This is a genomic window from Mammaliicoccus sp. P-M59, assembly GCF_022386135.1.
In the GTDB taxonomy this organism is placed as follows: domain Bacteria; phylum Bacillota; class Bacilli; order Staphylococcales; family Staphylococcaceae; genus Mammaliicoccus; species Mammaliicoccus sciuri_A.
In genome coordinates this window covers 749729-807399 of record NZ_JAJNJJ010000001.1, presented here as the reverse complement: position 1 = coordinate 807399, position 57671 = coordinate 749729, and the positions used below count along the sequence as shown (strand labels likewise).

The 57671-nt window shown below is 32.4% G+C and carries 62 protein-coding genes (2 of these 62 running past the window's edge); 46 read left to right on the top strand and 16 right to left on the bottom strand.

Features of this window, described 5'->3' with window-relative positions:
* Positions 1-841, top strand: partial view of a phosphoenolpyruvate--protein phosphotransferase gene (ptsP, locus tag LQ617_RS03915; protein WP_037587406.1) — the end only. It extends 872 nt beyond the left edge of the window; the window shows 841 of its 1713 coding nt (coding positions 873-1713); its start codon lies off the left edge, out of view; it ends in the stop codon at positions 839-841.
* 80 nt (positions 842-921) lie between these two features.
* Here the strand turns inward: ptsP and LQ617_RS03910 are convergent, their stop codons facing one another.
* Both LQ617_RS03910 and LQ617_RS03905 read right to left on the bottom strand, forming a co-directional pair.
* Complete coding sequence (locus LQ617_RS03910; protein ID WP_126476965.1) at positions 922-1683, bottom strand: metallophosphoesterase; 762 nt, start codon at positions 1681-1683, stop codon at positions 922-924.
* Entirely contained in the window at positions 1683-1913 is a 231-nt protein-coding gene (locus tag LQ617_RS03905) for a glutaredoxin family protein (RefSeq protein ID WP_107565766.1), read from the bottom strand. The genes LQ617_RS03910 and LQ617_RS03905 overlap by 1 nt, the downstream gene beginning before the upstream one ends.
* A 185-nt stretch (positions 1914-2098) precedes the next feature.
* Here LQ617_RS03905 and LQ617_RS03900 point away from each other — a divergent pair, with 185 nt between their 5' ends.
* Genes LQ617_RS03900 through LQ617_RS03890 form a run of 3 tightly spaced genes read left to right on the top strand, consistent with a single transcriptional unit; the run spans position 2099 to position 5151 of the window.
* Entirely contained in the window at positions 2099-3445 is a 1347-nt protein-coding gene (locus LQ617_RS03900) for a cytochrome ubiquinol oxidase subunit I (RefSeq protein WP_037587409.1), read from the top strand.
* Positions 3445-4461 carry a cytochrome d ubiquinol oxidase subunit II gene (locus LQ617_RS03895; protein WP_239739591.1) on the top strand — a complete coding sequence of 339 codons (1017 nt, stop codon included), beginning with the start codon at positions 3445-3447 and terminating at the stop codon, positions 4459-4461. The genes LQ617_RS03900 and LQ617_RS03895 overlap by 1 nt, the downstream gene beginning before the upstream one ends.
* 27 nt (positions 4462-4488) lie before the next feature.
* Complete coding sequence (locus LQ617_RS03890) at positions 4489-5151, top strand: potassium channel family protein (RefSeq protein WP_025905183.1); 663 nt, start codon at positions 4489-4491, stop codon at positions 5149-5151.
* Positions 5152-5194: 43 nt separating this feature from the next.
* On the opposite strand, the gene rnjA is transcribed toward LQ617_RS03890, so the two are convergent.
* Together rnjA and LQ617_RS03880 are read right to left on the bottom strand one after the other, a co-directional pair.
* Complete coding sequence (gene rnjA / locus LQ617_RS03885; protein ID WP_025905182.1) at positions 5195-6868, bottom strand: ribonuclease J1; 1674 nt, start codon at positions 6866-6868, stop codon at positions 5195-5197.
* Positions 6869-7081 carry a DNA-dependent RNA polymerase subunit epsilon gene (locus LQ617_RS03880; protein WP_025905181.1) on the bottom strand — a complete coding sequence of 71 codons (213 nt, stop codon included), beginning with the start codon at positions 7079-7081 and terminating at the stop codon, positions 6869-6871.
* Positions 7082-7317: 236 nt separating this feature from the next.
* Here LQ617_RS03880 and LQ617_RS03875 point away from each other — a divergent pair, with 236 nt between their 5' ends.
* Positions 7318-8097, top strand: coding sequence for a Cof-type HAD-IIB family hydrolase (locus LQ617_RS03875; protein WP_103361904.1), 780 nt, complete (start codon positions 7318-7320; stop codon positions 8095-8097).
* Positions 8098-8109: 12 nt separating this feature from the next.
* A complete protein-coding gene (locus LQ617_RS03870) occupies positions 8110-8382 on the top strand; it encodes a hypothetical protein (RefSeq protein ID WP_025905179.1) in 273 nt (90 codons plus the stop codon).
* Between the two features lie 416 nt (positions 8383-8798).
* Here LQ617_RS03870 and def read toward each other — a convergent pair whose 3' ends face one another.
* The gene (def, locus tag LQ617_RS03865; protein WP_025905178.1) at positions 8799-9353 is read right to left on the bottom strand and encodes a peptide deformylase; all 555 of its coding nucleotides are present in this window, start codon (positions 9351-9353) and stop codon (positions 8799-8801) included.
* Between the two features lie 121 nt (positions 9354-9474).
* Between def and LQ617_RS03860 the strand changes: the two genes are divergently transcribed.
* The 13 genes from LQ617_RS03860 (at position 9475) to LQ617_RS03800 (ending at position 21522) form a co-directional block, all read left to right on the top strand.
* Positions 9475-10107 (top strand): YkyA family protein, encoded by a 633-nt coding sequence (locus tag LQ617_RS03860; RefSeq protein WP_239739589.1) that lies wholly within the window; start codon positions 9475-9477, stop codon positions 10105-10107.
* 164 nt (positions 10108-10271) lie between these two features.
* On the top strand, positions 10272-11384 hold the full coding sequence (pdhA, locus tag LQ617_RS03855; RefSeq protein WP_025905176.1) for a pyruvate dehydrogenase (acetyl-transferring) E1 component subunit alpha: 1113 nt from the start codon (positions 10272-10274) through the stop codon (positions 11382-11384).
* A gap of 3 nt (positions 11385-11387) precedes the next feature.
* Positions 11388-12365 carry an alpha-ketoacid dehydrogenase subunit beta gene (locus LQ617_RS03850; protein ID WP_025905175.1) on the top strand — a complete coding sequence of 326 codons (978 nt, stop codon included), beginning with the start codon at positions 11388-11390 and terminating at the stop codon, positions 12363-12365.
* Between the two features lie 42 nt (positions 12366-12407).
* Positions 12408-13694 carry a dihydrolipoamide acetyltransferase family protein gene (locus LQ617_RS03845; RefSeq protein WP_037587422.1) on the top strand — a complete coding sequence of 429 codons (1287 nt, stop codon included), beginning with the start codon at positions 12408-12410 and terminating at the stop codon, positions 13692-13694.
* A 2-nt stretch (positions 13695-13696) separates the two neighbouring features.
* Positions 13697-15103 (top strand): dihydrolipoyl dehydrogenase, encoded by a 1407-nt coding sequence (gene lpdA / locus LQ617_RS03840; RefSeq protein ID WP_025905173.1) that lies wholly within the window; start codon positions 13697-13699, stop codon positions 15101-15103.
* Between the two features lie 64 nt (positions 15104-15167).
* Complete coding sequence (locus tag LQ617_RS03835; RefSeq protein ID WP_107577685.1) at positions 15168-15440, top strand: UPF0223 family protein; 273 nt, start codon at positions 15168-15170, stop codon at positions 15438-15440.
* 114 nt (positions 15441-15554) lie between these two features.
* On the top strand, positions 15555-16097 hold the full coding sequence (locus LQ617_RS03830) for a helix-turn-helix domain-containing protein (RefSeq protein WP_025905171.1): 543 nt from the start codon (positions 15555-15557) through the stop codon (positions 16095-16097).
* A gap of 10 nt (positions 16098-16107) precedes the next feature.
* Positions 16108-17205 (top strand): ABC transporter ATP-binding protein, encoded by a 1098-nt coding sequence (locus LQ617_RS03825; protein WP_025905170.1) that lies wholly within the window; start codon positions 16108-16110, stop codon positions 17203-17205.
* Positions 17198-18001, top strand: a complete 804-nt coding sequence (locus LQ617_RS03820) for an ABC transporter permease (protein WP_206180282.1) — start codon at positions 17198-17200, stop codon at positions 17999-18001. The genes LQ617_RS03825 and LQ617_RS03820 overlap by 8 nt, the downstream gene beginning before the upstream one ends.
* Position 18002: 1 nt before the next feature.
* Positions 18003-18815 (top strand): ABC transporter permease, encoded by an 813-nt coding sequence (locus LQ617_RS03815; protein ID WP_037587432.1) that lies wholly within the window; start codon positions 18003-18005, stop codon positions 18813-18815.
* Complete coding sequence (locus LQ617_RS03810; protein WP_239739584.1) at positions 18812-19885, top strand: ABC transporter substrate-binding protein; 1074 nt, start codon at positions 18812-18814, stop codon at positions 19883-19885. The genes LQ617_RS03815 and LQ617_RS03810 overlap by 4 nt, the downstream gene beginning before the upstream one ends.
* Before the next feature lie 78 nt (positions 19886-19963).
* Complete coding sequence (locus LQ617_RS03805) at positions 19964-20956, top strand: DUF4064 domain-containing protein (RefSeq protein WP_206167179.1); 993 nt, start codon at positions 19964-19966, stop codon at positions 20954-20956.
* Positions 20957-21003: 47 nt separating this feature from the next.
* Complete coding sequence (locus LQ617_RS03800; protein WP_051575370.1) at positions 21004-21522, top strand: DUF4064 domain-containing protein; 519 nt, start codon at positions 21004-21006, stop codon at positions 21520-21522.
* A gap of 60 nt (positions 21523-21582) precedes the next feature.
* Here LQ617_RS03800 and LQ617_RS03795 read toward each other — a convergent pair whose 3' ends face one another.
* Positions 21583-22194 (bottom strand): YktB family protein, encoded by a 612-nt coding sequence (locus LQ617_RS03795; protein ID WP_037587436.1) that lies wholly within the window; start codon positions 22192-22194, stop codon positions 21583-21585.
* A gap of 104 nt (positions 22195-22298) precedes the next feature.
* On the opposite strand from LQ617_RS03795, the gene LQ617_RS03790 reads away from it, so the two are divergent.
* A complete protein-coding gene (locus LQ617_RS03790; RefSeq protein ID WP_025905163.1) occupies positions 22299-23120 on the top strand; it encodes an inositol monophosphatase family protein in 822 nt (273 codons plus the stop codon).
* Between the two features lie 550 nt (positions 23121-23670).
* Here the strand turns inward: LQ617_RS03790 and LQ617_RS03785 are convergent.
* Positions 23671-23856 carry a DUF5325 family protein gene (locus LQ617_RS03785; RefSeq protein ID WP_037587440.1) on the bottom strand — a complete coding sequence of 62 codons (186 nt, stop codon included), beginning with the start codon at positions 23854-23856 and terminating at the stop codon, positions 23671-23673.
* Positions 23857-24076: 220 nt separating this feature from the next.
* Between LQ617_RS03785 and typA the strand changes: the two genes are divergently transcribed.
* Positions 24077-25924 (top strand): translational GTPase TypA, encoded by a 1848-nt coding sequence (gene typA, locus LQ617_RS03780; RefSeq protein ID WP_037587443.1) that lies wholly within the window; start codon positions 24077-24079, stop codon positions 25922-25924.
* A 5-nt stretch (positions 25925-25929) separates the two neighbouring features.
* On the top strand, positions 25930-26268 hold the full coding sequence (locus tag LQ617_RS03775) for a YlaH-like family protein (RefSeq protein ID WP_037587446.1): 339 nt from the start codon (positions 25930-25932) through the stop codon (positions 26266-26268).
* Positions 26269-26304: 36 nt separating this feature from the next.
* Here LQ617_RS03775 and LQ617_RS03770 read toward each other — a convergent pair whose 3' ends face one another.
* Both LQ617_RS03770 and LQ617_RS03765 read right to left on the bottom strand, forming a co-directional pair.
* Positions 26305-26451: a DUF2197 domain-containing protein gene (locus tag LQ617_RS03770; RefSeq protein WP_075578086.1), complete on the bottom strand. Its 147-nt coding sequence runs from the start codon at positions 26449-26451 to the stop codon at positions 26305-26307.
* 5 nt (positions 26452-26456) lie between these two features.
* Positions 26457-26939: a hypothetical protein gene (locus LQ617_RS03765; protein ID WP_025904661.1), complete on the bottom strand. Its 483-nt coding sequence runs from the start codon at positions 26937-26939 to the stop codon at positions 26457-26459.
* 141 nt (positions 26940-27080) lie between these two features.
* Here LQ617_RS03765 and LQ617_RS03760 point away from each other — a divergent pair, with 141 nt between their 5' ends.
* From LQ617_RS03760 to LQ617_RS03750, 3 genes are all read left to right on the top strand, one after another.
* Complete coding sequence (locus LQ617_RS03760; RefSeq protein ID WP_025904660.1) at positions 27081-27356, top strand: Fpa/YlaN family protein; 276 nt, start codon at positions 27081-27083, stop codon at positions 27354-27356.
* A 66-nt stretch (positions 27357-27422) separates the two neighbouring features.
* Positions 27423-28622: an FtsW/RodA/SpoVE family cell cycle protein gene (locus tag LQ617_RS03755; protein WP_239739583.1), complete on the top strand. Its 1200-nt coding sequence runs from the start codon at positions 27423-27425 to the stop codon at positions 28620-28622.
* A 136-nt stretch (positions 28623-28758) separates the two neighbouring features.
* Positions 28759-32205, top strand: coding sequence for a pyruvate carboxylase (locus LQ617_RS03750; RefSeq protein WP_025904658.1), 3447 nt, complete (start codon positions 28759-28761; stop codon positions 32203-32205).
* A 51-nt stretch (positions 32206-32256) separates the two neighbouring features.
* On the opposite strand, the gene LQ617_RS03745 is transcribed toward LQ617_RS03750, so the two are convergent.
* Complete coding sequence (locus tag LQ617_RS03745; protein ID WP_037587456.1) at positions 32257-33168, bottom strand: COX15/CtaA family protein; 912 nt, start codon at positions 33166-33168, stop codon at positions 32257-32259.
* Positions 33169-33525: 357 nt separating this feature from the next.
* On the opposite strand from LQ617_RS03745, the gene cyoE reads away from it, so the two are divergent.
* The 7 genes from cyoE to LQ617_RS03710 all read left to right on the top strand — a co-directional run bounded on the left by cyoE (position 33526) and on the right by LQ617_RS03710 (position 40023).
* A complete protein-coding gene (cyoE, locus tag LQ617_RS03740; protein WP_037588060.1) occupies positions 33526-34431 on the top strand; it encodes a heme o synthase in 906 nt (301 codons plus the stop codon).
* A 38-nt stretch (positions 34432-34469) separates the two neighbouring features.
* The gene (gene coxB / locus LQ617_RS03735; protein ID WP_037587457.1) at positions 34470-35537 is read left to right on the top strand and encodes a cytochrome c oxidase subunit II; all 1068 of its coding nucleotides are present in this window, start codon (positions 34470-34472) and stop codon (positions 35535-35537) included.
* Positions 35538-35560: 23 nt separating this feature from the next.
* Complete coding sequence (gene ctaD / locus LQ617_RS03730; RefSeq protein WP_025904654.1) at positions 35561-37462, top strand: cytochrome c oxidase subunit I; 1902 nt, start codon at positions 35561-35563, stop codon at positions 37460-37462.
* On the top strand, positions 37462-38091 hold the full coding sequence (locus tag LQ617_RS03725; protein ID WP_025904653.1) for a cytochrome c oxidase subunit 3: 630 nt from the start codon (positions 37462-37464) through the stop codon (positions 38089-38091). The genes ctaD and LQ617_RS03725 overlap by 1 nt, the downstream gene beginning before the upstream one ends.
* Position 38092: 1 nt before the next feature.
* Positions 38093-38446 carry a cytochrome C oxidase subunit IV family protein gene (locus tag LQ617_RS03720; RefSeq protein ID WP_037587459.1) on the top strand — a complete coding sequence of 118 codons (354 nt, stop codon included), beginning with the start codon at positions 38093-38095 and terminating at the stop codon, positions 38444-38446.
* Positions 38447-38596: 150 nt separating this feature from the next.
* Positions 38597-39550: a cytochrome c oxidase assembly factor CtaG gene (gene ctaG / locus LQ617_RS03715; RefSeq protein ID WP_037587461.1), complete on the top strand. Its 954-nt coding sequence runs from the start codon at positions 38597-38599 to the stop codon at positions 39548-39550.
* Positions 39551-39561: 11 nt separating this feature from the next.
* On the top strand, positions 39562-40023 hold the full coding sequence (locus tag LQ617_RS03710) for a DUF420 domain-containing protein (RefSeq protein WP_037587463.1): 462 nt from the start codon (positions 39562-39564) through the stop codon (positions 40021-40023).
* A 51-nt stretch (positions 40024-40074) separates the two neighbouring features.
* On the opposite strand, the gene ytvI is transcribed toward LQ617_RS03710, so the two are convergent.
* Together ytvI and LQ617_RS03700 are read right to left on the bottom strand one after the other, a co-directional pair.
* The gene (gene ytvI / locus LQ617_RS03705; RefSeq protein ID WP_204188695.1) at positions 40075-41121 is read right to left on the bottom strand and encodes a sporulation integral membrane protein YtvI; all 1047 of its coding nucleotides are present in this window, start codon (positions 41119-41121) and stop codon (positions 40075-40077) included.
* Positions 41122-41201: 80 nt separating this feature from the next.
* Complete coding sequence (locus LQ617_RS03700; RefSeq protein WP_025904648.1) at positions 41202-41573, bottom strand: YugN family protein; 372 nt, start codon at positions 41571-41573, stop codon at positions 41202-41204.
* Positions 41574-41741: 168 nt separating this feature from the next.
* Here LQ617_RS03700 and LQ617_RS03695 point away from each other — a divergent pair, with 168 nt between their 5' ends.
* On the top strand, positions 41742-42809 hold the full coding sequence (locus LQ617_RS03695) for a CAP-associated domain-containing protein (protein WP_037587467.1): 1068 nt from the start codon (positions 41742-41744) through the stop codon (positions 42807-42809).
* Between the two features lie 14 nt (positions 42810-42823).
* A complete protein-coding gene (locus LQ617_RS03690; protein WP_037587470.1) occupies positions 42824-43264 on the top strand; it encodes a YlbF/YmcA family competence regulator in 441 nt (146 codons plus the stop codon).
* A gap of 50 nt (positions 43265-43314) precedes the next feature.
* On the opposite strand, the gene LQ617_RS03685 is transcribed toward LQ617_RS03690, so the two are convergent.
* Entirely contained in the window at positions 43315-44229 is a 915-nt protein-coding gene (locus LQ617_RS03685) for a glycerophosphodiester phosphodiesterase family protein (RefSeq protein ID WP_037587473.1), read from the bottom strand.
* Between the two features lie 158 nt (positions 44230-44387).
* On the opposite strand from LQ617_RS03685, the gene LQ617_RS03680 reads away from it, so the two are divergent.
* A complete protein-coding gene (locus LQ617_RS03680) occupies positions 44388-44654 on the top strand; it encodes a DUF2129 domain-containing protein (RefSeq protein ID WP_037587474.1) in 267 nt (88 codons plus the stop codon).
* Here the strand turns inward: LQ617_RS03680 and LQ617_RS03675 are convergent, their stop codons facing one another.
* Positions 44655-45044: a DUF7147 family protein gene (locus LQ617_RS03675; protein ID WP_025904643.1), complete on the bottom strand. Its 390-nt coding sequence runs from the start codon at positions 45042-45044 to the stop codon at positions 44655-44657.
* An 81-nt stretch (positions 45045-45125) separates the two neighbouring features.
* Between LQ617_RS03675 and rsmD the strand changes: the two genes are divergently transcribed.
* A complete protein-coding gene (gene rsmD / locus LQ617_RS03670) occupies positions 45126-45680 on the top strand; it encodes a 16S rRNA (guanine(966)-N(2))-methyltransferase RsmD (RefSeq protein WP_239739581.1) in 555 nt (184 codons plus the stop codon).
* Positions 45673-46167: a pantetheine-phosphate adenylyltransferase gene (gene coaD, locus LQ617_RS03665; RefSeq protein WP_037587476.1), complete on the top strand. Its 495-nt coding sequence runs from the start codon at positions 45673-45675 to the stop codon at positions 46165-46167. Before rsmD ends, coaD begins: the two co-directional genes overlap by 8 nt.
* Positions 46168-46186: 19 nt before the next feature.
* Here the strand turns inward: coaD and LQ617_RS03660 are convergent, their stop codons facing one another.
* Positions 46187-47332 (bottom strand): nucleotidyltransferase, encoded by a 1146-nt coding sequence (locus LQ617_RS03660; RefSeq protein ID WP_037587478.1) that lies wholly within the window; start codon positions 47330-47332, stop codon positions 46187-46189.
* Positions 47333-47457: 125 nt separating this feature from the next.
* Between LQ617_RS03660 and LQ617_RS03655 the strand changes: the two genes are divergently transcribed.
* The 5 genes from LQ617_RS03655 to pheT all read left to right on the top strand — a co-directional run bounded on the left by LQ617_RS03655 (position 47458) and on the right by pheT (position 52836).
* Positions 47458-48000: a YceD family protein gene (locus LQ617_RS03655; RefSeq protein WP_025904639.1), complete on the top strand. Its 543-nt coding sequence runs from the start codon at positions 47458-47460 to the stop codon at positions 47998-48000.
* Between the two features lie 38 nt (positions 48001-48038).
* Entirely contained in the window at positions 48039-48212 is a 174-nt protein-coding gene (rpmF, locus tag LQ617_RS03650) for a 50S ribosomal protein L32 (RefSeq protein WP_025904638.1), read from the top strand.
* A gap of 122 nt (positions 48213-48334) precedes the next feature.
* On the top strand, positions 48335-49075 hold the full coding sequence (locus tag LQ617_RS03645; protein WP_239739579.1) for a TrmH family RNA methyltransferase: 741 nt from the start codon (positions 48335-48337) through the stop codon (positions 49073-49075).
* 297 nt (positions 49076-49372) lie between these two features.
* A complete protein-coding gene (pheS, locus tag LQ617_RS03640; protein WP_048542297.1) occupies positions 49373-50431 on the top strand; it encodes a phenylalanine--tRNA ligase subunit alpha in 1059 nt (352 codons plus the stop codon).
* Positions 50431-52836, top strand: a complete 2406-nt coding sequence (gene pheT / locus LQ617_RS03635; RefSeq protein ID WP_239739577.1) for a phenylalanine--tRNA ligase subunit beta — start codon at positions 50431-50433, stop codon at positions 52834-52836. The genes pheS and pheT overlap by 1 nt, the downstream gene beginning before the upstream one ends.
* Before the next feature lie 175 nt (positions 52837-53011).
* Here pheT and rnhC read toward each other — a convergent pair whose 3' ends face one another.
* The gene (gene rnhC, locus LQ617_RS03630) at positions 53012-53938 is read right to left on the bottom strand and encodes a ribonuclease HIII (RefSeq protein ID WP_204255152.1); all 927 of its coding nucleotides are present in this window, start codon (positions 53936-53938) and stop codon (positions 53012-53014) included.
* A gap of 177 nt (positions 53939-54115) precedes the next feature.
* On the opposite strand from rnhC, the gene zapA reads away from it, so the two are divergent.
* From zapA to LQ617_RS03610, 4 genes are all read left to right on the top strand, one after another.
* A complete protein-coding gene (gene zapA, locus LQ617_RS03625; protein ID WP_025904633.1) occupies positions 54116-54388 on the top strand; it encodes a cell division protein ZapA in 273 nt (90 codons plus the stop codon).
* On the top strand, positions 54385-54912 hold the full coding sequence (locus LQ617_RS03620) for a CvpA family protein (RefSeq protein WP_239739575.1): 528 nt from the start codon (positions 54385-54387) through the stop codon (positions 54910-54912). The genes zapA and LQ617_RS03620 overlap by 4 nt, the downstream gene beginning before the upstream one ends.
* Positions 54913-54973: 61 nt before the next feature.
* Positions 54974-56677 (top strand): DNA polymerase/3'-5' exonuclease PolX, encoded by a 1704-nt coding sequence (polX, locus tag LQ617_RS03615; RefSeq protein ID WP_206167173.1) that lies wholly within the window; start codon positions 54974-54976, stop codon positions 56675-56677.
* 26 nt (positions 56678-56703) lie between these two features.
* Positions 56704-57671, top strand: the beginning of a protein-coding gene (locus tag LQ617_RS03610; RefSeq protein ID WP_239739574.1) for an endonuclease MutS2. 1381 nt of this gene lie beyond the right edge of the window; the window shows 968 of its 2349 coding nt (coding positions 1-968); the start codon lies at positions 56704-56706; its stop codon lies off the right edge, out of view.

Below are 57671 nucleotides of genomic sequence, written 5' to 3'. Positions count from 1 at the left end.
AGGTATCGGTTTATACCGTACTGAATTCTTATACATGGGTAGAGACAATATGCCTTCAGAAGAAGAACAATTTGAAGCATATAGCAAAGTCTTAAAAGAAATGGACGGCAAACGTGTTGTCGTTCGTACTTTAGACATAGGTGGAGATAAAGAATTATCTTACCTAAACTTACCTAAAGAAATGAACCCATTCTTAGGATATAGAGCGATTCGTTTATGTTTAGATCAAACTGATATCTTTAGAACACAATTAAGAGCTTTATTACGTGCTTCTGAATTTGGTAAGTTAAATATCATGTTCCCAATGATTGCAACTATTAAAGAATTTAGAGACGCTAAAGCAATCTTACTTGAAGAAAAAGAAAAATTAGTTTCTGAAGGTGTTAACGTTGCGGATGATATCGAAATCGGTATTATGGTAGAAATTCCATCTACTGCAGCACTTGCAGACATCTTCGCTAAAGAAGTTGATTTCTTCAGTATTGGTACGAATGATTTAATCCAATATACAATGGCTGCTGACCGTATGTCTGAGCGTGTTTCTTACTTATACCAACCATATAACCCTGCAATTCTTCGCTTAGTTAAGCAAGTAATTGAAGCTTCTCATAAAGAAGGTAAATGGACTGGTATGTGTGGAGAAATGGCTGGAGACAATACAGCAATTCCATTATTACTTGGATTAGGTTTAGATGAATTCTCTATGAGTGCGACAAGTATTCTAAAAGCTAGAAAGCAAATCAAACAATTAGATCAAAAAGAAATGCAAGAATTAGCGAACAAAGCAATTAACTGTGCAACAGAAGAAGAAGTTGTAGAACTCGTTAATCAAATTCTTTAAAATTAAAAAACAGAGTAGTTATCTCTTAACATTAAGTAGATAACTGCTCTGTTTTTATATGTGAATGATCTTTTCAGATTTTAATGAGCGTTCAAGTTGAATATCGCAATTTCAGGTGAACAAAATATTCTAATAGGTAGTCTTGTCATACCTATGCCTTGATTAACATAGAGGTATTGTCCAGTTCTAATTTGATACAAACCTTGTTTATATATTTTTCCATAAGTTGGAGTATAAATAGCGCCAATCTTAGGAAGTCGAACTTGACCACCATGTGTATGTCCAGAAAGTACTAAATGGATGTTTGGATCTAATAATTTAACTTTATCAGGTTCATGTACGAGTCCAATTCGAAAGTCTATACGACAATTAGTTACTTGGAATGAACTGCTAAAATTAGGCTGACCAAAACATAAATCGTCAATACCGTTAATCTGAATATTACCATCAGGTGTGTTGACGACGTAAGAATTGTTTAACAAGACTTCAAAACCCGATTTATTCATGATATCTAATACCGTATGAATGCCGTTTGAACCGTAATCGTGGTTGCCTGGAACAAAAAACTTTCCATATTTTGATTGAACTGTACGAAATAAAGGTATAACTAGATAAGGGTCAAATGAAATTTGAGCAATATCATCAAAACAATCACCTGTGAAACAAACAATATCTGCTTCTTGCTCATTGATAAGACGTACAAGTTGATATAAATTTTCTAAATTAGAATAATAACCTAAATGTAAATCTGTTATATGAATGAGCTTCAGATTTGATTTTAAGTTTGTATCAATAGAATGTGTGGTGACTTTAATTTTAGAACTTGGAAATTGAATCTTCATTAATGAATGCCTAATGCTTTATTAAAAGATTCTATATCAACTTGATAAAAAACTTCTCCATTAATGAGAACAGTAGGTGTTGAAAAACTGTCTAGATCAATAAGTTCGTTTTTAAATTGTTTGTTTTTTATATTTTTTTCTGTAAACGGAATTTCTTTTTCATTAAAATATTGTTTTACAAATTGGCAAGGGGGACACTGGTCTTGTGTATAAATTGTAACTTCACTCATAGCTTTCACCTCAACTTTATATAGACATATTATAAATGATTTTTTAAAGCGTTCAACGATTATGTCCTATTTTGCCATTAATTTGTCATTACTTTGTAAATGTTAAACATTTCACAAATGATTAAAGTGTTGTATAATAAGATTAAATTGTGATGTATATCACAAACGTTGAATGGAGGAATATTATGGATGCAGTAGTTATAAGTCGTTTACTAACTGCTATGACATTGGGATTCCATATCATTTTTGCAACAATTGGTGTGGGGATCCCATTAATGTTTGCAATTGCTGAATTCATAGGTATTAAGAACAATAATCCTATGTATATAGCAATGGCAAAACGTTGGTCTAAAGGGTATACGATTACTGTAGCGGTCGGAGTAGTTACGGGAACAATTATTGGTCTACAATTATCATTATTGTGGCCAGCATTTATGCAATTAGGTGGGCAAGTTATTGCGCTACCATTATTTATGGAAACATTCGCCTTTTTCTTTGAGGCTATTTTCTTAAGTATTTATTTATATACGTGGGATAGATTCAAAGGTAAATGGACGCACTTTTTAATTACGTTACCAGTAATTATTGGTGGTACATTCTCAGCGTTCTTTATTACATCTGTGAATTCTTTCATGAATACGCCAAATGGATTCGATTTTATCAATGGAAAATTGATGAACATTGATCCAATCGCTGCGATGTTTAATGCATCATTCGGTATTAGAGCATTTCACGTTATAGCGACTGCGTTTATGACAGCTGCATTTATTTTAGCAAGTATAGCAGCATATCGTTTAATTAAGAATAAATTTATAGACGATAAAGAATATCATAAAAAAGCTCTTAAACTTACAATGATAGTTGGTTTAATTGCGAGTTTACTTGCAATGTTAGCAGGAGATTTATCAGCTAAGTTCTTACATCAAGAACAACCTGAAAAATTAGCAGCTATGGAGTGGCATTTTGAAAGTGAATCAAAAGCAGACCTAGTATTATTTGGGGTAGTTGATGAAGATAAACAAGAAGTTAAAGGTGCTATTAAAATTCCTGGCGCTTTAAGTTTCTTATCAGATAGTAATTTTAATACTGAAGTTAAAGGATTAAACGAATTTAAGAGTGATGAAACACCACCACTTATCATTCACTATTTCTTTGATTTGATGGTATTCTTTGGTGTGTATTGTTTTGTCGTTTCAGCTTTATTTGTCGTATTAAAATGGGTGAAAAAATGGTCGCAATATAGTAAACCAATCTTATATTTAGCAGTATTAACGGGACCACTTGCAATGCTTGCAATTGAATTTGGTTGGTTCTTAGCTGAGATGGGTAGACAACCTTGGATATTAAGAGGTTACTTAAAAGTTGCAGAAGCTGCAACAAATGCTGATGGACTTGCACTTGTATTCATTGCATTCGCAATACTTTATTTAGTTCTTGGTATTTCATCAAGTTATGTACTTATTAGAATGTTTAGTCACAGTAAAGCGACTGATGATGTGAACAAAATAATAGACAGAAAGGGTGAAGTATAATGGATTATCAACATATAGGTATTACAGTGCTTTGGCTCTTTCTGTTTGGTTATATTATTATTGGTGCGATTGATTTTGGTGCAGGATTCTTCGCATTTCACGCTAAATTAACGAAGCAAGATCATATTATCAATAACTTGATTTCTAGATATTTAAATCCAGTTTGGGAAGTAACAAATGTGTTCTTCGTATTCTTCTTTGTAGGAATAGTTGGATTCTTCCCAGACTCTGCATATTATTTCGGGTCAACATTATTAATACCTGGTAGTATTGCATTAATTTTACTAACCATTCGTGGTAGCTTTTACGCATTTGAAAACTATGGACAAGATAGTAAGTTATCATGGTTATTCTTATATGGTGGAACAGGTTTACTGATTCCAGCATCATTATCAACCATTTTAACAATTGCTGAAGGTGGCTATATTAAAGAAACAAGTGATGGCGTTCACCTACAGTGGGTTGATTTATTATTAAGTCCATATGCATGGGCAGTTGTATTTTTAGCAATTATCTCAGTGTTATATATTTCATCAGGATTTTTAACATTTTATTCGAATAAAGCTAAAGATTCTGAAGCATATCATTTATTGAGACAGTGGTTCCTTATATGGGCAATTCCAATGATCATCATTTGTCAGTTCGTTTTCTTATCATTAAGACAACATAATGAAACGCATTTTAATAGTGCAGTCGGCAGCTATTGGTGGTTATTCGGTTTAAGTATTATATTCTTTATCATTGCTGTTGGATTAATATACTTTAAAAAAGCACACGGCGTTGCATTTATCATGATATTATTACAATTTGGTACAGCATTCTTCGGATATGGTGTAAGTAAATTGCCGTATATTTTAGATCCATTTATCAATATTGATAAAGCAGTTGTAAACGATCAAATGGCATTAATGCTTGTAATCGTATTTATTTTAGGTTTACTTTTACTCGTGCCATCGCTTATATTATTATTAAGATTATTTATCTTTGATGCTGATTACGTTAAAGGTAAAAAATAATATTATTATAAAGTATGGAGGCATATCATGAGTAGGGAGTATGTAGTTATAGGTTTAGGCCGATTTGGCGGAAGTATTGTAAGAGAGCTCAATGCTTTAGATATGGATGTAATGGCCATTGATGCAGATGAAGCAAGAGTGAATGAGTTCAGTGATATCGCCACACATGCGGTGATTGCAGATACAACAGATGAAGCGGTCATGAAAAGTTTAGGTATACGCAATTTCGATCATGTCATTGTTGCGATAGGTGAGAATATACAAGCGAGTACGTTAACAACATTAATTCTTAAAGAATTAGGTGTTAAAAAAGTTACAGCTAAAGCTCAGAACGATTATCACGCTAAAATTCTGAATAAAATAGGTGCGGATACTGTTGTCCATCCAGAAAGAGATATGGGTCGTCGTATCGCACATAATGTTGCTAGTGCATCTGTACTAGACTACTTAGAACTCTCTGATGAGTATTCAATTGTAGAAATTAAAGCAGGGGAAAGACTTGCTGGTAGTTCTATATTAGAATTGGATGTACGTGCAAATTACGGTATAAATATCATTGCGGTTAAAAGAGGTAAAGATATCATCGTAGCACCAGATCCAAATGAAAATATTGAATTTCATGATATATTAATCGTGATAGGGCATGACAATGATTTAAATAGATTTGAGAAAAAACTCGTAAACGAATAAAAGAACACCCGTAATTTTTAGAAATTACGGGTGTTTTAATGTTTTATTTAATTTTCATGATAATTGGTAAAATCATTGGTTTACGAGCTGTTTTTTCGTATAAATAAGGTTGTAAAGCTTCAGTAATTGTAGATTTAACGTGATGCCATTCTACTTTATCATTATTGTTTAGCTTCTCAATAACAGCTTTCTTGATTAATCGTTGTGCATCGTAAATTAAATGACCTGATTCTCTCATATATACAAATCCTCTAGAGATGATATCTGGACCTGAAAGCAGTTGTTTCGTTTTGAAATCTATACTTACAACAACTATTACAAGACCTTCTTCAGAAAGGACTTTACGGTCTTTGATAACGACATTACCGATATCTCCAATTCCGCTACCATCAACAAATACATTTCCTGATGGAATACGGCCAGCATATCTTGCAGAATCTTTTGTAAGTGCAAGGACATCGCCAATTTCATATACGAATATATTATCTGGATCTACACCACAGTTCACACCAGTTTCACTATGTTTCTTAAGCATTCTATATTCACCGTGAATCGGCATAAAATATTTAGGCTTAATTAAACGTAACATTAATTTTTGTTCATCTTGTGAACCGTGACCTGAAGTATGAATGTTAGATAATTTACCGTGAATAACATCAGCACCAGCTTTGTATAATGCGTTGATTGTTCTATTTACACTCTTAGTGTTACCTGGAATAGGTGATGAACTGAATACAACTGTATCATCTGGAATAATGCTGATTTGTCTATGTGTACCATTCGCAATTCTTGATAAAGCTGCCATTGGTTCACCTTGAGAACCTGTACATAAAATAAGAATTTCATGTTTAGGAACGGTATTAATTTTGTTAGGTTCAATAAATGTTTCAGGTGGTACTTTGATATAACCTAATTCTGTACCAATTTTTATGTTGTTCTCCATTGAACGACCGAAGACAACGATTTTACGATTGTATTTAACGGCTGCTTCAACAGCTTGTTGAACTCTATAAATATTAGAAGCAAATGTTGCAAAAATAATTCTACCTGAACATTTACGGAAAATCTCATCAACGTTTTGTCCAACTTCCTTTTCACTTAAAGTAAAGTTAGGAACTTCAGAGTTTGTAGAGTCTGATAACAAACATAATACGCCTTCTTCACCAAGTTGAGCCATTTTAGCAATATTTGCAGGTTTACCAACAGGTGTGAAATCAAATTTGAAGTCACCTGTATGAACGATTTTACCTTCTGGTGTATCTGCAATAATCCCGTATGCTTCTGGAATACTATGAGTTGTTAAATAAAATGAAATCTTGAAATGTTTAAATTCAAATACTGAATCTTCATCAATTTCATTTAATTGAGCTGTCTTCAATAAATTATGTTCTTCCAATTTATTTCTAATAAGACCTAAAGCAAGTGGTCCACTATAAATCGGAACATTCATTTGTTTTAATAAAAATGGGACACCACCAATATGGTCTTCGTGTCCATGAGTGATAAATAAAGCTTTCACTTTATGTTTATTTTGAATTAAGTACGTATAATCTGGTATCACGTAATCGATACCAAGAAGATCGTCATCAGGGAATTTAATACCTGCATCGATGACTATGATTTCATCTTGATATTCGAGGGCGTACGTGTTTTTACCAATTTCACCGAGACCACCCAGCGCGTATACGCCTACTTCATTTTTTTGTAAAGGCTTCATTTAGATTGTCTCCACATTAAAGTGATCTGATTTCTTTTCATATTCTAAATGAGCGCCCTCTAATTTTTGGACAAATTCGATATTGTAATTACGGTCAGATAAATATCTTCTAACTTGTTCTTCAGTTTGTCCTTCGAAATATTTTGTTTGTGTACTTTCACGTACGATTACTTCACTTTTGTCTTCTTGATAAAATACTTTAAATACTGCCATATATATAAATCCTCCTAGGTTAATTAACATAAATAAAGCCCTAGTTTTTAAGTCTAGGGTTTGTCAATTTCGAAATTTGATTCCCGTACATTTTTAAAAGTAATTATATGAAAATATATAAATACCTTTTTAATAAGTTCATTTTACATGATAATTAGAGATAAATAAAGATATTTAACTAAATCTTTCATATATATTGATTATCAACTAGAATAGAGACAAGGAGGCGATGAAAGTTGAATAAGAAATTAATATTTTTCGATATAGATGGTACAATCTATGATGAAAACAAAGAAATTCCAGAATCAACTATTGATGCGATAAAAAAATTAAAAGAAGCTGGCCATATCGTCGCAATTGCAACAGGTAGAGCACCATATATGTTTAAAGAAGTTATTAAAGAAACAGGTATTGATACTTTTGTTTCGCTAAACGGACAAATTGTTGTATATAATGGAGAAATTATAAGTAAATATCCATTAAATAAAGAGGAACTGACGAGCATAGTAGACAAAGCACATGCAAATAATCATCCACTAGTATTCTTCGGTGAAACTGCAGTATATGCAAATGTAGAAAGTGATAACGACATTTCTGAAAGTCTTGGAACATTAAAGATGGATTATCCAGAATATCACAATACATATTATCTTGATCACCCAGTCTATCAAGCGCTTATTTTCCATGCTGACGATGAAGATGACAAGTACGATAATCAATTCAATGCATTGAAATTCTATAGATGGCATCCACTAAGTAGAGATGTAGTGCCGAATGATCGTTCTAAAGCAGAAGGCATAAAAGAACTCAGTGATAAATTAGGATTCCCATTAAGCGAAGTAGTTGCATTCGGTGATGGACCAAATGATGTAGAAATGATTACTGAAGTAGGGTGTGGTGTAGCAATGGGAAATGCCGTTGACGCACTAAAAGAAGTTTGTGATTTTGAAACGAAACATGTAAGTGAAAATGGTATATACTATGCTTGTAAAGAATTAGGTTTGATAGATGAATAGGATGTGAATTTTATGGATAAGGTCGAACGCATCATCAAAACAATCGATGCAGAAAAAAACAGATCTGACAAACAATTTAAAGGAATAGAATTTAATATTCGAAAAAATGAAGTTGTGATGATCTATAACTATGATGAAATGATTAATAACGTTAAACAAGATCCACATTACATTCGACATAATAAAGATCCAGAATGGTTAAGTTTGGATGAATTAACCGCTATTCAAAAAGCATTAAAAGAAAAAAACATTCATTTCATCGAACGAAGAGATGAATTTATGTAATGAACAAAATTATGAAACAGAAAAACAGTAATCTACAATTGGAAGATTGAGATTACTGTTTTTTGATAGGAGAGAAGTTATAGTGGTGTGGTAGTTAGGGACAGAATTCCGAGAAGTGTCCGTAAGAAATGTTGTTAGGGACAGAATTCCGAGAAGTGTCCGTAAGGGGCGTTGTTAGGGACAGAATTCCGAGAAATGTCCATAAGATGGGGCATATCTAATTACCAGAATTCAGAATAGTGGAAGTTACAGCGTTCTAATTACCAGAATTCAGAATAGTGGAAGTTACAGCGTTCTAATTACCAGAATTCAGAATAATGATAGTTACAGCATTCTAATTACCACAATTCGGAATAATGACATTAAAAAGAGCGAATACCGACTGAATGGTATTCGCTCTTTTATCATCTTACTTATTAATTAATTTCTACTGCATCATCGAGTGGTTTGAATGGATCTTCTTCATTAATATAGTCATAGAACATGATGCCATTTAAATGATCGATTTCGTGTTGCAATACGATTGCTGGATATCCTTTGAATCTTTTCTTAAATGGATTTCCTTCTATATCGTATGCTTGAATTGTTATTTTATAATTACGATGAACGAGTCCTGGTTTAGCTTCGTCTACACTTAAGCATCCTTCTCCGCCATTTAAATATGCTTTTTGTACACTGTGGCTTACGATTTTAGGATTGATAAGTTGAAGTTCGATTTGGTTTCCTTTTCCGTCATCTTGTATATATACAGCTAACATTTTTTTAGAAACATTGATTTGTGGAGCGGCTAGTCCTACGCCAGAACGTAATTTGTATTTTTTAGCAAGATCTTCATCTTGAGAGTTCTTTAGGAATTCCATCATTTCATTTAATGTTTCTTTATCTTCAGTCGATACTGGTAATTCTACTTCTTCGGCTTTCTTTCTAAGTGTTTCGTGGCCGTCACGAATAATATTTTCCATCGTTATCATTTACATGCACCTTCCTCATATAAAATATTATCAAAAACTGGTCATTTTTACATCTATTATTAATTGTATAAATAAAAAAAACAGAGTAACATATTGATAGGATTAAAAGGAGGAATTACCAATGATTGGCAAGAAATTTGTAACATTAACATTAGCGACTTCAATAATTTTAACAGCGTGTGGTCAATCTAAAGAATCACTTGAATCTTTTTATAACAAAGTTGAAAAAGCAAATAAAGAAGAAAAAGTTATAGTTGATTTAAATGAGAAAATGACTAAGGCAGAAAAAGATAAAGTTAAAAAAATCGAAGCATTAAATAAAGCTAAAAATGATGATTTTAAAGCAAAAGCGAAAGAATTAACGGACGGCGTTAAAGATAGGGAAGAAATTGTAAAAGATGAAAAAGCTGCAATGAAGAAATCTAAGGACATTTATGAATCATCTAAAAAAGATTATAAAAATATAGAAGATGAAGAACAATTAAAAGAAGCTAAAGATTTAAAGAACGCTCTAGATGAAAAGTATAAGCTACATAATGATGTAATGAATGCTTATCAAGAAGTATTAAAAACTGAAAAAGATTTATTTAGTTATCTATCAAAAGACAATGCAACGCAAAAAGGTGCAAATGATCGTTCTTCTAAGTTGACTGAAGTTAATAAAAAGACTGAAAAAGTTGTAACAGATTATCAAAACACTTTAAGAAAAGTCCAACAAGAAAAGAAAGATGTTTCAGCTATTTTAGAAAAATAATTTGTATTAGTACAGCTAATATTATGTTTTAGTACAGTTACATAAAAACCTTTGATTTGTGGGGTTTTCAAGATGTTAGTATTTTTTATTTAACAGTAAAACAGTTTTGTGTTAGAATGATTAAGAAATGATTATTTAATATAGGGAAAGGTATGGTGAATTGAATGGCTCCGAGAAAAAAAGCCCAATTCGATGCAGTAGCGACTTTAAATGAAATAGAGTCTAAGTTTGAAATGGTTCAAGTTTTAGATGAAGAAGGAAATGTCGTAAATAGTGACTTGTTACCGGACTTATCTGACGAAGAACTTGTTGAATTAATGGAAAGAATGGTTTGGACTCGTGTTCTAGATCAACGTTCTATTTCATTAAATAGACAAGGACGTTTAGGTTTCTATGCACCAACAGCTGGACAAGAAGCTTCACAATTAGCTTCACATTATGCGTTAGAGAAAGAAGACTATGTATTACCTGGTTACCGTGATGTGCCACAATTAATTTGGCATGGTTTACCATTAACAAAAGCTTTCTTATTCTCACGTGGACACTTTATTGGAAACCAATTCCCAGAAGGTGTTAATGCTTTAAGTCCACAAATTATTATCGGTGCACAGTTTATCCAAACAGCTGGTGTAGCACTAGGTCTTAAAAAACGTGGTAAGAAAAATGTTGCAATTACTTACACTGGTGATGGCGGTTCTTCACAAGGTGACTTCTATGAAGGTATCAACTTTGCTTCTGCTTACAAAGCACCTGCAATTTTCGTAATCCAAAATAACAACTATGCGATTTCAACACCTCGTGACAAACAAACAGCTGCTAAAACTTTAGCTCAAAAATCAGTAGCAGTTGGTATTCCAGGTGTATTAGTAGATGGAATGGATGCATTAGCAGTATATGCAGTAACCAAACAAGCGCGTGAACGTGCAGTAAATGGTGAAGGTCCATCATTAATCGAAACATTAACTTACCGTTACGGTCCACATACAATGGCTGGTGACGATCCAACTCGTTACAGAACTTCTGATGAAGATTCTGATTGGGAAAAGAAAGATCCATTAGTACGTTTCAGAAAATATCTTGAAGCGAAAAACTTATGGTCTGAAGAAAAAGAAAACGAAGTAATGGAAAAAGCTAAAGAAGAAATTAAAACAGCTATTAAAGAGGCAGATAATACGCCTAAACAAAAAGTTACAGACTTAATGGAAAATATGTATGAAGAAATGCCTTACAATTTAGCTGAACAATATGAAATTTACAAAGAGAAGGAGTCGAAATAAGTCATGGCACAAATGACAATGATTCAAGCGATTAACAATGCGCTTCAAAACGAATTAAAAAGAGACGAAGATGTTCTATTATTCGGTGAAGACGTTGGTGTAAACGGCGGTGTATTCCGTGCAACAGAAGGTTTACAAAAAGAATTCGGTGAAGATCGTGTATTTGATACACCTCTAGCTGAATCAGGTATTGGTGGTCTAGCTTTAGGTTTAACGCTTGAAGGTTACCGTCCTGTCATGGAAATCCAATTCTTTGGTTTCGTATTTGAAGTTATGGACTCAATTGCTGGTCAAATAGCTCGTCACCGTTTCCGTTCAGGTAACTCTAAAGTGGCTCCAATCACAATCCGTGCGCCATTTGGTGGTGGTGTGCATACACCAGAATTACACGCAGACAACTTAGAAGGTTTAGTAGCTCAATCTCCAGGTTTGAAAGTTGTTATTCCTTCAAACCCTTACGATGCTAAAGGATTATTAATTTCTGCAATCCGCAGTAATGACCCAGTTGTTTATTTAGAACACATGAAGTTATACCGTTCATTCCGTGAAGAAGTACCTGAAGAAGAGTACGAAGTAGAAATCGGTAAAGCTAAAGTTAAACGTGAAGGTACAGATTTAACAATCATCACTTATGGTGCAATGGTTCAAGAATCATTAAAAGCAGCAGAAGATTTAGAAAAAGATGGTTATTCAGTTGAAGTTATTGACTTAATCACTGTTCAACCATTAGACATTGAAACAATTGTTAAATCAGTAGAAAAAACAAACCGTGTAATCGTAGTTCAAGAAGCTCAAAAACAAGCAGGCGTTGGCGCAAATGTTGTAGCTGAAATCTCTGAAAGAGCTGTTCTTTCATTAGAAGCTCCTATTGCACGTGTGGCAGCTGCTGACACTATTTATCCATTCACACAAGCTGAAGGTGTTTGGTTACCAAACAAAAAAGATATCGTAGCGCAAGCTAAAGAAACATTAGAGTTTTAATGCGCATTAAAATACGGATTTAATATTTAGGAGGAAAAAATCGTGTCATTCGAATTTAAATTACCAGATATCGGTGAAGGTATCCACGAAGGTGAAATTGTAAAATGGTTTGTTAAAGCAGGAGACGAAATTCAAGAAGACGATGTATTATGTGAAGTTCAAAATGATAAATCTGTCGTTGAAATTCCATCACCTGTTGCAGGTAAAATTGAAGAAGTTATGGTTGAAGAAGGTACAGTATCTGTTGTTGGTGATACAATTGTTAAAATTGATGCACCTGATGCAGAAGGTTTACAATTCAAAGGTCATGACGACGATGAAGAAGAAACTAAAGAAGAAGCACCAGCTGAAGAAGCAAAAGAAGAAGCAACTACTGCAACTCAATCAGAAAATGTTGATGAGTCTAAACGTGTAATTGCTATGCCTTCAGTTCGTAAATTTGCTCGTGATAACGATGTAAATATTAAAGCTGTTTCAGGTTCAGGTAAAAATGGCCGTATCTTAAAAGAAGACGTTGAAGCTTACTTAAATGGTGGCGCTACTACAGAGCAACCAGCTAAAGAAGAAGCTCAAACTTCATCTGAAGATACACAAACAGTACAATCTCCACAAGTACCAGAAGGAGAATTCCCTGAAACTCGTGAGAAAATACCAGCTATGCGTAAAGCAATTGCTAAAGCAATGGTTAACTCTAAGCATACTGCACCTCACGTAACATTAATGGATGAAATTGATGTTCAAGAATTATGGGATCACCGTAAAAAATTCAAAGAAGTTGCTGCTGAGCAAGGTACTAAATTAACATTCTTACCATATGTTGTTAAAGCATTAGTATCTGCACTTAAGAAATACCCAGCATTAAATACTGAATTTGATGAAGAAAATGGTGAAATTGTTCATAAACATTACTATAATATAGGTATAGCTGCGGATACTGATCGTGGTTTATTAGTACCAGTAGTTAAAAATGCTGATCACAAATCAATGTTCGAAATTTCTGATGAAATTAACGAATTAGCTGTTAAAGCACGTGACGGTAAACTACAAGCTAACGAAATGAAAGGCGCAACATGTACGATAAGTAATATCGGTTCAGCAGGTGGACAATGGTTTACACCAGTAATCAACCATCCTGAAGTAGCTATTTTAGGTATCGGTCGTATTGCTCAAAAACCTATCGTTAAAGATGGAGAAATTATTGCTGCACCTGTATTATCACTATCATTAAGTTTCGACCACAGACAAATTGATGGTGCTACTGGACAAAATGCAATGAACCATATTAAGAGATTATTAAATAATCCAGAATTATTATTAATGGAGGGGTAAAAATGGTAGTTGGAGATTTTCCTATTGAAACAGATACTATTGTAATTGGAGCAGGTCCTGGTGGATATGTTGCAGCAATTCGTGCAGCACAATTAGGACAAAAAGTAACAATCGTTGAAAAAGGCGAATTAGGTGGCGTATGTTTAAACGTTGGTTGTATCCCATCTAAAGCTTTATTATCAGCATCACACCGTTTCCACAACGCTCAACATTCAGAAGATATGGGTGTTGTAGCTGAGAAAGTAGCATTAAACTTCGAAAAAGTTCAAGAATTCAAAAATGGCGTAGTTAAAAAATTAACAGGCGGCGTAGCTGGATTAATGAAAGGTAACAAAATCGATGTTGTTAACGGAGAAGCATATTTTGTAGATGAAAATAACTTAAAAGTTATGACTGAAAAAGCATCTCAAACTTATACTTTCAAAAATGCTATTATCGCAACTGGTTCACGTCCAATCGAAATTCCTAATTTCAAATTTGGTAAACGTGTAATCGATTCTACAGGTGCATTATCACTTCAAGAAGTACCTAAAAAATTAGTAGTAGTAGGTGGCGGATACATTGGATCTGAGCTAGGTACTGCATATGCTAACTTTGGTTCTGAAGTAACAATCCTTGAAGGTGCTAAAGATATTTTAGGCGGATTTGAAAAGCAAATGACTCAAATCGTTAAAAAAGGTCTTAAAGCTAAAGGTGTAGAAATCGTAACAGAAGCGATGGCTAAATCAGCTGAAGAAACTGATAACGGCGTTAAAGTTACTTACGAAGCTGGCGGAGAAACAAAAGAAATCGATGCTGACTATGTATTAGTTACAGTAGGACGTCGACCAAATACTGATGAATTAGGTCTTGAAGAATTAGGTCTAAAAATGTCAGATCGTGGTTTAGTTGAAGTTGACGAACAAAGCCGTACTTCAATTAGCAATATCTATGCAATCGGTGATATCGTTGCTGGACCTCCACTTGCTCACAAAGCAAGTTACGAAGCTAAAGTTGCTGCTGAAGCAATTGCTGGTGAAAAATCAGCTGTAGATTACCTAGGTATTCCTGCAGTATGTTTCACTGAGCCAGAATTAGCTACAGTAGGTTACACAGAAGCTAGCGCTAAAGAAGAAGGATTAGAAATTAAAGCTGCTAAGTTCCCATTTGCTGCAAATGGTCGTGCATTAGCATTAAATGAAACTGCTGGTTTCGTTAAACTTATCGCTTTAAAAGAAAATGGTCTTCTAATTGGTGCACAAGTTGCTGGTACAGGCGCTTCAGATATCATTGCTGAATTAGGTTTAGCAATTGAAACAGGTATGACTGCTGAAGACGTATCATTAACAATTCATGCTCACCCAACATTAGGTGAAATTTCTATGGAAGCTGCAGAAGTAGCATTAGGAACACCTATCCATACAATGTAATCATAAAAATATAAGGCTGAGACATATTTATGTCCCAGCCTTTTTTTGTAAAGGAGTAGAAAACATGGAGTATAGTTATCCAATAGATGTGGATTGGACGCAAGAAGAGATTCTCGAAGTGATGGCATTTTATAACCTTATAGAAGATGCATATGAAAGTGAAGCAAATAGAGAACAATTAGACCAAGCATATAAAAATTTCAAAAAAATTATTCCTGGTAAATCTGATGAGAATAATTTTTATAAAGCTTTCAAAGAAGAAAGTGGTTATGATGGCTATAAAGTAGTAAAAGCTTTAAAAGAGAATAAAGAAGCGACAACGATTTCAGTTAAATAATATTATAAAATCCCCCAAAAAAGTGTTGAACTATAAAATGATTTCTGTTATTTTATTAAAGGTACTAAACTTAATGTTTAGTAAAAGTAAACATTACACTTTCTTGGGGGATTTATGAATATAGGAGAAAAACTTAAAAATTTAAGGTATCAAAAGAACCTAACACAAGAAGAACTTGGAGAGCGTACAGATTTATCTAAAGGTTATATTTCTCAATTAGAAAGAAATTTATCTTCACCATCTATGGAAACTTTTTTGAATATTTTAGATGTATTAGGGGTTGAACCGAGTGAGTTTTTTAATGAGAAATTGTATCAAGCTCGTATACATTATCCTGAACAAGAACACACAATATATGATGAATATGATTTAGGTTACAAAATAAAATGGCTCGTTCCAGATTCAAATGAATTTGAAATGGAACCTGTAATTATCACTTTGAAAAGTGGATCTAAATATAAAGCATTTAGCCCATCAAATTCTGAAACATTTGCATATGTAAAAAAAGGATTCATAACTTTGAATATAGGGAATCAAACATATACTGCTAAAAGTGGAGAATGTTTTTATTTTAAAGCGCATGAAACGCATCAATTTTTAAATCAATCTAGCAAAGATGCTGAGGTATTGATTGTAGCTACAGAATCGTATTTATAGGAGGTAAGGCATGAAACAACCAATCATAAAGTTCGAAGGCATTTCAAAGAACTTTAACAACACGCAAGTATTAGATGATGTCAGTTTTGAAATTGAAGAAGGTAAATTTTATACATTATTAGGTCCATCAGGTTGTGGTAAAACAACTATTTTAAAATTGATAGCAGGATTTGAAACACCAACTAAAGGTAATATTTTGTTTAATAATAAAATTATTAATAAAGTGCCAGCAAATAATAGGAAAGTTAATACTGTGTTCCAAGATTACGCATTATTTCCTCATTTAAATGTATACGATAATGTAGCATTTGGACTAAAAATAAAAAAGTTAAATAAAAAAGATATTCAAACTAAAGTAAAAGAAGCATTAAAATTAGTGAAACTTGAAGGATATGAACAACGTAAAATCACTGAAATGAGTGGTGGTCAAAAGCAACGTGTTGCGATTGCTAGAGCAATTGCGAATGAACCTGAAATTATCTTGCTTGATGAACCATTATCAGCTTTAGACTTAAAGTTAAGAACGGAAATGCAATATGAACTACGTGAATTGCAACAACGATTAGGTATTACGTTTATATTTGTTACACATGACCAAGAAGAAGCATTAGCAATGAGTGATTACATATTTGTTATGAAAGACGGTAAAATTCAACAAAGTGGTACACCCGTTGACATATATGACGAACCTGTTAATAAATTCGTAGCAGATTTCATTGGTGAGTCTAATATCGTTACAGGTGTTATGAAACGTGACTATGTTGTTGAAATGTACGGTATTCCATATGAATGTGTAGATGCTGGATTTGAGAAAGATGCTAAAGTTGACGTCGTGATTCGTCCAGAAGATATCACGATTAAATCAGAGAATGAAGGTCGTATCTCTGCAGTAGTTGACTCTCAATTATTTAGAGGTGTTCATTATGAAATTTGTTGTTATGATGCGCAAGGAAATGAATGGATCATTCAAACGACGAAAAAAGCAACAATCGGTGAAACAGTAGGACTTGATTTTGATTCAGAAGCGATTCATATTATGTTGCCAGGTGAAACTGAAGAAGAATTTGATCGTCGAATCGAAAGCTATGAGGATGAGGAACATGCATAAAATAAAATCATTATTACTCGTACCTTACATGATATGGATAGTATTATTTATTATCGTACCGATTGCTATGATTTTCTATGCATCATTACTTGATATTCATGGACACTTTTCATTCGAAAATTACAAAAACTTTTTTACAAGTAGTTATTTAGAGATGACTTTAAGTTCAGCTTGGTATGCATTAATTATTACTTTCTTTTGTTTACTAATCAGTTATCCTTTAGCGTTAACACTTAGAAATGCTAAACATAAAGATATATTATTATTACTTGTTATATTACCAACTTGGATTAACTTATTACTTAAAACGTATGCTTTTATTGGTATTCTTAGTCATGATGGTTTATTAAATAAAATCTTAAGTGTATTTCATGTACCATCAACAGAATTATTATTTACAAGTACAGCGTTTATCATCGTTTCGGTTTATATTTATATTCCATTTATGCTGTTACCAATCTTTAATTCTATGGATGAAATACCAGAGAATTTGTTGCAAGCATCAAGAGATTTAGGTGCAAATAGTTTTACAACATTTAAAAATGTAATCGTGCCTTTAACATTAGAAGGTGTGAAAACGGGTATCCAAATTACATTTATACCAGCATTATCATTATTTATGATTACACGTTTAATCGCAGGTAATAAAGTTGTTAACTTAGGTACAGCAATTCAAGAACAGTTTTTAGTTACACAAAATTATGGTATGGGTTCTACGATAGCTGTGTTCTTAATATTAGCTATGGCACTTATACTCATTATTACGAAATCTAAATCAGAGAATAAGGAGGTATAGTATGAAATTAACAGGAAAAATTTATTTTACAATCATACTTATATTTCTATACTTGCCTATCTTTTTCTTAATATTTTATTCATTTAACGGTGCAGGTAATATGACGCACTTTAAAGGCTTTACATTTGATCATTACACATCAGTGTTTCAAAATAAACGATTGTTAGTGATTATCGTGAATACCATTGCGATTGCATTGTTGGCCGCGAGTATTTCTACTTTAATCGGAATATGTGGCGCTATAGGTATTTACTACTTAAGAAATAAAAAATTAAAAGTCGGATTACTAACATTGAATAATATCTTAATGGTAAGTTCTGATGTTGTAATCGGATCTTCATTTTTACTGTTATTTACTGTTATTGGTCACTATACAGGAATGGGGCTTGGTTTCTGGTCGGTATTAATATCTCATATTGCATTTTGTGTACCAATAGTCGTGCTTTTAGTACTTCCTAAACTATATGATATGAATACTTCTATGATTGATGCTGCTAAAGATTTAGGTGCAACTTCATGGCAAACACTTATTAAAGTTGTGATTCCTCATATTCTACCTGGTGCAATTGGTGGATTCTTTATGGCACTTACGTACTCATTAGATGACTTTACAGTGAGCTTTTTTGTGACAGGTAGTGGCTTTAGCGTATTATCTGTTGAAGTATATTCAATGGCTAGAAAAGGTATTACGATGGAAATCAATGCGATTTCTACATTACTATTTGCGTTAGTTATGATACTGATTTTAGGATATTATTTCATAAAAAGAAGCCAACAAAAAAGACTTGAAAAAAGAGGGGGCATTATAAGATGAAACAATTAATGCAGTTAGTCGGCATCTCAATTGTTGTAGGTGCATTGTTAATGTTATCTACTAAATTAATTGATCCGCCTCCTTCTAAAGGGAAAAAGAATGTTATTTATGTATATAACTGGGGAGAATATATTGACCCAGATTTGACGAAAAAATTTGAAAAACAAACAGGTATTAAAGTTGTATACGAAACGTTTGATTCAAATGAAGCGATGATGGCTAAAATTAAAAACGGTGGTACAGCATATGATGTTGCAGTGCCGAGTGAGTATACTGTTGAAAAAATGAAAAAAGAAAAGTTATTAATACCGATTGATCATAAAAAAATACCGAATTTAAAAAATATTGATAAAGATTTTATGAATTTACCATTTGATCCAGGGAATAAATATTCCGTACCTTATTTTTGGGGAACAGTAGGCATTTTGTATAATCCAGAAACAACGAAAGGGATCAACTTTAATACATGGAATAGTCTATGGGATAAACGCCTTAAAGATGATGTATTAATCGTTGATGGATCAAGAGAAGGTATAGGATTTGCATTAAATAGTATGAATGAAAGTTTAAATGAAACGAATAAACAAAAACTGAAAAAAGCACAAGATAAATTAATTAAGTTATCACCTAATGTTAGAGGTGTTGTAGGTGATGAAATTAATACAATGATGGTTCAGAATGAATCGGATGTAGCCGTTGTATGGAGTGGTATGGCAGCTGATATCATGACTGAAAATGATAAATTGGATTTCGTAGTACCTAAAGAAGGATCAAACTTATGGTTTGATAATATCGTTATACCTAAGACAGCACAGAATGTTGATGGCGCACATAAATTTATTAACTTCTTATTAGAAGAGAAGAATGGAAAGCAAAATGCAGAATGGGTTGGATATGCAACACCTAACAAAGCTTCTTATAATCTTTTAGATAAGAGTGTTAGAGAAGATGAGCGTTTCTATCCTGATTCTTCAGTAAGAAATAAACTTGAAGTTTATGAAGATTTAGGAAAAGAAAATATAGCAGCGTATAATGAAGCCTTTTTAGAATTTAAAATGTCGCTTAATTAGTCATTATAAAGGGTCTTTGTGAGAAACAAAGCCCTTTTTTTGTTATAATTAAAACCAATTCATTATTAGGAGGTAAACATGATGAATTCATATGTAGAACATGTGAGACAGCCAGTTGGTAGAGGTGTAGAAAAATTTCTCGGCTGGTTTGCTTGGATTATATTATTGGGCATAACAGCTTTATCTTTATTTGCTGCACTTGTCGTATTAAATAATCCAGAAAATATAACTAGGCTAGAAACGTTAATTAATAGACTAAATATTAATATTACGACTAATGGACAATTAATGTCTGCTAGTGAAGTAGCACTCAATATTCAAAATGGTATTTGGTTATTTATAATTTACTTGATTATTGTTTTAATATTTTCATTTATTGGTTTAGTTTTAATGAGATGGAGAATATTTTCTGCTTTTGTATTTTTACTTTTAGCAATTATTACAATTCCATTATTTATTGTGCTTGTACCATTATTCTTCTTTATTGTATGTATTTTATTATTCGTAAGAAAAGATAAAATATTACCAGTTCAAGGTATGGCACCACAACAACCTTATTATGAAAATCAACGTGAAAATATTCAACCACAGCCAAGAGAACGTCAGCAAGTTGAACCTAAACAGCAATATCGAGAAGAACATGTAGAAGAACCATTACAAGAGAAAGAACGTTCAGCACAAGTTGACCAAGTAGAACAAACTGAAACGACGCATAGTGAGGAAGTACTTTCTCGTAGTAAAAAGCATCAAAATAAAAAACAAAGAAATCAACAACAAGAAACAAATGTTGAAGACTTAGATGATGCAAATCAGTCCGATATTGATCAACAAGAGGATATTGGTCAAAGACATGAAGATCCATACAATTATGAAACAACACAATCAGATGAGTATCAAGTTCAACCTGGTAAACTGAAAAAAGAAAAGAAACCTAAAAAAGTAAAACCTAATGCAACAATTGAAAGAAGAAAGAATTACGAAAAAAGAATGCAACAACAGAAAAAATATTTCGAAGAAAAAAATAAAGATGAACAAAATATAGAAAAAAACGATAATAAACTTGATAAATAAAATTCAGATTGAGATAATAGTAATTGACAAATTTTAGGAGGGTTTACATGAAAAGAACAACAGAATATATATTACTCGTTGTTGGTGCCGTATTCTCATTAATTGGAATTGTATTGGCATTTATAACTAAATCTTTTTCAAATACTGCTGAATTTAAAATGGAATTTGAGCGACAAGTGCAAAATAATCCAGATTTGCAAAATGAAATATCTTCGGATCAATTATCAACTATTATGAGTAGCTTTACGAATTATGCGCTTGTTATTCTCATCATCAGTATTGTATTAGCAATAGTGGCATTAGTATTTGTAAAAAAACAAAGAATTTTATCTGGTATATCAGCTATACTTGGTGGTCTTGTTTCAATACTCATCTTTAACGTTATTTCATTCCTTGTATTAATTATTGCAGGTATTATGTTATTAGTGAGAAAAGATAAAAATCATCAATTTGAAGATGTGAATTTCCAAAATGACCATAATCATTTAGATGGTAACAATCATCAACAAAATCAGTTTAATTCAGAAGATAAAAAGAAAAAAGATGACGATCCATATATTTATTAATCAATATATAATAAAACAACAGCCCCTCAGTATCGAACTGAAGGGCTGTTGTTTTAAGTATTAACTATAAAATTTAATTAATTCATCAAATGTTTCATCTAAAAATGCAGTAAATGATTTATCTGTTTTTAATACATCAGACTTAGGATCTAAAGTACGTGCTACGAAGAACTCAGCTTTTTTAATATCTTTAAGTCTCTTAATATGATGTTTCAAATCTTCTGTAGATAATGAATCAATAGGAGACTTATCAATATTATAATGATCAAAACATAATGAATAATCACTAGGTAAGTCTTCTAATAAGTTAAAGTTTTTATTTAAAAAGTCAGCCATTTGACCTTTATTTTTATTTTCATGCATAACACCAAACATTATAAATAATTGTGATTCAAATAAACCAATTTGAAAATGTGGTAACATTTTATATCCTCGTTGATTAGTCGCAAATGCTACCCAAGTATCTTTAGGGGGATTAACAGTTCTTCTCGCATGTTTTGCAACATGGTAATGGAATGTATCTCCAGTTTGTTCAGTTAAATATTTTGTATATCTTTCACCTAAAGCATGTAATTGTGGTCTTACTTGTTCGTCTAGTGCTTGCATCCTATTTTCTAAACCTTCAACACTAAAAACTTTAAAATCTTTTTGTTTAAACGTATACTTAGTCATAGTTGTCCTCCTTATAACTGTGGTACTTAACAATATTTTATCATAAATTTTTTTGAATATATAAAGAACAATGCTAATATAAAAATAACATAGGAGGTTTTGTCATGGAAATATACAAATTTGCTTATCAAATAATACAAGAAGCGGGTCAAATTATTCGTGATTCAATAGATGACGATATTCAAATAGAAACAAAGTCAAATCCTAATGATTTAGTGACAAATATAGATAAAGAAACAGAAGAAAGATTATTTAATCAAATTAAATCTACATATCCAGAACATCGTATTTTAGGAGAAGAGGGTCACGGCACGGATATTGATAATACAGAGGGCGTCTTATGGATTGTTGACCCAATAGATGGCACGCTAAACTTTGTACATCAACAAGAAAATTTTGCCATTTCAATCGGTATTTTTATTGATGGTGAAAAATATGCAGGATTTGTATATGATGTCATGAACGATAAAATGTATCATGCCATAGCTGGTAAAGGGGCATGGTTAAATAATGAACAACTTAAACCATTAGAAGATACTGATTTGAAGACCAGTTTAATTTCAACAAATCCATTATGGTTAACAAAAGAAAAATTAGCTAAAATATATATGCCGATTGTTGATCAAGCAAGAAGCACAAGAGCATACGGATCAGCAGCATTAGACTTTGCAAACGTTGCAAAAGGTAATACAAGTGCATATTTAACAATGCGATTACATCCATGGGACTTTGCAGGAGGCTTAATAATTGCAGAAGAAGTAGGCGCAGTTGTAACAAACCAATTAGGAGAACACTTAAATATATTAGAAGCCAATTCAATACTAATAGGTAATAAAAAAATTCACCAAGAACTATTGAATGAATACTTCTTACCATATAAGACAATGTTAGAACAAATTCATACAGAAAGATTTAAAGGAAAATAGGAAGTGGGCTTAAACAATTATTGTTTAAGCCTCTTTTTTATAGGGACAGAATTCCGAGAAATGTCCATAAGAGGTGCTGTTAGGGACATAATTCCGAGAAATGTCCGTAAGAGAGGTTGTTAGGGACAGAATTCTGAGAAATGTCCGTAAGAGGCGTTGTTAGGGACAGAATTCTGAGAAGTGTCCGTAAGAAGTGTTGTTAGGGACAGAATTCTGAGAAATGTCTCTAAGGAGTGCCCATCTAATTACCAGAATTCGAAATAATGGAAGTTACAGCATTCTAATTACCAGAATTCGAAATAATGGAAGTTACAGCATTCTAACTACCAGAATTCGAAATAATGGAAGTTACAGAGTTCTAATTACCACAATTCGGAATAATGAAATCAAAATCTTAGCGAGATCCTAACAAGATCCTAACAATATCTATCAACTAACTATCAATACCATCTCCGTTAAACACCTTACAAATAAATTTAACACATCAAAAAAGCATATCACTTTAACGTTTTGTTAAGCGATATGCTTTTCATTTGATGTCGTATGATGTTTATAGCCAACCGTTTTCGCGGTATTTCTTTTTAAGTGTAAAACCAAATCCCATTGTTGCCACGATTAACAATACTGCTAATAACATAAACAACATAGAACCTTCTGCTAATGCAAAGCTAAACACTAAAAGGAGAAATGTTACAATTAAAGCAAGTAGTACGAATATTGCTTTAGATTTCTTCATTTATATCCATCCTTTAACCGTTTTCATTATTTTATTATGCTTCACATTTAAAGAAAAATCAACCTGTTGATTAAAACGGTACTAAATAAAAAATATGGAAATTTGAGTAAATCTGTTCAATAATAGTTATTTTTCAAACGATTTATGTTATAATTATCAAGTTATAAATTTAAGTCGAATAAATGTCGATTAATTTAAATCGGAGAGGAAAATTTTTTGCATGACTAATTTAAGAGAAAATGTACGTAACATTGCGATTATTGCCCACGTTGACCACGGAAAAACAACTTTAGTAGATGAATTATTAAAGCAATCTGGTATTTTTCGTGAAAATGAACATATAGCAGAACGTGCGATGGATTCAAACGACCTTGAAAAAGAACGCGGTATTACGATATTAGCTAAAAATACGGCAATTGACTATAAAGATCACCGTATCAATATACTAGATACACCTGGACATGCTGACTTCGGAGGAGAAGTTGAGCGTATTATGAAAATGGTTGATGGTGTTGTATTAGTAGTAGACGCTTATGAAGGAACGATGCCTCAAACACGTTTCGTACTTAAAAAAGCATTAGAACAAAATTTAAAACCAGTTGTAGTTGTTAATAAAATTGATAAACCTTCTGCAAGACCAGAACAAGTTGTAGATGAAGTATTAGACTTATTTATTGAATTAGATGCCAATGATGAGCAACTTGAATTCCCAGTTGTATATGCATCTGCATTAAGTGGTACTGCTAGTTTAGAGTCTGATAAACAAGACGATAACATGCAATGTCTATATGAAACAATTTTAGAATATGTACCAGCACCTGTTGATAATAGAGATGAACCATTACAATTCCAAGTTGCATTATTAGATTATAATGACTACGTTGGACGTATTGGTGTAGGACGTGTATTCAGAGGTACAATTAAAGTTGGACAACAAGTATCATTAGTTAAGATTGACGGTAGCGTTAAAAACTTCAGAGTTACAAAAATCTTTGGTTTCTTTGGTTTAAATCGTATAGAAATTGATGAAGCATACGCTGGTGACTTAATCGCTATTAGTGGTATGGAAGATATTAACGTAGGTGAAACAATTACGCCTCAAGATCATGTTGAAGCTTTACCAATTTTAAGAATTGATGAGCCAACATTAGAAATGACATTCTCAGTTAATAATTCTCCATTCGCTGGTAAAGAAGGTACTTACGTAACAGCTCGTAAGATTGAAGAAAGATTAGAAACACAATTAGAAACAGATGTATCTTTACGTGTAACACCTACAGATTCACCTGATGCATGGGTTGTAGCAGGACGTGGGGAATTACATTTATCTATTCTTATTGAAAATATGAGACGTGAAGGTTATGAATTACAAGTTTCTAAACCTCAAGTTATTGTTAAAGAAATAGATGGCGTTAAATCTGAGCCTTATGAACGTGTTCAAATTGATGTTCCTGATGAATATACAGGTGCAATTATTGAATCTTTAGGATCTCGTAAAGGTGAAATGGTTGATATGCAATCTAACGAAAATGGCCAAACTAAATTAATCTTTATCGTTCCAGCTCGTGGATTAATTGGTTACACTACTGAATTCATGTCAATGACTCGTGGTTATGGTATCATTAACCATACATTCGATTCTTACCGTCCAAGAATTAAAGGACGTATTGGTGGAAGAAGAAATGGTGTTCTTGTATCAATCGATAAAGGTGTAGCAAGTACTTATGCTATCTTGAACTTAGAAGATAGAGGTGTAAACTTCATGGAACCAGGTACTGAAGTTTATGAAGGTATGATTGTTGGTGAAAACACTCGTGAAAACGATCTAACTGTTAACATTACAAAAGTTAAAGCAGCTAACAACATCCGTTCAGCTACTAAAGAACAAACAACAACAATGAAAAAACCTAGAATTTTAACACTTGAAGAAGCGTTAGAATACTTAAATGATGATGAATTAGTTGAAGTAACACCTGAATCAATTCGTTTAAGAAAGAAAATTTTAGATAAAGCAGAAAGAGAAAGAGCTCAGAAGAGACAAAAAATGGCTGAACAAGAAGAGGAGTGATATAGATGCTCTTAGTTGCTAAAAATGTAAGTGTTAATCCAACAGAAAGGCTTTCATTTTTTGGTAAGTTATTTAGAGTAGATGAGAACCCAGAACTTGGTATGTGGCTTTTATTATTAACGATTTTTGTATTAAGTGCGATTGTTTATAATTTAGGGTTTGCAAGAAAACTAAAGTTTTGGCAAAACATTATTATCTATATATTACTGTTTTTAGGTTGTTTATTATTAACATTTCTAGCGGTATTCTTGCCTGTAGGAGAAAGTTTAATAATAGCAGCAATTGTTTTAGGTCTATATCGTTACAGACTTCATAAAGAACGAAGTAGCGGTAAACAACAATAAAAAAAGGCGGCTCGTAAGAGCTGCCTTTTTTTATTTTTATTCTGATTTAGGTTTATCAAGTCTTGCTTTACAATCATCGCACATAAATGTACGGATTGGGTGATTTCTTAATCTTTTTGCTTCTTTAGATTTAGAATCTAAATTAACGACAGAATCACAAATAATACATTTTACTTTCATAATCATGGTTAAACAACCTCTATGTCTGAAACATAACTGAATTTATTTTGGTAACCATTTTCTTGATCATAAGTAAAAGCGTCGATTTTTCCATCTTTATATATCATTTTACCTTCTTTAGAAAATTGGAAAAATAAATATGGCCATTGTTCAATTGGAATATCAATTGAATCTTGATCATTTTTTAAGACTACTTTTGTAGCGCTTTCATTCGGTTCAGCATTTTTGATGAAAGGCATCGCATTTATAACATAAGTATCTTTTAAAAATGAACGTCTTTTATAAGTTGTTTCACTATTTAATGTTGGAGGATTTGTAGCACCTTCAAGGATTGCACGGTTCCATGCAACATTATTTTCAAATTCAATTGGCTTTTCGCCATTAAAGATACCTTGCTCTAAATCTTCAATTTTTACTTTGCGATCATCAAAAATCCATGTTGTTGCATCTAACGTAATATTAAACTTCGTATTTCCTTTAATTTGTATCAATTTTTTCACTCCTATCAATCTCACAATTCAATTTTAACATATTTGTAATTAATAACCTTCTGTTTTCGCTTGCAATTTTCAGATTTGTAGGCTAAAATTTTATAAGTATAGAAACTTAAAAAGATTAAGGGGGAGTATGTCATGCATTACGATTCAGAAATTTGTCAAAGGGCATATGACCAATTATATAACGATTCTGAAAAAATCCTTCAGTTAATAAAGGTACAAATGGACAACTTAACTATGCCACAATGTCCTTTATATGAGGAAGTTTTAGATACGCAAATGTTTGGTCTTCAAAAGGAAGTAGATTTTGCAGTACAAATTGGACTTGTTGATAGAGAAAAGGGTCAGACACTTATGGCAAGTTTAGAAAAGGAACTATCTAAATTGCATGATGCTTTCACAAATGCTTAAATTATACAAAGTCTAGAGAGGAGAAATCTTTCTTTAGACTTATTTTTTTAGAATTGGAATGAGTCGATGGAATATATTAAGAGGTTTTTCCAGTACATTAAGAATTACTCAAAATACATAGATTTTACATTGTTAATTACTTATATCATTTTATCATTCATTGGCTTAGTGATGGTATACAGCGCAAGTATGGTAGCTGCTACAAAAGGTACTTTAACAGGAGGTATCCCAGTATCGGGTACTTACTTTTTTGTAAGGCAGTTATTATATTGTATAGTTGGATTTTTTATTGTATTTTTTATGTCGTATTTTATGCACATTAACATTTTAAAGAATAAAAGAGTACAACAAATTGTCATATTCACAATATTTGGTTTGCTCGTGTTAACTTTACTTATTGGTACGACAATTAACGGTGCAAAAAGTTGGATTAACTTAGGATTTATGAACTTACAAGCATCTGAAATTTTGAAAGTTGCAATGATTTTATACTTATCATTCATTATTGATAAAAGACGAAATCGACTTAAACAATTTAAACTTGCACTGATGATGCCTTTATTCTTGATTGGTACTTGTATTGGATTAGTCTTATTACAAAATGATACAGGTCAGGCGTTGATACTATGTATGATTGTATTATGTATCTTCGCATATTCAGGTATTGGTATTAAAGCAATTTTAAAATGGTCTGGTCCAATTTTTGCAGGTGTGGTATTACTGGTTATCTTTAGTATAGTGTTTAAAGGTGGCATTCTGTCACAACACCAAGCTGACCGTTTTCATGTACTTGAGAATCCTTTCAACTATGAAAGTGGTATCGGATATCACTTAGCTAATTCATTATTAGCAATCGGTAACGGAGGCCTCTTTGGTAAAGGACTAGGTAACGGTATTATGAAATTAGGTTATTTACCTGAACCGCATACAGACTTTATCTTTGCAGTTATCGCTGAAGAACTAGGCTTAGTTGGCGTGTTATTCATAATAGGATTACTTGGGTTCATTGTATATAAAGGTTTCTTATATGCAGCCCTTACGGATTCATATTTCTTTAAATTAGTATGTGTAGGTATTTCAAGTTATATTGGTATTCAAACTTTTGTAAACTTAGCTGGTATATCAGGAACAATTCCTTTAACAGGTGTTCCATTGCCATTTATGACATTTGGCGGATCCTCTATGTTAAGTTTAAGTATCGCGACAGGTATACTATTATTAACGGCTAAACAAATAAGAATTGAGAGTCGTCAAAGCACGAGATAAATGTATAATTAATCAAACAAATTAATAAATTATATAAAAATTGCGGATTATAGTAGAATATAATTCGCAATTTTTATATAATGGACTAATATATTGTTTTTAGAAAATTCAAATACATTGAGGGGAGCCTCCAAATATGAGCAAAATAAATAAATTATTAGTAGCCAATCGAGGCGAGATTGCAATCAGAATTTTTAGAGCAGCAACAGAGCTAGATATTGAAACAGTAGCGATTTATTCTAATGAAGACTTAGGGGCATTGCATAGATATAAAGCAGATGAGTCATATTTAGTAGATGAAAATCTTGGACCAACTGAAAGTTATTTAAATATAGAAGCAATTATAAAAGTTGCCAAAAAAGCAGGCGTCGATGCGATTCATCCGGGATATGGCTTTTTAAGTGAAAATGAAACATTCGCAAAGAGATGTGCTGAAGAAGGTATTAAATTTATCGGACCAGAACTTAAACATTTAGACATGTTTGGGGATAAGGTAAAAGCAAGAGCGACAGCTATAGCTGCAGATGTTCCAGTTATTCCAGGAACTGATGGTGCGGTTGAATCATTTGAGGAAGTAGAAGCATTTACTAAAGAACACGGTTTCCCAGTTATCATCAAAGCCATTTCTGGTGGTGGTGGTAAAGGTATGCGTATCGTCAATAATGCGAGTGAATTAGAAGATGCATACCAAAGAGCTAAATCAGAAGCTGGAAAATCTTTCGGAAATAGCGAAGTTTATGTCGAAAAATACATAGATCAACCAAAACATATTGAAGTTCAAATCATAGGTGACGAACACGGAAACTTAGTTCATTTATATGAAAGAGATTGCTCAGTACAACGTAGACATCAAAAAGTTGTAGAAGTTGCACCATCTGTTTCATTAGGTGATGAACTGAGACATCGTATTTGTAATGTCGCATTAGACTTAATGAAGAAAATCGGATATGTCAATGCAGGTACGGTTGAGTTCTTAGTTTCAGGAGATGAATTCTACTTCATTGAAGTCAATCCACGTGTACAAGTAGAACATACCATTACTGAAATGGTAACAGGTATCGATATTGTTAAGACGCAAATTTTAGTTGCTGAAGGCGAATCATTATTTGGTGACAAAATTGAAATGCCACAACAAGAAGACATTACTACTTTAGGTTTTGCAATTCAAAGTCGTATCACAACTGAAGATCCTTTAAATGACTTCATGCCAGATACAGGTAAAATTATTGCTTACCGTTCAAGTGGTGGCTTCGGTGTAAGACTAGATGCTGGTGATGGATTTGAAGGTGCAGAAATTTCACCTTATTACGATTCATTATTAGTGAAAGTTTCAACACATGCTATGTCATTAAGACAAGCGACTGAAAAAATGCTACGTTCTCTTAAAGAAATGAGAATAAGAGGTATTAAAACAAATATTCCATTCTTATATAATGTGGTAAATCACGAGAAGTTCGCGAAGGGTACATATACAACTAAATTCTTAGAAAACAACCCAGAACTATTTGATATTACACCGACCAGAGATAGAGGTACAAAGACGTTACAATATATCGGGAACATTTCGGTAAATGGATTCCCTGGTGTTGAAAAACGAGAAAAACCACACTTTGAAAAGTTCAAATTAGAAGAAGTATCTAATGAAGAAATTGCATCATTATCAGGTACGAAACAAATTTTAGAACAACATGGACCTGAAGGCGTAAGTAAATGGTTAAAAGAACAAGAAGAAGTGCTATTGACGGATACGACGTTTAGAGATGCACATCAATCATTATTAGCAACACGTATGAGAACCTACGATATGTTACAAATTGCACCTGAAACAGCTAAATATTTAAATGACGCATTTTCATTAGAAATGTGGGGCGGTGCAACATTTGATGTGGCATACAACTTCTTAAAAGAGAATCCATGGGAACGGTTAACACGCTTACGCAAAAAAATTCCAAATGTGTTATTCCAAATGTTATTAAGAGCATCAAACGCAGTTGGATATAAAAACTATCCTGATAATGTGATTGAAAAATTTGTTAAAGAAAGTGCTGAAGCTGGAATCGATGTGTTTAGAATATTCGATTCATTAAACTGGTTAGATCAAATGAAAGTCGCAAATGAAGCGGTACAAAAATCAGGTAAAATTTCTGAAGGTGCGATTTGCTACACAGGCGATATCTTAAATCCAGAAAGATCTAATGTATATACTTTAGAGTATTACATTAATCTAGCTAAAGAATTACAACGTGAAGGCGTACATATCCTTGGTATTAAAGATATGGCTGGATTGTTAAAACCTAAAGCAGCTTATGAATTAATTAGTGAATTGAAGACACAAATTGATATTCCAATCCATTTACATACTCATGATACGAGTGGTAACGGATTACTTGTTTATCAAAGTGCGATTAGAGCAGGTGTCGATGTAATCGATACTGCAGTAGCAAGTATGAGTGGTACAACATCACAACCTTCAGCTAACTCTTTATACTATGCATTAAGTGGTAATGAAAGAGATGTTAGAACAAATATTGATGGTCTTGAAAGATTATCTCAATATTGGGATACAGTTAGAAACTATTATTCTGATTTTGAAAGTGATATTCGTTCTCCACATACTGAAATTTATCAACATGAGATGCCAGGTGGACAGTATTCTAACCTTGGTCAACAAGCTAAGAGTTTAGGATTAGGTGAAAGATTTAATGAAGTTAAAGACATGTATAAACGTGTTAACTTATTATTTGGTGATATCGTAAAAGTAACACCTTCTTCTAAAGTAGTTGGGGACATGGCATTATACATGGTTCAAAATGATTTAGATGAAGAAAGTGTCATTAAACGTGGCCGTTCACTAGATTTCCCTGAATCAGTTGTCTCATTCTTTAAAGGAGAAATTGGTCAACCGGTAAATGGCTTTAATAAAGAATTACAAAAAGTCATCTTAAAAGGGCAACAACCAATTGAAAAACGACCAGGAGAATTGTTAGAGCCTGTTGATTTTGATGCATTGCGTGAAGAACTACAAGCTAAACAACAAGAGGAAGTAACGGAACAAGATTTAATCAGTTATGCCATTTATCCTAAAGTATACGAACAATATATTAAGACATATGAAAGTTTCGGAAACTTATCATTGTTAGATACACCTACATTCTTATTCGGTATGAAGAAAAATGAAACGGTAGAAATAACAATTGATAAAGGTAAGATCTTAATCGTTAAATTACTTTCTATCGGTCATGTATACGAAGATGGTCATCGTTGGGTATACTATGAGTTGAATGGTCAGCCAAGAAAAGTATACGTTAAAGATGAACATGTTAAAGTATCTGAGGCAGTATTACAAAAAGCAGACTTAAGTAATGAATCTCATATCGGAGCTCAAATGCCAGGTACAATTTCAGAAGTGAAAGTAAAACAAGGTGATGAAGTGAAACAAGGTGACGCACTTATCATTACTGAAGCAATGAAAATGGAAACAACAATACAAGCGCCATTTGATGGAACGGTAAGCAATATTTACGTTTCAGCTGGTGACAGTATTCAAACACAAGATTTGATTATTACAATCGATAAAGCATAATAAATTAAAAGCCGCTTAAATCATCGAATGATTTAAGCGGCTTTTTGTATGTTAACTTCGACGTTTAGATCGTGATATTAACATGATAAAGTAACATAATAATCCAAATAGCATTGTTATAAATAATGCGTGGAAGAGTGCGATAAATAAATTAACGCGTGTGATAACTGATAAAGCACCTGTTGTTACTTGTAAACAAACTAATATAAAAGCTAATGTCCAACCGTATTTAATAACGCGGTATTGTGTATAATTTTTGAAAGCATGTATGAATATATATAATATCCAAATAAATATGATGAAAGCTAAAGTTCTATGTGACATTTGAACCCATTCATAAAAGTTTTGAGGTAGTCCGACTTCACCGTTTCTACATAATGGCCAACTTAAACATGCTAAACTTGCATCTGCATGTCTTACAAGTGCCCCTGAATAAATTACAAAATATATAAATAATGTAACAGCATAAGTGTGGAACTTTAAGTGTTTATCTATTATTAAGCTTGTAGCTTCGAATTTTTGATCAACTTCATAAATAATTAATGTTAATAATAAAACTGATGCGAAGCTAATGAGTGATATTCCGAAATGTAGAGATAAAATAAAATCATTTTGTTGCCAAATTACAGCAGCTGCGCCAATTAAAGCTTGTGCAAAAATAAATGCAATACTCGTAATACAAAGTGGTTTAACTTCTCTAATATGACCAAGTTTGACCCAACTTATATAAGTAAGTAGACAAACAAGAATAAGTGCTAGTCCAGATACGCCTCTATGTGCTAATTCTATAATCGTTTCAACTGGCCAATCTGCAGGTATAACAGAGCCATGACATAATGGCCAAGAGTTTCCGCAACCATCAGCGGAACCAGTCTTAGTAACTAATGCGCCACCTAATTGGACAAAGAGCATCACAATTGTCGCTATAGTAGATAGCCATTTTAAAAATTTATCACTAAACAATTCGAACACCTCAAGTAAAATTAAAATTGATATTTATAGTACTATAAAATGAGTTTTATTCTAAAATAAACCTTATTTATATGTCAAAATATGATAGAATTTAAGAGAACAACGTATTAACAATTATTCTTACTTTAATACGATTCTAATTTAAACACTAATATCTATAGTATAACAATGAATGTGCATTGTAAATGTTACACAATAATGACTTTTTATGCGAACAAAGGATAAGTAATAAAATGTCAAAATTTTGTTTCAAAAATGTATAGATTATGTGACAATTTTCATATATCATTGAGTTATATGTGAAAGATAATGGAAGGAGGGACAAAATTGCAACAAAATCAATATAGTGTGACTTCTGAGAAAGAAATAGAAACTGGTCGTCTCACTTTGTATGAAATTAAAGCCATCATTAAAATGGGTCTTGTTCAAGGAAATCTGATCCCAACATTTGCAGGTGCGTGGCTTGCAATAGTATTTGGTGGATTTAACTTCTTCCACAGTTTACCGGTTGTTCTATTAATGATGGTAGGATCAACCTTAATTATGGGCGGAGCATGTGCTATAAACAATTATTACGATCAAGATATCGATTCTATCATGCCTTCAAAACAAAAGAGACCTACAGTAAATGGACGTATTAGTAATCGCCACTTAATTCAATTAAGTTTCGGATTAATGATTGTGGGTGAAATTTTATTATTCATGATAAATATTCCAACTGGCATAATTGGATTACTTGGTATATTTGGATATGTTGTACTGTACTCAATATGGTCAAAAAGACATACCGTTTGGAATACAGTTGTAGGAAGTTTTCCAGGTGCAATACCGCCGTTAATCGGTTGGGCGAGTATTGATCCATCATTAAGCCCATTAGCATGGACACTATTCTTAGTGTTATTTGCATGGCAACCTGCTCATTTTTATGCTTTAGCTTATCGTCGTAAAGATGAATATGCCTTAGCTAATATACCAATGTTACCGTCAGTTAAAAGCTTCAATAGAACGCGTTTAAGTATGTTGTTTTGGGTAGTTCTATTATTACCGATACCGTTCTTAATGACGCAACTTGGTACAGTGTTTATCGTTATTGCAACACTGCTCAACTTAGCATGGATGTTATTAGCTTTATATGGATTTAAAAAAGAAATAAACAAATCAAAATGGGCTACGAGTATGTTTGTTTTTTCTTTAAATTATCTTGTTATTTTCTTTGTCATGACAGTTATCGTAACTGTTATACAATTAATATAATTAATTATGAATGAATGCATGAAAGAGGGGTTAAACGAATGAAGACACGTTTAAAAAACACGAAAATGTTCGGTTTGCTTGCTACTTTGCTGTTTGTATTAGCAGGTTGTGGACAAAAACATTTATCAGTACTTCACCCAGCTGGTGAAGTGGCTGATAAACAATTCTTTTTACTAATGCTTTCAATAGGCATTATGTTGCTAGTTATTGTTGTAGTTGTTGTTATATTCTTATTTGCAATGATTAAATTCCGTCGTAAAAAATTAGGTGAAGATTATGTACCTAAAGACGTTGAAGGAAATCATAAATTAGAATTGGTTTGGACAATCATCCCAATCATTTTACTTATTATTCTAGCAATTCCTACTGTTATGCTAACGTTCTCACTTGGAGATACGAAAGCAATCGATAAAGTAGATGAAAAAGGTAAAAGTAAAGAACTTGTTATTGATGTAACTGCTAACCTTTATTGGTGGGAGTTTAGTTATCCAAATGAAAAAATTGTTACCAGCCAAGAACTGGTTGTACCAACTGATAAGAAAGTTTACTTCAGATTACATTCAGCTGATGTTAAACACTCATTCTGGGTACCAGCAGTTGGAGGAAAATTGGATACTAACGTAGAAGGTATTAATAAATTCTACTTAAAATTCGATGATAAAAGAGCTAAAGAAGTCAAAAATCTATTCTATGGTAAGTGTGCTGAATTATGTGGACCATCACATGCTTTAATGGACTTTAAAGTGAAAGCCCTACCACAAGATGATTTTGATAAATGGGTTAAAGATATGAAAGACGTTAAAAAACCTGTAGCCGCTACTTCTAGCCAAGCTAAAGAGGGTGAAAAGGTATTTAACAAATCATGTGCAGGATGTCACGCTGTTACACCAACTGGAGATGGCGCTAAAGGCCCTAACTTAACTAACTTTGGTGATCGTGATTTAATTGCAGGTTACTTAAAACATGATGAAGAAAATCTTAAAAAATGGATTAAAGACCCAGAAAGCGTTAAACCTGGTAATAAGATGACTGGTCAATATAAAGTTTCTGATGAAGACATTGACGCTTTATCTGCCTACTTAATGGAAAGAAAAGTTGATAAGTAAGAATTGAAAGGGAGGTTACTCTAGTGTCTACTCAAAGTAAAAAGGGGTTTGGATCGACTATTTGGGACTATTTAACAACAGTCGACCACAAAAAAATTGCTATTTTGTATTTAATTGCTGGGGGATTATTCTTTGCTATCGGTGGTATCGAAGCAATGTTAATTCGTATCCAGTTAGCAGTTCCAGAAAACGACTTTGTTACAGCTGGACTGTTTAATGAAATTATCACAATGCATGGTACAACAATGATATTCTTAGCCGCAATGCCTTTGTTATTCGGTTATATGAACGCAGTTGTCCCATTACAAATTGGTGCACGAGATGTTGCATTTCCATTCTTAAATGCATTAGGTTTCTGGTTATTCTTCTTCGGTGGAATTTTCTTAAACTTATCTTGGATTTTAGGTGGAGCGCCTAACGCAGGTTGGACATCTTATGCAAGTTTATCTTTAGAATCGGCAGGGCATGGTATTAACTTCTATGCTCTAGGGTTACAAATCTCTGGTGCTGGTACATTAATTGCTGGTATTAACTTTGTAGCTACAATCGTTAACATGAGAGCACCTGGTATGACGTATATGCGTATGCCATTAATGACTTGGACAACATTTGTTGCTTCTACATTAATCGTATTTGCATTCCCACCATTAACTATCGGTATTTTCTTATTAATTTTCGATAGAATGTTTGGTACATCATTCTTTGTTGCTTCTCAAGGTGGTAACACAATTATTTGGGAACATTTATTCTGGATCTTTGGACACCCAGAAGTATACATTTTAGTATTACCAGCGTTTGGTATATTCTCTGAAATTATACCTGTATTCGCTAGAAAACGTTTATTCGGTTATTCAGCGATGGTATTCGCTACAGTATTAATCGGTTTCTTAGGATTCATGGTTTGGGCTCACCACATGTTCACTGTAGGTTTAGGTCCAGTAGCTAACGCTATATTCGCTGTTGCAACAATGGCAATTGCTGTTCCAACTGGTGTGAAAATATTCAACTGGTTACTAACTGTATGGGGCGGTAGCGTTGAATTCACAACACCAATGTTATATGCGTTATTCTTTATTCCATCATTCGTTATGGGTGGGGTAACAGGTGTCATGCAAGCATCAGCACCAGCTGACTATCAATTACATGACTCATACTTTATCGTTGCTCACTTCCACTACGTAATTGTTGGTGGTGTAGTATTTGCATTATTAGCTGGTTTACATTATTGGTTCCCGCTAATAGCTGGTAAAATGTTAAGTGAAAAATTAGGTAAAGTAACATTCTGGTTATTCTTTATTGGTTTCCATTTAACATTCTTAATTCAACATTTCTTAGGACTATGGGGTATGCCACGTCGAGTATTTACATACTTACCTGGTCAAGGGTATGACATACCAAACTTAGTATCAACAATTGGTGCGCTATTCATGGCAGTAGCTGTTATTACTGAAGTTATCAATGTAATCATGACATTAGCTAAAGGTGAAAAAGTTGGAAAAGATGCTTGGGGAGACGGCCGTACTTTAGAATGGGCGTTACCAGTACCAACACCTCATTACAACTTTGCACAAACACCATTAGTTCGTGGATTAGATGCATTATGGATTGAAAAAACTCAAGGTGACGGAAAAATTCTTCCAGCTGAATCTTTAGATGAGATTCATATGCCTAATAATTCATTTATTCCATTTATGCAAGCATTCGGTTTATTCGTAGCTGCATTCGGTGCTTTATACTTTGCAGATGGTAAAGAATGGGCTTTAGATGCAGTTAAAGATTTACATGAAAAACCATGGGCAGTATACGTATTGATTCTTGGTTTAGGTATTACTGCAGGAAGTATGATTGTAAGATCACTTAAAGATGATCACGGTCATCATATTTCTAAAGAAGAGTTATTAGAGTATGAAAGGGGTGAGCGTTAATGTCACATGAAGAAGCAAAATTTACAGCTGACAATTGGCCAAACCATCCTGAAACAGCATCTATGGAAGGTAAGAACAAACTCGTAGGATTTTGGGTGTTCTTAGGTGGAGAGGTTGCATTATTCGCATCACTATTCGCTACTTACTTAGCACTAAAAGATGCTGTACCAAGTGAAGATCATTTATTAGCTAAAGATTTATTCCATTTACCATTAGCGTTCGTAATGACGATGTTATTATTAACATCATCTCTAACAAGTGTGTATGCTTTATATCATATGCGTAATTTCAATGCTAAAGGATTATTCCTTTGGATTGGTATTACAATACTGTTAGGATTAGGATTCTTAGGATTAGAAATTTATGAATTCGTAGAGTATGTACATCAAGGTCATACATTCCGTTCAAGTGCTTTCGGTAGTGCCTTCTACTTCTTAGTAGGAACACACGGATTCCACGTACTTATAGGTTTAGTATGGTTAACATTACTCATCTTCCGTAATAGAGCTAGAGGATTAAGTATTTATAATGCACATAAATTTAATACTGCTGCTTTATATTGGCACTTCATTGACGTTGTATGGGTGTTTATCTTTACAGTAGTATACTTGATGGGAGCGTTAGGATAATATGAGTCAACAATTAAATCATGACGCACAAGCACTTAGAGATTATAAGAAGCGTAAAAGTACAAAAGAAATGCGTATGCAAGTTACAAACTTCGCTATTATGATTTTTGTTACTTTTATTGCTTTCGCATTAGTTGCTGCAGAACTTCCTAAAGAATTCGTTATACCAGTTATTTTAGGATTAGCAGTACTACAAGTTGTATTACAATTCTATTATTTCATGCATATGAAAGCTGAAAAACATGGTATATCAAAATTATTTATGATTACGGGTGTATTCTTCGGATTATCGTTCATCGTAACGTTTATTTACATCGTATGGTTAGGCGATCCGTTATTCGTAAAAACAAAATAATTTATAAAAGACTCGAGAACTTTGTTATATAAGTTCTCGAGTCTTTTTATTTGGTCATATCATTGTCATAACTATTTACATTGTTGGGTTGTTTAACGATGGATTAAATTTTATAATAAAAGTAATGACTAAGTGGGGAAGTGTAAAGAGATGGGTAACTTAACCTCAATATCTATATTCGGTTTTTGGGCAAACTGGACGCCATTCTTCTTTGTAGGCGTATTGTGTGTAATTATTTTATACTTTTTAATTTGTGGAAAATGGTATAAAGATATACCTGGTGGAAGACCTTTAAGAAAAGGTGAAGCGACACTTTTCGTTATCTTAATGTTAACGATATACTTATTAGAAGGTGGACCTATTGATCTGCTTTCACATATCATATTTAGTTTCCATATGTTGCAAATGGCTTTATTATTTTTAATTGTAGTTCCATTGCTATATTTTGCTATCCCAGAATACATCATCAAATATGTGGAAGAACTACCTGTAATTAATAAGATTGTTCAATTATTTACAAAGCCGATATTAGCAATTTTTCTTTTTAACGGTTTATTCTCTGTATATCATATACCACTTGTGTTAGATACATTAAAACAAGATCTAGTTTTGCATGAGTTATATACGATTATTTTATTCATAAGTGCATGGTTTATGTGGCATCCAATATTTAACAAACATATTCCTGAAGAACTGCACATGAGTAACATTAAGAAAATCTTATATATCTTCTTTATCGGTGTGTTGTTAACACCTTCATGTGGACTTATCATATTTAGCGGTTCTGCAATGTATGAAACATACACGTCAGGTAAAGCATGGCTTGGTGCGATGACTTTATGTGTACCAGCTGATACGTTAAATTCAGTCGTTCAAGGAACAGGTTTATCTGGTCCAGAATACTTTACGAATTTTACACCTTTAGAAGATCAGCAAACAGGTGGTGTCATCATGAAAGTTATGCAAGAAATCGTGTTTGGTATTTATTTATATATCATTTTCATGAGATGGTTTAGATATGAGAGAAAAAATGAAAAGCAAATCACTGAAGATAGCTTGAGAAAATTACAAGAGCAAAAAGCATTATATAATCAATTTAGATAGGATGTATGAAAATGAATTTACCAATTTTACCGACAATAAGTACAACTTTCATCGTATTAAGCGCTATTTTAGTTGCTATCGGATGGTACTTTATTGCACAACGAAAAATTGAAACACACAAAAAGTTTATGATATCTGCAGCAGTTGCGGCAGTTGTATTCTTTACCATTTATGCTAGTAGAACAGTATTTATTGGAAATACTTCATTTGGTGGACCGGATAATATCAAAATTTATTATACAATTTTCTTGATTTTCCATATAACACTAGCGACTGTCGGGGCAGTGATGGGGATCTATACGATTTATTTAGGTTGGACGAACAAACTGGATAGACACCGTAAATTTGGGCCAGTAACATCTATTATTTGGTTCTGTACAGCTATTACAGGTGTTGCCGTTTATTTATTATTATATGTGTTCTATCATGGTGGCGATACAACATCTATGATAAAAGCAATTTTAGGACATTAAATTAAAACCTCTCAATCCGTATATAATGGGTTGAGAGGTTTTTTGTATATATTATATTTTAAAGTCTGTTTTTATAAGACCAGATTCTAGTATCGTTTTGATAACGATTAAGAATAATGGTCCGATAAAGAATCCAATAAAGCCTAGTAATTTTAAACCGATAAACATGGATATTAAAGTAGGTAGTGGAGATAAACCAACACCTGTACCGAATATTTTAGGTTCTAATATTTTTCTTTGAACGAGTAATATAACAGATAGTATAATTAGTTGAATACCGAGCGTCGGGTCTCCAACTATGTAAGCATAGATTGCCCACGGAATTGTAAAACCTGTTGCACCAACTATCGGTAAGATATCTATAAACCATATAAATAAACTGATGATAAACGCTGAATCTACACCAATGATCAGTAGACCAACGTATGTAAATAACCAAGTTATAAAGCTTAATACGATGGTAGCAGATATCATTCCAATAATAGAATGGCCAATTTTATTGTATATTTTATAAATTTCATGATAAGTCGACGGATATAGATGTTGTTTAATAAATTTATGAATATTTGGTATTTCTAACATAAATAAGAACAATGCTACAAGAAACACTACAAGACTTATTATAAAACCGGGTAAAGAAGATACAACTTCTGTTATATTTTCAACGCTTAAATAATTTGCGATTGAATCTCTTAAAGATGCTACAAAGTTCTGCAGTTCCTTGTTGATTGTAACTGCCATTTCATCTGGTAAAATAGCTTTCATTTTGTCGTTATATTGTTCAATTACATTGATGAGTATATTAATTTTATTAGGTAAATCTTTAATAAATAGCACAATCTGGTCTATTAATTTTGTTAAAAATAAAAATATAACAAATCCTGTTATCGTAAGGAGTAACGTATAAATAATCGTTACGCTCCATTTCCGGCTTTTAATTTTATGTGTAAGTTTATTAACGAGCGGATTGAGTGCTAATGCGATAACAAGTGCTGTTATTAAAGGTATTGATATCGGTAATATGAAATAAATAAATAGAATAGATAAAACTATAATGATAAATATGCTTATGTTTCGTTTGTTTATCCATTTTTTCATAATGATGACCTCTTTGCTCATTTATATATAAATAAAGAGACGTGAAATATCACGTCTCTACTCTGTTAGTAATATTTTAATTAATGCGCACCTAATGTATTTAATGCATTAATATCTGATGTGATACGTTCAATTAATAAGTTACAATGTGCAACTAAATTATCTGGGTAAACTTCATCATCTCCGTATTCTACACCTGTTGGATAGTAGTGTTTACCGAGATATGGATCCATTAATTGAATTGTTGCGTTATTGGCACCGATGTCCCCTTTAAGTGCATAACCTGGAATTCTTAAGTAATAGACACCTTCACTTATTTCATATTTAAAATCATAAGTAATACGCTCATAATCCCAATGTCCTCCAGCAATAAAACCATGTTTATTCATAACATCTTTTAATAGCTCTTGTTCAATGATAACCTTCTCAAGACCTGTATTATCAAATACCATGTATTTTTCCTCCCTCTAAGTACCTTTAAGTTTATTTTATGATAAAAGCGCCAATGTTGCAATGTACATTTATATTTAACAAATATGACAACATTTCGATTGATTTAGGTAAATGTTTTCCTGTAAAATGATATAATTGAATATAGGAATAAATGAGGAGGTAAATAGTTGAAAAATATTATCATAAAAGTTGTAGCAATAACTATTTTAATCATTGTACTCTTTTATTTATTCTATTCACCTAAATTAGAATTTGATGTTTTAAAGAATCCTAACTACTCTCATGATAAAGCAAATGAGAATTATTATGAGCAACAAGCTGAAAAATCAACTGGCAATGCAAAGTTGAAAGAAGGCGTAGGTACATATGTCTATAAAAATATTAAAGAAGTCATAAATGATTTAGGACAACCAGATAGGGTATATAAGGCAGAGCACGGTAGAAAGAATTATGTCTTCAAAAATAAAGAGCACTATTATTTAATATCTACTAAAAATGATAAAGTCTCTTCAGTATTTGCTACAGGAAATAAAGTGAATGTTTCACCAATTAAAATGAAACAAGATGCAACAAAGATTTTTAATGGTACAAATATAGATATGGAACCAGTTGTTGAAAGTGCATATGGAAAATATCAATTAGAATTATCTGAACGTGATATCAAGACACAATTACTGATTAAATACGGTAATGTTTATGCGCAAGTCTTAATTGATAGTGAAACAAATGAAGTGATGGGCGTACAATTTATGGATTCAGATGCTGTTATTGAGCATGCACCATTTTCAATGACTAAGATAAATAATGACAAAGGTCAAGATTTAAAGAGAACAGACAAACAAGACTTCCAATCACATATAAATAAAGATTTATCACTTCTTGAAATTGTTAATGAAATTAGAGAAATGAAAGATGTCAAACCATTACAGATTAATGATCAACTTACGTATATAACACAAATGGAAGCAGATTTAATTGAAGATGATATCGATGAAGAAGAGGCAGTTAAATCTCTAGAAGATGGCATCACAAAACATATCAATAATCAAAAGATTGAATATGAGTCCATTAACCAAAATTTAGCATACAATTTCTATGATGTACCAACACTTATCAATAGCTGGTTAAACAACAACACGTATCGAGAAAAGTTATTAGGTAGTCAATATGATGAATTTGGTGCTGGTAATTCTCGCGAATACTATTCACTTGTTTTCAAAGAAAATAAAGAATAAGGGGGAATCATATTATGTTTACTGCAGAAACAGTTGATATACTTGATCAATCAGACGAACTAAGTGCATGTATTAAAGATTCATATATTTATCAAGAATACATCGAAGCAAAACATCAACTTGAAACAAATTTTGAAGTTAAAATATTAAGACAAAAATTTGATCAAATAAAATCACATTATGATGATTGTTTAAGATTTGGCAGATATCATCCTGATTACAGTAGAGTTATGAAAGAAACAAGACAACAAAAGAGAGCATATGAAATGCATCCAGTTGTTTCTGAATTTAAGACTAAAGAAACTGCTTTACAAGATTTATTAGATGAAGTGATTAGCATTGTTTCTTATTCAGTTTCAAGCAATGTTAAAGTGGATACAGGTAATCCATTCTTTAGTAGTGAGTCACATGGTGGTGGTTGTTCTACTGGTGGTTCTTGTGGATGTTCAACATAACATAAAAAAGCTTTCCATTTGTCATTTGACAGATGGAAAGCTTTTTAAAATTAGTATTGTTTTTTTATTAAGAAGTGTGCAGTATCTGGGCGATCAGTTACAATCGTATGTGCACCTTTTTGAATTAAATCATCCATTGTATCGATTTGATTTACAACCCAATAAGCAACAGATATATTAAGTGATGTTAAAAATTGAATGAAACCTTCTGAGTCTAAAGGAAGCCCTTTAGCTTGTATTGGAATTTGGAATGTATCGGATTTAGGTTGATACGTATGACCATATCCTGATTGATAAGCTATGAAAGCTTTAGCTACTTCGCTTTGACCTGTACCTAATGCAATTGAATCTTGAGCATATAAATTAAAGCGATCAATTTGTTCATCATAGAAACTTGTAATATTAACACGATCCTCAGCTTTAAGTTCTGTAATTAAACGATATAAGTGTGATGGTGCTAAACTACCACTATATGATTCAGGATGGTCTTTAATATCTATATTTACTAAGACATCTGGATATTCAGTTAATAACTCTTTTAAAGTGACGATTTTAGCTTTGGCATCTCCTCTATAAGGATGCTCGTTATTAATATCTTTGAAGTGGTATCCGAAATCTAATTGGCGTAGTTCTTCTAATGTATGATCACCTACATACCCTGAACCGTTACTTGTACGATCGACTGTGTTGTCATGTGTTACAACAAGTACTTCATCTTTAGTAAGTCGAACATCTACTTCAAATCCAGTTACTTCGTATTTTAATGCATGATCAAAAGCTAAGCGTGTATGTTCTGGTCTTAACGCCATGCCTCCACGATGAGCGAATACATAAGGAGCTGGTTGTGTAAAGAATGGTTTAATCGTACGTGGTTTAACGTTTGATGTTGCTTTTGTCACAATCCAAGAACCCGCAACAATGCCTCCGATAAGACCTGTTGTTTTTAATAAATTAATTTTTGACATGTTATCCTATCCTTTCGAAATGCAAATAAAGACTTATATATATTCTATCAAATTGATTTAAGATAAGAAAGCAAGTCACATGTGCTTGGAGTTATCTTCTTTCATCATTTTATAGAAAGTGCTAATATAAAAATAAAAAGCGTTAGGAGGTTATTTTGATGGAATTAGTAGAACGAATCAGTATTGTCGTATATTTAAAGAATATGAAACACGAACGACAATTACGCAAGTTTGGTAATATATACTTTGCACATAGAAAAGAACAATACGTCATGTTATATACAAATGAAGATAAAATAGACGATACTGTTCAACATTTAATGAAACTAAAATATGTTAAAGATGTAAAAGTTTCACCATTTAAATATGTTAAAAGAGATTACTCTAATTCAAATACGGACAAAAAAGAGTATTTAAACTTTTAACTATTGAAGCGGAGGCAAGTATCTTTCAAGTCTTAATACACCTTTTAAATAGGCGAAGTAAAGTTCATCTTCAGCGAAATCAGCACGTGATTTAACATCAAGACCTTTAACTTGTATGTGATATGCATTAGCCCATTCATTGATTAAATCGAATTTTTTATTTGAGTCAGGGTAAGGATATTTAATACCTTCCATTATCATGTAAATCGCTTGAAAATGTTGACCTTTAGTAGGCTTCATAATGATACAAGCTGAAGATAGTTTCTCCTTAGATAATGGTGTATGTAACATAATAATGTCAGAAATACGTTCATGGTTATATTCGATTAACGTTTGAAATTCAAATAAATCAGTTAGGCCATGACCGATGACGATAAATGATTGTTTCATTTTTATAAACCTCGTTTTCGTTTAAATACTATATGGATAAGTATAAATAATAATTAATAATAAAGAAAGTGATGATTAACATTGAGAGTAATAGGTGGAAAATACAAGAGACTTCATATAAAAACAATAGATGGTCAATCAACGAGACCGACTACAGATAAAGTGAAAGAAAATATCTTTAATAGCCTTCAAGAATTAGAAGGTATCGGGTTAGATTTGTTTGCTGGTAGTGGTGGACTTGGTATCGAAGGATTGTCTAGAGGTTTAGATAAAGTGATTTTTGTGGACGGTAATTTCAAAGCAACTAAAATGATAAAAGAAAATTTAAATACATTACATATACCTGAAACTCAATACGAAGTTTATAAAAATGATGCAATTAGAGCGTTAAAAGCTTTAAATAAACGCGATATTAAGTTTGATTATATATTTCTAGATCCACCTTATAGAAAATCGCTCATAGATCAATCATTAGAAAAAATTCAAGCGTTTGACTTATTAAATGTAAATGGTACAATAATTTGCGAATTTGATAAAAGTGAAGACATAGATACGGGTGCGTTCAAAGTTCTTAAAAAGTATGAATATGGACTGACGCATGTTATGTTGCTAACAAAAGGAGAAGACAATGACTAAGAGAATAGCAGTTGTTCCAGGTAGCTTTGATCCAATAACATTAGGACATATTGATATTATTAAGCGTAGTGCAAAAATATTTGATGAGATTCATGTTTCTGTATTGAAAAATGGTTCTAAAAAAGGCTTATTTAGTACAGAAGAGCGTGTTGAATTAATTAAAGAAGCGGTACAAGATGTACCAAATATAGTGGTGCATTCATTTCATGGGTTACTTGTAGACTTTTGCAAAGAAATAAATGCTAACACGATTGTAAGAGGGTTAAGAGCTGTTAGCGACTTTGAGTATGAAATGCAATTGACATCTATGAATAAAAAACTAGATGACGACATTGAAACATTATATATGATGACAAATAATCATTATTCATTTATAAGTTCAAGTGTTGTGAAAGAAGTTGCACAATTTGACGGCGATATTTCGGAATTTGTTCCTGAAAATGTGAATAAAGCATTGAAAGAAAAAATAAAAAATAAAGAATCATAATAAAAAACGCATGCATATGTCATGCGTTTTTTATTATGACTGGTTTATTAAAATCAGTATCAGAATCACCTGAAATATATTGATATAAATCTGTTGCTTTAATTTCATTAGTGAAGTGAGCAGCTGTTTGTTTATTTACATTTGTAACGATAGGTAACGGACATGATTCTTTAATAGATTTTAAATATGCTTGTCCTTTTTTAGACATTGCAAGTACACGTATGGCAGTTGGATTATATTCAGAAACTTGTTCATTCGAAACGTTTAACAAAATTGCGGTTAACAAGCGTTGTATTCTTGTCCACGTATATCGCTTAGATTTGAGCTTTTGTACAAACATTTCAAAGTTCGTACTTTCTTTAATTTCTTTTTTAACTTTATATTCTAATCCTTCAGTCATCATATATATGTCTCGCAATTCTTCATGGGTAGCTCTTAATATTGTCCATTTTAATAATGGGAAAAAGTGATCCCAGTTAACTGCATGAGCGTGCTTTAATATATTTGAACTTGTTATCGGTAAACTTAATTGATATGTATCGTCCTGTCTAAAATAGGCGTTACGTATAGAAGTTGCACTTGAAATGTGTGTTGTTTCGTTTAAATGAGCATCTAAATACATGTTATCTTTTCTTTGAATCGTTGTTGGTTCTATTGCTAAGTTATGCTGCATGATATGTTTCACATATTCAATTGCGAGTAAATTATTTGAACCTTTAAGCATTTGATTATGAGGTATTAATTCTGAAATAATTCTCGGGTGTGATTTTCCTTCTTTCAACATTTGTTTGTATTTTTCACTTTTAGATACTTGTTCTATTTCTTTAATGACATGTTTAATATCGTCAATATTTCCAGATTCGCTTCCAAAAGATAATGTGTCACATCCAAGTTGTTCTGCTATTTGAACGCTGCCTTTAGCAAATAAATCACCAGATGATATGGCATATACAAGGGGCAATTCAATAACTAAATCTACATATTGAATGGCCATTTCGGCACGCTTAAACTTACTTAAAATTGCTGGTTCTCCACGCATTGTAAAAGAACCACTCATAATAGAAATAGCAACATCACTTTTTGTTAATTTTCTAGAAGATTCTGCGTGATATACATGCCCATTATGAAATGGATTATATTCTGTTATTAAAGCAACACTTTTCATTTGCATTTCCTCCCATTTCACTTCATCATAAGTATTGTATCAGATAATGAATGTTAAGAAAAAATCTTGACAAACATTGTCGTTAAGGTTACAATAATTTTTGTGTTTGTAAGAGGTGAACCCAGATGAAGTGGTCAATAACACAACTTAAAAAATACCAAAACGAACCATTTACTTTTGATAAAGAAATCGATATGAAATACCTTATTGATAGGGTAGATGAACTTATCGATATATCTCCAATAAAAGTAACAGGAGACGTTCAAGTGCGAATGCATGAGATAATTGTCAATCTTGACATTAATGGTGTATTGACGTTACCATGTGCCCGTACTTTAAAGCCAGTAGAGCTACCATTTGATACTACATCAGTAGAAATATTTGAGCTAGATGAATTTAGTGAAAGTAATAATGATGATGACGAATTGAGACATAAACTCGAAGGCGGCATGATTAATTTATTACCAATCATTGAAGAACTTGTTATTTTAGAGAAACCGTTACAAGTATTCTCTGAAGGTAGCGAAGATATTTCAATGGCAGGCGATGGTTGGGAAGTTATTGGCGAAGATCAAATTGAGTCAACCGAAGATTCAGAACAAGAAACTGAAAAGAAAGTTGATCCAAGACTTCAAAAATTACAACAATTCTTCGATGACGAAAAATAATCGGAAAAGTGTTTATAAAATTTAAGGAGGAATAAGACATGGCAGTTCCAGCTAGAAGAACTTCAAAAACAGCTAAAAGAAAACGTCGTACGCATTTCAAAATCTCAGTACCAGGTATGGTAGAATGTTCAAACTGTGGAGAAATGAAATTATCTCACCGTGTATGTAAAGCATGTGGATCATACAAAGGTAAAGAAGTCGTTTCTAAATAATAATTAATATTTAAACACCTAAACTAAGGTGCTTAAGACTGTCATCAATGTCTTTGACTTTGTTGGCAGTCTTTTTTCGTATATAATATTTTTATATCACAATGAGAAGATGAGGCGTTACTATGGAAGAAATTACTTCAGTTCAAAATAATAAAATTAAACAAATGAATAAATTAAAAAAGAAAAAAGAACGAGTTAAACAAGGACAATTTCTAATTGAAGGATTTCATTTAATCGAAGAATCTTATCATAGTCAACTGAATATCATTACATTATTAGCAGTAGATTATGGAAGAGTTGATGAGAAAATTGTTGAATATGCAAAGGAAGCATATGTCATTAATTTTAAAGTGGCAGAATCATTATCTGACACAACGACACCTCAAGGTATATTTGCGGTTGTTGAAATGCCTACATACGAAACGAGTAATTTTAAACAAGTCCTTGTATTAGATAGAGTACAAGATCCAGGTAATATGGGTGCATTGATTCGTAATGCTGACGCTGCAGGCATGGACGCTGTTATTTATTCAAAAGGTAGTGCAGACCCGTACCAAGATAAAGTATTACGTGCTTCACAAGGTAGTGTCTTTCATTTACCTGTTGTTGAGCAAGATATATTTGAATTTATGGAACAATTTGATGGCGAAACTTACGGAACAAGTCTTCAAAATGCAGTTGAATATCGAGAAGTCAAAAGCCATTCAAACTTTGCGTTAATTATGGGGAATGAAGGTGCGGGCGTTGATCCAGCGATACTTGAACAAACGACTAAAAATCTTCATATACCGCTATATGGCAAAGCTGAAAGTTTAAATGTAGCTGTATCTTGTGGTATCTTGCTTTATCATTTGAAAGGTTGACCAATTATATAATATTTAATATAATGATTTCATAATCAATATGAGCTTACAAAAGGACGTAAATTAATGTTTACACATGACAAGGGAATGGATTCGAGACTGAAAAATCCTATGTTGTAACTTAATTTTTTTCATCTTTTTAGCTACTTAAAGAAATTTAAGTCGGAATGTAGATCCGTTATCAACATATAAGTGTATGCATAACTATGTATAAATTTGGGTGGTACCACGGAAGACTTCGTCCCTCTATATTTGAGGAGGCGGAGTCTTTTTTTCGACCAAAATAGGAGGATATATATGTCATTACGAGAAAAATTATCTGAATTAAGACAAGATGCGCTTGTAAGAATTAATGAAGCAAAAGCAGAAAGATCATTACAAGACGTGAAAGTAAATTATTTAGGTAAAAAAGGCGTTATTACAGGTCTTATGAAAGAAATGAAAGAATTACCTAAAGAAGAAAGACCAGAATTCGGTCAACTTGTGAACGAAGTACGTAAAGCTGTAGAGAAAGAAATCGAATCTAAACAAGTACTTTTAGAAGAGGAAGCATTAAACCAACAATTAGAGAATGAAACAATCGATGTAACGTTACCTGGTAGAAAAGTAAGTTTAGGTGCGAAACATCCACTAACTAAAATCAATGAAGATTTAGAAGATTTATTTATTGGTTTAGGTTATGAAATTGTTGAAGGTTATGAAGTAGAGTCTGACTATTATAACTTTGAAGCACTTAATTTACCAAAGTCTCATCCAGCACGTGATATGCAAGATACTTTTTATATTTCAGAAGAAATCTTAATGCGTACTCATACATCTCCTGTACAAGCGAGAACTTTAGAAAAACGTAATGGTGTTGGACCCGTTAAGATCATCTGTCCAGGTAAAGTTTACCGCAGAGACTCTGATGATGCGACGCACAGTCATCAATTTACGCAAATTGAAGGTTTAGTCGTAGCTGAAAATATCAAGATGAGTGACTTAAAAGGAACATTAGAATTATTAGCACGTAAATTATTTGGTAAAGATCGTGAAATTAGATTAAGACCAAGTTTCTTCCCATTCACTGAACCATCAGTTGAAGTAGATGTGTCATGTTTCAAATGTAAAGGTAAAGGATGTAACGTTTGTAAACAAACAGGTTGGATAGAAGTTCTTGGTTCAGGAATGGTACATCCAAATGTATTAGAAATGGCAGGCTTTGATTCAAATAAATATTCTGGATTTGCTTTTGGTTTAGGACCGGATAGAATGGCAATGTTGAAATATGGAATTGAAGATATTAGACATTTCTATACAAATGACGTGAGATTTTTAGAACAATTTAAGCCTGTAGAAGATGGTGGTGAAGCATAATGTTAGTAAGTAAAGAGTGGTTAAGTGAATATATAAATATAGATGCTAATACTGAAGATTTAGCTGAGAAAATTACAAGAAGCGGTATTGAAGTTGATAGTGTTACACATTATGGAGACGATATTAAAAAATTAGTCGTTGGACATGTGCTTTCTAAAGAGAAACATCCAGAAGCAGATAAACTGAATATTTGTAAAGTGGATGTTGGTGAAGAAGAACCCGTACAAATCGTTTGTGGTGCACCAAATGTTGATAAAGATCAATATGTCATCGTTGTAAGAGTAGGTGGTCGTTTACCTGGTGGCGTTAAAATTAAAAGAGCTAAATTACGCGGTGAAGTATCAGAAGGTATGATTTGTTCATTACAAGAAATAGGTATTGATCCAAATGTTATGCCTAAAAAATATGCAGATGGCATTTACGTCTTCTCAAACGAACCAACGCCTGGTAGTGATGCACTAGAAGCATTATTATTAAATGACGATGTATTAGACTTTGATTTGACACCAAATAGAGCAGACTGTTTAAGTATGCTAGGTGCTGCACATGAAGTGAGTGCATTATATGGCAATGACATACAATACCCAAATACTTCTTTAGATGAATCTGAAGAGAAAGCTAGTCAATCATTATCAGTGACTGTTCAAGATCAAGAAGGTGTTCCATTCTATGCAGCTAGAGTTGTTAAAAATGTAACAATTGAACCATCTCCATCATGGATGCAGTCTAGATTAATGAAAGCTGGCATCCGTCCAATTAACAACGTGGTAGATGTTTCGAATTACGTACTTTTAGAGTATGGTCAACCGTTACACATGTTTGATCAAGACCAAATTGGTTCAGATCAAATTGTTGCACGTTACGCACATGAAAATGAAAAAATCATGACATTAGATAATATTGAGAGAGAACTACTTACTTCAGACCTTGTTATTACAAATGGTGAAGAACCAATTGCAATCGCTGGTGTAATGGGTGGCGATTTCTCAGAAGTTACAGAAAACACTCAAAATGTCGTAATCGAAAGTGCATTATTTAATGCTACAAATGTTAGACAAACATCAAGACGATTAGGCTTAAGAAGTGAAGCTTCAAGCAGATTCGAAAAAGGTATTGCGAGTGAAAGAATACTTGATGCTTTAGATAGAGCAGCAAAATTATTACAAGATATTGCTGGTGGATCTGTGTTAAGTGAAGTTGTATCAGACGGTAATTTACCAGAATTGTCTCGTACGATAGACATTACAACACAAGATGTTAACCAATTAATCGGTTTCGATCTTTCTACAGATGAAATTAATACAATATTTAATCGTTTAGGATTTGAAACGATTGTTTCTGGAGATGCCTTTAAAGTAGAAGTGCCATCAAGAAGAAATGATATTTCAATTAAAGCGGACTTAATCGAAGAGGTTGCGCGTATTTATGGATACGACCAATTACCTTCAACATTACCAAACTTTGATAATGCAACTGCTGGCTATTTAACAGATAACCAATTGAAGACACGAAAAGTTAAAGAAATTCTTGAAGGTGCTGGTTTAGATCAAGCGATTACGTATTCATTAGTTCGTAAAGATGTCGCTCAAAACTATACTTTAGAACAACAAGAAGTTGTAGAGCTTATGATGCCTATGAGTGAAGATCAAGCCGTATTACGTCAAAGTTTATTACCTAGATTAGTTGACGCTACACGATATAACGTTGCCCGTAAGAATAAAAACGTTGCATTATATGAACTTGGTAAAGTGTTCTATAGTAACGGAAAAGATCAATTACCAACAGAAGTTGAATTTTTAAGTGGTATTTTAACAGGACAATATACAGGTAATAAATGGCAACAAAAAGATGAACCTGTTGATTTCTTCTTAGTGAAAGGTATAGTAGAACGTATTGCAGAACAATTAAACTTAACGTTCACTTATGAAGCGACGACATTAGACTTATTACATCCAGGTAGAACAGCGTACGTTAAATTAAATGATGAAGTTGTTGGTTTAATAGCAGAATTACATCCGAAAGTTGAAAAAGAAAATGACTTAGACCGCACTTATGTGTTTGAGTTAAACTTTACAAAAATCTTAGGACAACCTGTTGGCAAAATTGAATACGAAGCTATTCCGAAATTCCCAGGAGTTTCAAGAGATATTGCACTTGTCGTTAACACAGAAGTTACGGCAGCTACACTTATTCATACAATCAATGAAAATGGTGCAGATATATTAAATAACGCAGAAGTATTTGACGTTTATGAAGGCGAACATATGGAACCAGGCAAGAAATCGGTCGCAATTCGCTTAGATTATTTAGACGTTAATGAAACATTGACAGAAGATAAAGTTTCAGCAGTACACGAGCAAATCTTAACAGCATTAGAACAAAATGGTGCGACATTAAGAGGATAAGATATATAAATAAAAAACACAGCAATCTGAAGGTTCATATCAGGTTGCTGTGTTTTTATATTATTTTTTTCGTTTGTTTGTAGAATTTGTAAGTTGTTTACCGATAAACCAAATTAAATAGCAAATAATGATTAGGGCAAGTATGACTTGCCAACTGAAAGTGATAAGTAACATATTAATTTCTCCTTTTTCGATTAATAAGGTCTAATACTTTATCTCTATTTTTAAAATGTGTTTTCGTTATGTTATCTAACTGCTGCATGTCATATTTTTGGACGATTTTTGCTGCTTCTAGATCTACTTTATTACTTGCGCCTTTAGGAATAATGACATTTAAAGATTTTGCTAATTGATCCATGTGTTTAACAAAAGCATATCTTGCGATAATACTTGCTGCAGCAATTGCGATAGATTTTGATTCACCTTTTGTTTCAAAGTGTGTAATGTCTTTTCGTGGCATTTGACCAATGATGTATCGTTCATAAGTGCTTGCTTGCACAAACTGGTCAATCACAATTTGTTCTAATTCTTGTTCGTCGATTCGTGAGATGACATTTTTAATCGCTTGATTGTGAAGGACTGCTTTCATTTTAACTTGACTCCAACCTTCTGCTTGCTTTGTATTGTAATTGGGATTATCAAGTACAATTAGAGAATGAGGGCATATTTGTATAATTTGTTCAGCTAGTTCTACAATTTTAGGGTCTGTTAAAGACTTGGAGTCCATCACACCAATTTCTTTTAAAATTTTAGCGTTTTGTTTAGATACGTAAGCCGCGCATACTGTGAGTGGGCCGAAATAATCGCCACTGCCTGCTTCATCACTACCAATTGTATTATGTATATCAAATTCATATTTTTTTGTAGCTGGTGTTGCTTTAGATGGTGATGACGTTATGTTTTGATTAAGTACTTCACTTGCTACTTGTTCTGCATCTTTACCTTGAAACATTATTTTTTTTGAACGGTATATTTGGACTTGTGTACTTTTTATTTTCTTGCGGGCTAAAGTGCCAGTTGGTAAGTTCTTTGTTTCCATATTATATTGTTTTATAAGTTGATTGATTGTATTGGAGTCAATTGTTTTTACGATGTTTGCCACTTTTAAGTCCTGCCTTTTTAATTTTTTCTATAAATAGAGTAGCATAAATTTATGATATAAACGAATTTTCTCAAATCAAGTTGGTGGATATTCATACACAAATGAACTTATGTCATGTATAATATAGTATGATTACATATATAGAAATCCATTTATAATTTGAACAGGGGTAGTATAATGAGTGAAAATAAAAATAGAGTTACAGTGGTTATAAATGATCAACATTATACAATTATTGGTGAAGACGATCCATCACATATTCGATATGTAGCTGGTAGAGTGGATGAAAAGTTGCAAGCGCTCGGGCAATTAAATGCAGGCTTGGATACAACGCGTAAATCTGTTCTTACAGCTGTTAATGTTATGCATGAATATGTTAAATTAGAAGAAGAAAATGAAAAGTTAAGAGAAGAAATCAAACAATTAAAAAATAAAGGACATTTAGAATGATAACATTACTTATATTTTTATGTTTAATTATAGGTGTCATCATTGGATATAGACGTAGTTTAGTATTACAATCATTACATTCTATCGGCACGATCAGTTCATTGGTGATTGCCAGCATTTGTTACGCACCATTTAGCAAGCAATTGCATTTAATATTACCTTATCCGAGTGCGTCTACAGAAGGTAAGAATGCAATATTTAACAGTATTAATAATGAGAATGCATTTTATAATATTATGGCGATTCTCATTTTATTTGTTTTTACTAAAATAATTTTACAAATTGTAGCAACAGTATTTGATTTTTATCATCAAATGGAATTTGGCGGTAAATATGCAAGGTATTATGGTATCGTACTTGGATTTATAGAAGGATATTTAGTTGTAATTATCATACTAGCAGCAGTTGCGGTAATCCCCGTAGCACCTTTTATAGATGCATTACAACAGTCTTCTATTGGAAATGCAGTATTAACAAAGACACCATTCTTATCTGATCAATTAGTAAAATGGCTTTCAAATTAAATGAATTCATATTGAAAAAAGTCATGGGAGAACCTATGACTTTTTTTACGGAGGAATAGACATGTTAACAAAAAAAGATATCGTAAAAATGTTAGAAACAATTGCAATATACATGGAAATTAAAGGTGAGAATCCATTTAAAGTATCAGCATACAGAAAAGCAAGTCAATCATTGGAAACAGATGAAAGAACGTTAAACGAAATTGAAGATGTGACATCATTAAAAGGCATTGGTAAAGGTGTAGGCGATGTCATAAATGAATATATAGATAATGGGACACAAAGTTATTTAGATGAGTTAAAACAAGAAATTCCAGAAGGACTTATTCCATTATTAAAAATACCTGGATTAGGTAGTAAAAAAATTGCGAAATTATATAAAGAATTGGATATAAAAAATAAAGAAGATTTAATCAAAGCGTGTGAAAATAATCAAGTGTCTGAATTACCAGGCTTTGCGAAAAAGACTGAACAAAAACTTCTTGAAGAAGCGAAAGTGTTAGGGCAACGACCTGAAAAATATCCAATCAATACTATGATTAAAGCACATGAAGTGATTAATCAATTTTTAGATAATATTGAAGGTATTATTCAATATCAAGTTGCAGGTAGTTTCAGAAGAATGAAAGAAATGAGCAAAGACTTAGATTATATTATTTCGACTGAAGAACCTACAAAAGTACAACAAGCACTACTTGAGTTTCCAGATATTAAAGAACAAATTGCTGTTGGCCAAACGAAAGTTTCTTTAGATTTACAAATTGAAGATGATGTTATTGGTGTTGATTTTAGACTGATTCAACCAGAAGCTTTCTATCATACATTGCAACATTTTACAGGTTCTAAAGACCATAATATAAAAATTAGACAACTTGCTAAACAAAAAAATGAAAAAGTAAGTGAATATGGTATAGAAGAAGCAAATGGTAACATCATTACTTATCAAAGTGAAAAGGAAATTTATGATCATTTTAACGTGCCATATATACCACCAACAATGCGTGAGGATGGTACAGAATTTGATAAAGATATTCAAGATATCATACAGTTAGAAGATATTAATGGTGATATTCATATGCATACAACTTATAGTGATGGTGCGTTTAAACTTGAAGAAATGATTGAAGCGGCAATTGAACGTCAATATCAATTTATTTGTATTACAGACCATTCTAGAAGTTTAGCAGTAGCAAATGGATTATCTATTGAACGTTTATTGGAACAAAACGAAAAAATTAAAAAACTAAATGAATCATATAAAGAAATTGATATTTATAGTGGTACAGAAATGGATATTAAACCAGATGGTAGTTTAGATTATCCAGATGACGTATTGAAAGAATTAGATTATGTGATTGCAGCAATCCACCAAAGTTTCAATCAATCTGAAGAAGAGATTATGAATAGACTTAGAACTGCATGTGAAAATCAATATGTCAGACATATAGCACATCCGACAGGTAGAATTATTGGCAGAAGAGAAGGATATCGTCCTAATATTGATGAACTTATTAAAATGGCAAGAGATACTAATACAGTATTAGAACTGAATGCTAATCCACAACGATTAGATTTAAACGCTGACGTATTAAAAAATAATCCTGACCTAATGATTACAATCAATACAGATGCCCATCATATTGATCATTTTGATTTCATGAAATATGGTGTTGGAACGGCTCAAAAAGGTTGGGTGAAAAAATCACAAGTTATTAATGCTAAATCACGTGAAGCATTTAAAAAATGGATCCAATCAACAAAATAAAGTATTAAAAGAAGAGGGAAGATAATATGAATGAGAAAACATTAAAAGTTCTTGAATATCCCTTAATTATTCAACAATTGTCTACTCATGCGACAAGTGATATTGCTGAACGCCTTATTAACGAACTTAAACCAAGTGATGAACTTGAAACAGTTCAGCAAAGTATAAATGAAACAGACGAAATGACTCAAATTTATAATAAACATAGAGTACCTGGGTATTCAGGGCTAAAAGATATTAAATCCTATGTAAGACGTGCAGAAATTGGCAGTTTGTTAAACGTTGAAGAATTAAACCAAATTAAACGTAATATTCAAGTTCAAAATAGATTCAAAACATTTTACGCTAGTATCGTTGATGAAGATGAAGCAATCCTTTATCCAAATATCGATGGCTATGTTGCGCAATTGCCAGTATTAAGTGACTTGCTGAATCAAATAAGTGAACAGTGTGATGAGCACGATTTGTTTGATACGGCAAGTCCGAAATTAGCTGAATTGAGACATCAAATTAAAAAAACGAACGATCGTATTAAATCAAGATTAGAACAAATGGTTAGATCTTCAGCTAATCAGAAGAAATTATCGGACTCTATTGTAACGGTTAGAAATGATAGACATGTACTTCCGGTTAAAGCAGAATATCGTCAAGATTTTAATGGTATCGTGCATGATCAATCTGCATCTGGCCAAACATTATATATTGAACCAAGTGCAATTGTTGAAATGCATAATCAAATCGCTCAAGTTAAAGCTAAAGAGAAAGAAGAAAAAGATAGATTGTTATATATTCTGACAGAACAAGTTAGCGAAGTAGGACATGAATTACTTTCAAGCACAGAAGTTATGGGGCATTTAGACTTTGTGACAGCAAAAGCTAAATTTGGTGCAACTATTAAAGCTACTAAACCAATCATATCTGAAGATAGAGCAATATATTTACCTAAAGCAAGACATCCATTAATTAATCAATCAGAAGTTGTCAGCAATACGAT

Bases quoted from the DNA above. Each gene is read 5' to 3' on its own strand.
- LQ617_RS03910 (WP_126476965.1), bottom strand. From the start codon at position 1,683: ATGAAGATTCAATTTCCAAGTTCTAAAATTAAAGTCACCACACATTCT.
- LQ617_RS03905 (WP_107565766.1), bottom strand. From the start codon at position 1,913: ATGAGTGAAGTTACAATTTATACACAAGACCAGTGTCCCCCTTGCCAA.
- LQ617_RS03900 (WP_037587409.1), top strand. From the start codon at position 2,099: ATGGATGCAGTAGTTATAAGTCGTTTACTAACTGCTATGACATTGGGA.
- LQ617_RS03895 (WP_239739591.1), top strand. From the start codon at position 3,445: ATGGATTATCAACATATAGGTATTACAGTGCTTTGGCTCTTTCTGTTT.
- LQ617_RS03890 (WP_025905183.1), top strand. From the start codon at position 4,489: ATGAGTAGGGAGTATGTAGTTATAGGTTTAGGCCGATTTGGCGGAAGT.
- rnjA (WP_025905182.1), bottom strand. From the start codon at position 6,868: ATGAAGCCTTTACAAAAAAATGAAGTAGGCGTATACGCGCTGGGTGGT.
- LQ617_RS03880 (WP_025905181.1), bottom strand. From the start codon at position 7,081: ATGGCAGTATTTAAAGTATTTTATCAAGAAGACAAAAGTGAAGTAATC.
- LQ617_RS03870 (WP_025905179.1), top strand. From the start codon at position 8,110: ATGGATAAGGTCGAACGCATCATCAAAACAATCGATGCAGAAAAAAAC.
- def (WP_025905178.1), bottom strand. From the start codon at position 9,353: ATGATAACGATGGAAAATATTATTCGTGACGGCCACGAAACACTTAGA.
- LQ617_RS03860 (WP_239739589.1), top strand. From the start codon at position 9,475: ATGATTGGCAAGAAATTTGTAACATTAACATTAGCGACTTCAATAATT.
- pdhA (WP_025905176.1), top strand. From the start codon at position 10,272: ATGGCTCCGAGAAAAAAAGCCCAATTCGATGCAGTAGCGACTTTAAAT.
- LQ617_RS03850 (WP_025905175.1), top strand. From the start codon at position 11,388: ATGGCACAAATGACAATGATTCAAGCGATTAACAATGCGCTTCAAAAC.
- lpdA (WP_025905173.1), top strand. From the start codon at position 13,697: ATGGTAGTTGGAGATTTTCCTATTGAAACAGATACTATTGTAATTGGA.
- LQ617_RS03835 (WP_107577685.1), top strand. From the start codon at position 15,168: ATGGAGTATAGTTATCCAATAGATGTGGATTGGACGCAAGAAGAGATT.
- LQ617_RS03830 (WP_025905171.1), top strand. From the start codon at position 15,555: ATGAATATAGGAGAAAAACTTAAAAATTTAAGGTATCAAAAGAACCTA.
- LQ617_RS03825 (WP_025905170.1), top strand. From the start codon at position 16,108: ATGAAACAACCAATCATAAAGTTCGAAGGCATTTCAAAGAACTTTAAC.
- LQ617_RS03820 (WP_206180282.1), top strand. From the start codon at position 17,198: ATGCATAAAATAAAATCATTATTACTCGTACCTTACATGATATGGATA.
- LQ617_RS03815 (WP_037587432.1), top strand. From the start codon at position 18,003: ATGAAATTAACAGGAAAAATTTATTTTACAATCATACTTATATTTCTA.
- LQ617_RS03810 (WP_239739584.1), top strand. From the start codon at position 18,812: ATGAAACAATTAATGCAGTTAGTCGGCATCTCAATTGTTGTAGGTGCA.
- LQ617_RS03805 (WP_206167179.1), top strand. From the start codon at position 19,964: ATGATGAATTCATATGTAGAACATGTGAGACAGCCAGTTGGTAGAGGT.
- LQ617_RS03800 (WP_051575370.1), top strand. From the start codon at position 21,004: ATGAAAAGAACAACAGAATATATATTACTCGTTGTTGGTGCCGTATTC.
- LQ617_RS03795 (WP_037587436.1), bottom strand. From the start codon at position 22,194: ATGACTAAGTATACGTTTAAACAAAAAGATTTTAAAGTTTTTAGTGTT.
- LQ617_RS03790 (WP_025905163.1), top strand. From the start codon at position 22,299: ATGGAAATATACAAATTTGCTTATCAAATAATACAAGAAGCGGGTCAA.
- LQ617_RS03785 (WP_037587440.1), bottom strand. From the start codon at position 23,856: ATGAAGAAATCTAAAGCAATATTCGTACTACTTGCTTTAATTGTAACA.
- typA (WP_037587443.1), top strand. From the start codon at position 24,077: ATGACTAATTTAAGAGAAAATGTACGTAACATTGCGATTATTGCCCAC.
- LQ617_RS03775 (WP_037587446.1), top strand. From the start codon at position 25,930: ATGCTCTTAGTTGCTAAAAATGTAAGTGTTAATCCAACAGAAAGGCTT.
- LQ617_RS03760 (WP_025904660.1), top strand. From the start codon at position 27,081: ATGCATTACGATTCAGAAATTTGTCAAAGGGCATATGACCAATTATAT.
- LQ617_RS03755 (WP_239739583.1), top strand. From the start codon at position 27,423: ATGGAATATATTAAGAGGTTTTTCCAGTACATTAAGAATTACTCAAAA.
- LQ617_RS03750 (WP_025904658.1), top strand. From the start codon at position 28,759: ATGAGCAAAATAAATAAATTATTAGTAGCCAATCGAGGCGAGATTGCA.
- coxB (WP_037587457.1), top strand. From the start codon at position 34,470: ATGAAGACACGTTTAAAAAACACGAAAATGTTCGGTTTGCTTGCTACT.
- LQ617_RS03725 (WP_025904653.1), top strand. From the start codon at position 37,462: ATGTCACATGAAGAAGCAAAATTTACAGCTGACAATTGGCCAAACCAT.
- LQ617_RS03720 (WP_037587459.1), top strand. From the start codon at position 38,093: ATGAGTCAACAATTAAATCATGACGCACAAGCACTTAGAGATTATAAG.
- ctaG (WP_037587461.1), top strand. From the start codon at position 38,597: ATGGGTAACTTAACCTCAATATCTATATTCGGTTTTTGGGCAAACTGG.
- LQ617_RS03710 (WP_037587463.1), top strand. From the start codon at position 39,562: ATGAATTTACCAATTTTACCGACAATAAGTACAACTTTCATCGTATTA.
- ytvI (WP_204188695.1), bottom strand. From the start codon at position 41,121: ATGAAAAAATGGATAAACAAACGAAACATAAGCATATTTATCATTATA.
- LQ617_RS03700 (WP_025904648.1), bottom strand. From the start codon at position 41,573: ATGGTATTTGATAATACAGGTCTTGAGAAGGTTATCATTGAACAAGAG.
- LQ617_RS03690 (WP_037587470.1), top strand. From the start codon at position 42,824: ATGTTTACTGCAGAAACAGTTGATATACTTGATCAATCAGACGAACTA.
- LQ617_RS03685 (WP_037587473.1), bottom strand. From the start codon at position 44,229: ATGTCAAAAATTAATTTATTAAAAACAACAGGTCTTATCGGAGGCATT.
- LQ617_RS03680 (WP_037587474.1), top strand. From the start codon at position 44,388: ATGGAATTAGTAGAACGAATCAGTATTGTCGTATATTTAAAGAATATG.
- LQ617_RS03675 (WP_025904643.1), bottom strand. From the start codon at position 45,044: ATGAAACAATCATTTATCGTCATCGGTCATGGCCTAACTGATTTATTT.
- coaD (WP_037587476.1), top strand. From the start codon at position 45,673: ATGACTAAGAGAATAGCAGTTGTTCCAGGTAGCTTTGATCCAATAACA.
- LQ617_RS03660 (WP_037587478.1), bottom strand. From the start codon at position 47,332: ATGAAAAGTGTTGCTTTAATAACAGAATATAATCCATTTCATAATGGG.
- LQ617_RS03655 (WP_025904639.1), top strand. From the start codon at position 47,458: ATGAAGTGGTCAATAACACAACTTAAAAAATACCAAAACGAACCATTT.
- rpmF (WP_025904638.1), top strand. From the start codon at position 48,039: ATGGCAGTTCCAGCTAGAAGAACTTCAAAAACAGCTAAAAGAAAACGT.
- LQ617_RS03645 (WP_239739579.1), top strand. From the start codon at position 48,335: ATGGAAGAAATTACTTCAGTTCAAAATAATAAAATTAAACAAATGAAT.
- pheS (WP_048542297.1), top strand. From the start codon at position 49,373: ATGTCATTACGAGAAAAATTATCTGAATTAAGACAAGATGCGCTTGTA.
- pheT (WP_239739577.1), top strand. From the start codon at position 50,431: ATGTTAGTAAGTAAAGAGTGGTTAAGTGAATATATAAATATAGATGCT.
- zapA (WP_025904633.1), top strand. From the start codon at position 54,116: ATGAGTGAAAATAAAAATAGAGTTACAGTGGTTATAAATGATCAACAT.
- LQ617_RS03620 (WP_239739575.1), top strand. From the start codon at position 54,385: ATGATAACATTACTTATATTTTTATGTTTAATTATAGGTGTCATCATT.
- polX (WP_206167173.1), top strand. From the start codon at position 54,974: ATGTTAACAAAAAAAGATATCGTAAAAATGTTAGAAACAATTGCAATA.